The organism is Plantibacter sp., assembly GCF_059073635.1.
On sequence record NZ_JCACOF010000009.1, the window covers coordinates 114,371 to 170,672 of the forward strand.

Sequence of the window (56,302 nt, forward strand, 5' to 3'; positions counted from 1 at the left end):
GGTTCCCAGCACGATCGGCTGCTCCGAGGTCAGCGAGACGATCGCCAGCACGCGCTCATCCCGGTTCGGGAGCGACAGGTACTCGCCCATCCGGACGCCGGCCGCGAGCTGGATGGAGGCCGCCGGCACCGCGGGGAGGTCGAGCGGGGTGAACCGGATGACGCGACCGAGGCTCGTGACCGCACCGAGTTCGGTGCGGCTCGTGGTCTCGACGACACTCAGGATCGCATCGTGCTTGCTTCGCCGACCGGGTCGTGGTGCGGGTGCGTCCTGCTCGAGGTCGACGCGGAGCGCCCGTCCGGTCGCGCTGAGGTAGACGCGGCACGGGGTGTCGGCGAGCTCGAGCACCGGGGCGCTCTTCCCTCGACCGGTCGTCGCGACGCTCGGCTTCGCGTTCGTCAGCATGGTCCGGCGCGGCGTGCCGAACTGCTCGGCCGCAGCGGCGAGCTCTGCGGAGACCGCGGCCCGGATGAGTCGTTGGCTCCCGAGCAACCGCTCGAGTTCGGCGATCTCGGCCAGCAGCTTGTCGCGCTCGGCCTCGAGCTCGATCCGCGAGAACTTGGTGAGTCGTCGGAGACGGAGTTCGAGGATGTACTCGGCCTGCAGCTGCGAGAGGTCGAAGACCTCGATGAGCCTCGCGCGGGCCTGTTCGGAGTCGTCGCTCGCGCGGATGACCTGGATGACCTCGTCGATGTCGAGGATGGCGATGAGGAGCCCCTCCACGAGGTGGAGGCGTTCCTTGCGTCTCGCCAACCGGAACCGGCTCCGGCGGGTGACCACGCTGATGCGGTGGTCGACGTACACCTGCAGCAGTTCCCGGAGGCCGAGCGTCTGCGGGCCGCCGTCGACGAGCGCGACGTTGTTGATGCTGAAGGAGTCCTCGAGGGGCGTGTAGCGGTAGAGCTGCTCCAGGACGGCTTCTGGGGAGAAGCCGGTCTTGATCCCGATCACGAGGCGGAGCCCGTGGATGCGGTCCGTCAGGTCGGTGACGTCGGAGATGCCGTTGAGCTTCTTGGAGCTGACACCGTCCTTGATCTTCTCGATGATCTTCTCCGGACCCACCAGGTAGGGCAGTTCGGTGATGACCAGGCCGGTCTTGCGCGCGGTGACCGGCTCGACGGAGACCTTCGCGCGGGTCTTGAAGGAGCCGCGCCCGGTGGCGTAGGCGTCCTTGATGCCGTCCAGACCGACGATCGTGCCGCCCGAGGGGAGGTCGGGACCCGGGACGAACTCCATCAGGTCTTCGAGGGTGGCCTGAGGATGCGCGATGAGGTGCCGTGCCGCACCGATCACCTCGACGAGGTTGTGCGGCGCCATGTTGGTCGCCATACCGACCGCGATGCCGCTGGCGCCGTTCACGAGGAGGTTCGGGAACGCGGCCGGGAGGACCTCGGGCTGCATGAACTGGTTGTCGTAGTTCGGGACGAAGTCGACGACGTCCTCGTCGAGGTCGGCCGTCAGCGCGAGTGCGGCGGCGTCGAGCCGGGCCTCCGTGTACCGCGGCGCGGCGGGTCCGTCGTCGAGCGAGCCGAAGTTCCCGTGCCCGTCGATGAGCGGGACGCGGAGCGTGAAGGGCTGTGCGAGGCGGACGAGTGCGTCGTAGATCGCGGTGTCGCCGTGCGGGTGCAGCTTCCCCATCACTTCGCCGACGACGCGGGCCGACTTCACGTGGCCACGATCCGGGCGCAGGCCCATCTCGGTCATCTGGTACAGGATGCGGCGCTGCACCGGCTTCAGGCCGTCGCGCGCGTCGGGGAGGGCACGGGCGTAGATGACCGAATAGGCGTACTCCAGGAAGGAGGTCTGCATCTCCGACGAGACATCGATGTCCTCGATGCGCTCGCCACTGGTCTCCGTCGGCGGGGTCTGCTGTTGGCGGGTCATTCCGTGTCTCTGCTGAGGGGAGTCGAGCCGGTGCTCGGCGAGGATGGCGGGGCGTGGTCGTCAGCGCGGTGTGCGAGACTGAGCCCGATGACCACCATGCTACCGACGGTCGATCCGGAGTCACGCAGCCTTGCCGGTGTCCTCCCGGATTGCCTCGCATCCCTGACGGTGGGCGGTGGATCGCTGCCCGCGGCCGACCATGCCGTCGTCGTCCTCGTCGACGGCCTCGGCGCCGCGAACCTCCGCGGAGCCGCCGCCCACGCTCGGTTCCTCGCGCCGCGCCTCGGCCCGCGCTCCACCACGACGTCGGCGTTCCCGTCGACGACCGCGGCCGGGATCGCGACGCTGACCACCGGGGCGTTGCCGGGCCGGCACGGCCTCGTCAGCTACCGAGCACGGGACGTGGCGGGGGACCGGGTCGTGAACCAACTCAGCGGCTGGGACGCCGGCATGGTGCCCGAGACCTGGCAGCGCCTCCCGACCGTGTTCGAGCGAGCGAGAGCGCGAGGGCGTCACCACGACGGTGATCGGTCAGGAGCGGTACCGCAATTCGGGCTTCACCCGAGCCGTGCTCCGAGGGGCGGACTACCGGGCCGGACGCTCGATGGCGGACCGCCTCGACGCGGCCCGAGAGATCGTGTCCACGACCGCCGGACCCACACTCAGCTACGTGTACGTCCCCGAGCTCGATCAGGCGGCGCACGAGTACGGATGGGAGTCGGGACGCTGGACGGCGCTCCTCGAGGAGCTCGACGGCGATCTCAAGCGGTGGTCGTCCCGCCTGCCCGCGTCGACCGGCGCGCTCATCACCGCCGACCACGGGGTGATCGACGTCGCACCCCATCAACATGTACTCTTCGACCAGGTGCCCGAGCTGGTCGCCGGTGTCCGCCACATCGGCGGGGAGCCGCGATGCCTCCACCTCTATCTCGACGCCGATGCAGGCCCAGCGGATCGGGAGCGCCTGGCTGAGGCCTGGCGAGCCGAGGAAGGCGGGCGCGCCTGGATCGCGACACGCGAGCAGGCGATCGACCACGGCTGGTACGGCGAGGTCGACCCCGAGGTGCTGCCACGGATCGGCGACGTCATCGTGGCAGCGCGGAAGCGCATCGCCTACTACGACTCACGTCCCGCCGATCAGAGCGCGAGGGGCATGATCGGACAGCACGGATCGCTCACCGACGACGAACGCCGGATACCACTCCTCGGCCTCGGTCGTTACGAGCCCTGAGGCCCTGACCGATCAGACCGGGTCGTCGTCGGACTTCGCACCGAACACGATCTCGTCCCAGGACGGCATCGACGCCCGGCCGCGGCGCGCCTTGGCTCCGGACGGCGTGCCGCCATCGGAGGACTCGGCATCGCCCGCGCGTCGCTGCTGCGCGGCCTCGAACTCACCGGTGTCGAACACCGCCAGCGGGGTCTGCTGATCCGGGACGGCGTGCGGCGCACTGGGGCGCTCGGCAGGTTCGGGTTCGCTGGGGGCGGACTCCCGCTCGCCACGGCGCTTGCGGAGCGCCTCGAGCAAGTCGGCGGTCTGGTTGTGCTGCTCGGGGCTCGAGGCCTCACGGTTGATCGCGGCCTGCGTCGCAGCCTTCGAGGACGGTGCACGGCCGAAGCCCGTGTCGGCCGCGAACGGCAACGGCTCGATCGGACGCGTCTCGGCGGGACGGTCGGTCTCGCTCTGCTGCGGCGTCGACACGCGGTCCAGGGAGAACGCGCCGCTGTCGAAGCGTGAGGTGTCGGGGGAGTCGTCGGTGTCGACCGCACGCAAGCGGGGGATCAGCGCGGCCGGCAGGTCGCCCTGACGCGAGAGGGTCGTGGCCTCACTGCCGATGGGCGTGAGGGCGAGCTTCTTCGGCTCGAACGCCCAGCGGGCGTCGTGGTCGACCTGGTCGGCCGTGAAGGACAGCTTGACGATCCAGCCACCCTCAGGCTCCTTCCAGCTCGTCCACCGTTCGTCGGTCGCGCCGAGCTTCTCGAGTCGAGCCCGGATGACGTTCCCGAAGGTGGCTTCGATGTCGTCGGCCGAGGTGTCGGTCGTCGGCAGGACGGCGACGCCCAGGGCCGTGCCGACGATGTGCTCGCGCTCCGCCATCACCGGACCCTCGAACCGCTGCACGTACTCCAGTGAGGCACCGGTGACCGCTGCGACGTCCTCGGCGGAGAGCCCGCTGCGGATGTGCGCCTGCACTTCCCTCGGAGAGATCTTGGTGTTCCCACCGATCGGCGCACCGGCCGGCTTCGCCCGCCGCAGGTGGACGTGGAACGAATCGTCGACGATGAGGCGGTATTCCTCCTCGTTCCGATCTGCAACGATCAGAGCGCCGAGCTCCGCTCCGACTACCTTCAATTCCTGCATGATGAATGCCTCTCAGCGTGCCACGTGATTGACCCACGTTCTCACGGATCACGGGCGTATTCGGGGAATACGCCGGGCGTGCCGTCAGTTGCACGGGAAGGTTCCGCACACCCTCCCGAACACGGTTTGCAATTCATGCGGAACTGATGCAAACTGTGCCCGCCGATTTTGTTCCGACGGCATCGAGAAGTGGATAGGCATGGCAACTGATTACGACGCTCCCCGCAAGACCGACGACGATTCCGAGTCGATCGAGGCCCTGAAGGAGCGCGTTCCAGACAAGCTGTCCGGAGTCGTCGACTCCGAAGACGCTGACAACCCGGGTGACTACAACCTGGGTGGATCCGACCTCTCCGACCTCGACCTCGACGTCGTCGTGCTCCCGCCCCAGGCGGACGAGTTCACCTGCATGGAGTGCTTCCTCGTGAAGCACCGCTCGCAGCTCGACCACGAGGGCAAGTTCGGCCCGATCTGCGCGGAGTGCGCAGCCTGACAGCACCGCCGCGCAAGCGGCACACAGAACCCCTCCGGATCACGATCCGGAGGGGTTCTGTCGTTGCGGCTTCGAGCGGTGACCGATTCAGAGCGGTGGCCGCCTCAGGCGTGCGTGCGCGCGGCGGCGATCGCATCCGCCAGGGCCTGCGGCCGACGGGACGACAGCAGCCAGTACGGCGTCGGGTCGGCGGGATCGACGATCTCCACCTTCACGAGGCTGTGCACCCACCCGCGGATCATGAGCCAGGCGCGTGCATCGAGCTTGGTGCGGAGCTGCGCGGTCGCGTCCGTCCCGGTGTACACCACGACCTCACCGATGAACCCGAGCGGGATCGACGCCTTCCCGACCGACAGGCTCGACTCGGAGACCTGGATCCTCGGCGCCGTCCCGAACGCCAGCGCAAGGCACCCGCCGTACAGCACCACCGCCCCGACGATCCCCGCCGCGAGCGAAACGGGCGCGAGGACGAGCATGGTCGCCGGCACCACGAGGGCGAGGGCGATGATGACCCAGGGGCTGGGCCAGAGGGTTTCACGGTACGGCTGCATGTCTGCCTTGTCTCAGAGAACTGCACTACCCTCGATTCGTGACCGAAAGCGTTGACGTACTCATTATCGCGCCGGATCTGCCCGGCTATGCACACCCCGGCGATGCGGGTGCGGATCTCGTGTCCGCCGAGCACGTCGTGCTCGAGCCGGGTGAGCGCGCCCTCGTCGGCACCGGCGTCTCGATCGCACTGCCCGACGGCCATGCCGCGTTCGTCGTCCCACGAAGCGGTCTCGCGGCGAAACACGGCATCACCGTCGTCAACTCGCCGGGCACGGTCGACGCCGGGTATCGCGGCGAGATCAAGGTCACGCTCCTCAACACCGACCGTCACACCTCTTTCACCGTCGAACCGGGCGACCGCATCGCCCAGCTCATCGTGATGCCGGTGTCCCGCGCCAACTTCATCCCGGTGGAGCGATTGCCAGGCAGTGCACGAGGAGCCGGAGGCTTCGGTTCGACCGGCGTCGGCTCGCTCGCCACGACACCGGCCGCCACCGACCCAACCATCAGCACCGACGGTGCCGCGCAGACAGGAACCCTCGCATGAGCGAACTCGAAGACCTCCCAGACCTCGACCTCGACGCGGAGCTGCCCGACGACGCGAAGTCCGCACCCGAGGACCGCGAGACCGCCGGCCCGTTCGACGAGAGCGAGGCGAACCCCGTCCGCCCCTACATCGACCTCGGTGGCGTCAAGGTGCTGCCTCGCGAAGGACTGAACCTCCGCCTCGAGGTGGAGGAGGCGACGAAGCGGGTCGTCGCGGTCGGTCTCGACTACGCCGGTTCCACCCTGCAGGTCCAGCCGTTCGCCGCGCCGCGGTCGACCGGCCTGTGGAACGAGACCCGGTCGCAGATCGCCGAGCAGATCGCCCAGCAGGGCGGCACCGTGACCGAGCGCGAGGGCGAGTTCGGCCCGGAGCTCGTCGCCGAGGTGCCGACCGGTGGTGCCGCAGGCACCGACGCGACCCACCTGGCACGCTTCATCGGCGTCGACGGTCCGCGCTGGTTCCTCCGCGGCGTCGTCGCGGGGGAGGGCGCGTCGAAGCCGGACGCCGCCGCGCTCGTGGACGACCTCTTCCGCAGCCTCGTCGTCGTCCGGGGCAACTCGCCCATGCCGCCGCGCGACCTCATCCCGCTGCGTATGCCGACCGCCACGAGCGCGTAGTCGATGACGGACGCACGAGAACCGGAGCCCCGCGGAGTCGACCCGGTCGATCGCCGTGACGCGTCGGGTTCCCCTGATGCCACGGGAGATGCGGATCGGCAGCGGCTCGGTGAATCGATGTCCGCTGCGTTCGGTGCCGCCGCACGCAAGTCCGGTCTGGGCGCGATGGCCGAGGGCGACGCCCCCACCGGCAAGGCGTTGCTGCTCGCCATGGGCGGCGTGCGCGGCATCGTCGAGGCGATCCTGCCAGGACTCCTGTTCCTCGTCGTCTACACGCTGACCCTCGACCTGCTCCCGTCGATCATCGCTCCGGTCGCACTCGGGGTCCTCTTCTCCATTGCACGCCTCGTGCAGCGGCAGCCGGTGACACAGGCCGTCGGCGGCCTCCTCGGCATCGCACTCTCAGCAGCCCTGGCCCTGCTGTCCGGGCGCGCTGAGGACTTCTACGTCGTCGGGTTCTGGACCAACGGCGCCTACGCCGTGGCCCTCCTCGTCTCGGTGCTCGTCGGGTGGCCCGTCGTCGGACTCGTGGCCGGCTACCTCATGGGCAGCGGCACGAGCTGGCGCTCCCACCCCGGACAACGACGCGCCATGCGGTGGCTCACGCTGGTGTGGGTGGCCATGTTCGCCGCACGACTCCTCGTGCAGCTGCCCCTCTACTTCAGTGGGAACGTCGAACTCCTCGGGACGCTCCGGCTCCTCATGGGCATCCCGCTCTACGCACCACTGCTCGTCCTCAGCTGGCTCGTCGTCCGCGCCGTGTTCCCGAAGGCGCCGCAGGCATCCACCGAGTGATCCGCCGAGAGCCCGGCCCGACGCGTCAGCGTGTCTCGGGCCGGGCTCTCGTCATGTCCAGAGGACCCGATCCTCGATGCTAGAATTGTCTCGACATCAAGATAGATGAGCGATGCCGAGATGACACGACGCGCCCCAGCCTGTAGTTAGGCAAGCCTTGCTAGCCGCGGAGCACCCGCCAGCAGCAAGATTGGTCGGAACGCACGTGAGTGAGCACTCGCCGCCGCCAACGAAGGAGAAGACGATATGTCCACCGTGAACAGCTTCGGGGCGAAAGACACCCTGACTGTCGGGACGACCGACTACGAGATCTATCGCATCGACACGGTGGAGGGTCACGAGAAGCTGCCGTTCAGCCTCAAGGTGCTCCTCGAGAACCTGCTGCGCACCGAGGACGGTGCCAACATCACCGAGGCACACATCCGCGCGATCGGCGACTGGGTTCCGACCGCGGACCCCGACACCGAGATCCAGTTCACCCCGGCTCGCGTCGTCATGCAGGACTTCACCGGCGTGCCGTGCATCGTCGACCTCGCCACCATGCGCGAAGCGGTCGAGGCACTCGGCGGCTCCGCCGACAAGATCAACCCGCTCGCCCCGGCCGAGATGGTCATCGACCACTCGGTCATCGCCGATCTCTTCGGCAGCGAGAACGCGCTCGAGCGCAACGTCGAGCTCGAGTACGAGCGCAACGGCGAGCGGTACCAGTTCCTCCGCTGGGGCCAGACGGCGTTCGACGACTTCAAGGTCGTCCCGCCGGGAACCGGCATCGTGCACCAGGTCAACATCGAGTACCTCGCCCGCGTCACCATGACGCGCGAGGTCGGCGGCGTCCTGCGCGCCTACCCCGACACCTGTGTCGGCACCGACTCGCACACGACCATGGTCAACGGCCTGGGCGTGCTCGGCTGGGGCGTCGGCGGTATCGAGGCGGAGGCCGCCATGCTCGGCCAGCCCGTCTCGATGCTCATCCCGAAGGTCGTCGGCTTCAAGCTGAACGGCTCCATCCCGACGGGCGTCACCGCGACGGACGTCGTCCTCACCATCACCCAGATGCTCCGCAAGCACGGGGTCGTCGGCAAGTTCGTCGAGTTCTACGGAGCAGGCGTCGCCGAGGTGCCGCTCGCGAACCGCGCCACCATCGGCAACATGAGCCCCGAGTTCGGCTCGACGGCCGCCATGTTCCCGATCGACGACGTCACGCTCGACTACCTGCGCCTCACCGGTCGCAGCGACGAGCAGATCGCACTGGTCGAGGCCTACGCCAAGACCCAGAAGCTGTGGCACGACGCCGACCAGGAGCCGGTCTTCAGCGAGTACCTCGAGCTCGACCTCGCCACCGTCGTCCCGTCGATCGCCGGCCCGAAGCGCCCACAGGACCGCATCGAGCTGACGGACGCGAAGGCCCAGTTCGAGCGCGACCTCGTCGACTACGCCACGGTCGAGCACGACATCGTCGACCTCGTCGGCGCCGGTTCCTTCCCCGCCTCCGACCCGGCCGGCACCACGCCGCAGGACGAGGACGAGAACAACCACCACCACCACACGCACCGCAGCCACGCTCCGGCATCCCTCTCGAAGCCGACCCAGGTCACCCTCGAGGAGAACGGGGTCGACTTCACCCTCGACCACGGCGCCGTCGCGATCGCCGCGATCACCTCGTGCACCAACACCTCGAACCCGTCGGTCATGCTGGCTGCAGGCCTCCTGGCCCGGAACGCCAGCAAGAAGGGCCTGAAGGCGAAGCCGTGGGTCAAGACCACGCTCGCTCCGGGTTCCAAGGTCGTCACCGACTACTACGCGAAGGCCGGTCTCACCGAGTACCTCGAAGACCTCGGCTTCTACACGGTCGGCTACGGCTGCACGACCTGCATCGGCAACTCCGGTCCGCTGCTCGACGAGATCTCGACCGCCGTCCAGGACAACGACCTCGCCGTCACCGCCGTCCTCTCGGGCAACCGCAACTTCGAGGGCCGGATCAACCCGGACGTCAAGATGAACTACCTGGCGAGCCCGCCGCTCGTCATCGCCTACGCCCTCGCGGGGTCGATGAACTTCGACTTCGAGGTCGACGCCCTGGGTGTCGACGCCGACGGCAACGACATCTTCCTGAAGGACATCTGGCCCGACGCGGCAGAGGTCCAGGACACGATCGACACCTCCATCAACAAGGAGATGTTCGACCACGAGTACAGCGGCGTCTTCGACGGCGACGAGCGCTGGCGTTCGCTCCAGACCCCCGAGGGCTCGACCTTCGAGTGGGACGAGGAGTCGACGTACGTGCGGAAGCCCCCGTACTTCGACGGCATGACCATGGAGACGACCCCCGTCTCCGACATCGTCGGTGCCCGCGTCCTCGCGAAGCTCGGCGACTCGGTCACGACCGACCACATCAGCCCGGCCGGCAACATCAAGGCCGACTCGCCCGCAGGCCGGTACCTCGACGAGCACGGCGTCGGTCGTAAGGACTACAACTCCTACGGCTCGCGCCGCGGCAACCACGAGGTCATGATCCGCGGCACGTTCGCGAACATCCGCCTGAAGAACCAGCTGCTCGACGGCGTGGAGGGCGGCTACACCCGCGACTTCACGCAGGCCGACGCACCGCAGTCGTTCATCTACGACGCGTCGCAGAACTACCAGGCCGAGGGCACGCCCCTCGTCATCTTCGGTGGCAAGGAGTACGGCTCCGGTTCCTCCCGCGACTGGGCGGCCAAGGGCACGAGCCTCCTCGGCGTCAAGGCGGTCATCACCGAGAGCTTCGAGCGCATCCACCGCTCGAACCTCATCGGTATGGGCGTCGTCCCGCTGCAGTTCCCGGAAGGCGAGAGCTGGGCCTCGCTCGGACTCGACGGCACGGAGATCGTGTCGATCGCCGGTCTCGAGGAGCTCAACAACGGCACCACGCCGAAGACGGTCCGCGTGAGCGCCGTCCCGAGCGAGCACTCGGCTCCCGGCAAGGAGCCGGTCGAGTTCGACGCGGTCGTCCGCATCGACACGCCCGGTGAAGCCGACTACTACCGCAACGGCGGCATCCTGCAGTACGTGCTCCGCAGCCTCGTCTGACGACGAGGCTCTACCACCAGGCCGGTCCCGACAGCAACCGTCGGGGCCGGCCTGCGGCGTTCGCCGCCCACCCCGCCCACGACGCGTACACTCGAAAGACGGGCTCCGAGCGATCGGTCGGCCCACGGTGGAGGGACGACAGCATGACAGTGCTCGATCAGGTGAACGGACCCCGGGACCTCGACGGCCTCTCCGAGGCGGAACTCGTCGAACTCGCCGGCGACATCCGCGCCTTCCTCATCGCGAACGTCTCGAAGACGGGCGGACACCTCGGTCCGAACCTCGGCGTCGTCGAGCTCACGATCGCGATGCACCGGGTGTTCGACTCCCCGACGGACCCGATGGTGTTCGACACCGGTCACCAGTCCTACGTGCACAAGCTCCTGACCGGCCGCCAGGAGTTCAGCGGGCTCCGGACCCGGGGCGGCCTCGCCGGCTACCCGCAGCGTTCCGAATCCGAGCACGACATCGTCGAGAGTTCGCACGCCTCGAGCTCGCTCAGCTGGGCGGACGGCATCTCCCGCGCCTTCCAGATGACCGGGCAGGACGAGCGCCATGTGGTGGCGGTCGTCGGCGACGGCGCGCTGACGGGCGGCATGACGTGGGAGGCGCTCAACAACATCAGCGACGACAACACCCGCCGGCTCGTCATCATCGTCAACGACAACGGCCGGTCCTACGCGCCGACCATCGGCGGTATGGCGCGGTTCCTGAGCGGTGTGCGGACCCGCCGGAGCTATCGCGACCTGCGCGAGCGCAGCCAGCGGGCCTTCAACCTCCTCGGCGGTCCGGGACGCGCGCTCTATCGGGGCGTCCGCGGAGGCGCCCACGGGTTCCTGTCCCGCCTCACGAACAACGAGGCGCTCTACTCCAACCTCGACATCAAGTACATCGGGCCGGTCGACGGACACGACATCCACGCGATGGAGGAGGCCCTGACCCAGGCGAAGCACTACGGCGCACCGGTGATCGTCCACGCGATCACCGAGAAGGGTCGTGGGTTCCAGCCGGCACGGGACGACGACGCCGATCAGTTCCATGCCGTCGGGGTGATCGACCCCGAGACCGGGGAGCCCGTCGGGGCGGCCGCCCGCCCGTCCTGGACGGCCGTGTTCAGCGAGGAGATGCTCGCGGTGGCCGAGGCCGACGACCGCGTCGTCGCCATCACCGCCGCCATGCTGCGACCGGTCGGGCTCCACGCCTTCGCCGAACGCTTCCCCGAGCGCGTGCACGACGTCGGCATCGCCGAGCAGCACGCCTTCACCTCGGCGGCCGGGCTCGCGTTCGGTGGGCTGCACCCGGTGGTGGCCGTGTACGCGACGTTCGTGAACCGCGCCTTCGACCAACTGCTCATGGACGTCGCGCTGCACCGTGCGGGAGTGACGGTCGTCCTCGACCGCGCCGGCGTGACCGGCCCCGACGGACCGAGCCACCACGGCATCTGGGACCTCGCGATCCTCCAGGTCGTCCCGGGTATCCGGATCGCGGCGCCGCGCGATGGTGAGCGGCTGCGCGAGGAACTGCGCGAGGCCGTGTCGATCGACGACGCCCCGACCGTCATCCGGTTCCCGAAGGGCAGCGCCCCCGCCGAGCTCCCGGCCGTCGAACGTCTCCACGACGGTGTCGACGTCCTCCGGACGACCGAACAGCCGGACGTCCTCATCGTCGCCGTCGGCCCGATGGCGCCCATCGCGATCGACGTGGCGGACCGACTCGCCCAGCAGGGCATCGGCGCGACCGTCGTCGACCCCCGCTGGGTGGTCCCCGTCGCCGAATCGCTCGTCGAGCTCGCCGCGGCGCATCGGCTCGTGATCACCATCGAGGACGGCATCCGCGTCGGAGGTATCGGCACCCGCATCAGGCAGACCCTCCGCGAGGCCGGCGTCGACACGGCCGTCGACGAGCTCGGCGTGCCGGACGAGTTCATCGACCACGCGTCCCGCGAGCAGATCCTCGAGGATGCGGGCCTCACAGCGCAGCAGATCGCCCGCGACGTCGTGGCACAGGTCCTCGGCAGCCGGATCCCCGTCGCCCGCCCACTGCCTGACGACCGCGTCGAGCAGGACACGTCTTCGGAGCGGAGCACGACGAGGCCGCACGGCGCCTGACCGCGGGCTGTGACGCGCTTGACTTCGAGTGCACTCGAAGTCGTATCGTGTGGACATGACCACTCTCCACGAGGGCTACGCCATCTCCGACGTCGCCGAACAAACCGGACTGAGCGTCCACACGCTCCGGTACTACGAGCGCGCAGGGCTCATGCCACGTCCGATCGGCCGCAGCTCATCGACGCACCGCCGCTACAGCGAGGGCGACGTGTCCTGGGTCGTGTTCCTGACGAGGCTCCGATCGACGGGCATGCCGATCGCGACGCTCCGCGAGTACACGGAGTTGGCTCAGCGCGGTGACGACACCGCCGAGGCGAGGCTCGAGCTGCTGCTGCGGCATCGGATCTCGTTCCTGGCCCGCCTCGAGGAGATGCAGCAGTCGCTGGAGGTCATCGATCGCAAGATCGAACTCTACACAGAACAGGTGGCAACACGATGAAGCACATCACACTCGGCACAGCCGGACCAGACATCGCCCGGATCGGCCTCGGCTGCATGGGGATGTCGGCGTTCTACACCGGTGCCGCCCTCGACGATGCGGCGTCGACCGCGACGATCCACCGTGCCCTGGACCTCGGCGTCACCTTCTTCGACACCGCTGAGATGTACGGTCCCTACCTCAACGAGGAACTGCTCGGCGCTGCACTCGGGTCACGCCGGGACGAGGTGACCCTCGCGACCAAGTTCGGGACGATCCGCAATTCCAGTGACGGACAGTTCGGCGCCGATGGCAGCGCCGCGAACGTGCGCCTGTCGATCGAGGGATCGCTGCGCCGGCTCGGGACCGACGTCGTGGACCTCTACTACCTCCACCGCGTGGATCCGGGCGTGCCCATCGAGGAGACGGTGGGTGCACTCTCGGAGCTCGTCACCGAGGGCAAGATCCGGTACATCGGTCTGTCGGAGGCGGCTCCGGACACGATCCGGCGTGCACACGCCGTGCACCCGATCACGGCTCTGCAGACGGAGTACTCGCTCTGGAGCCGCGACCCGGAGGCGGAGATCCTGCCGACCGTCCGTGAGTTGGGCATCGGCTTCGTCCCGTACTCGCCGCTCGGTCGTGGGTTCCTCACCGGCACGATCCGATCGCTCGACGTGCTCGACGAAACCGACTTCCGTCGCGCCAACCCGCGCTTCACGGGGGACAACCTCGCTGCGAACATCGCGATCGTCGAAGAGGTCGACCGGATCGCCGCGTCGCTCGATGCGACACCGGCCCAGGTGGCGCTCGCCTGGTTGCTGGCCCAGGGTGACGACATCGCGCCGATCCCCGGCACGAAGCGGATCCCGTACCTCGAGGAGAACCTCGGCGCCGACGAGCTCTCCCTGTCGGCCGACGCGCTCGCTCGACTCGACGCACTCCGTCTCCCGGCCGGCGACCGGTATCCGGACATGAGCACCGTCAACCGCTGAGCTCCGGCAGGCGCTGAGGGCCGGCGTCGCTCGAGGCTCAACCACGAGAGCGGGGTGCCGTCCACCGATGGTGGAGGACACCCCGCTCTCGCGACACCGCGCGGACTACGCCTGGACGCCCCGGATGGGCGGGTGGTGGAAGGTGTCGCCGAAGGCACGCTCGCTCGCACCGACGCGGTCCAGGTACGGCGTCGCTCCGCCGTCCTGGAACGGCCAACCCGCACCGAGGATGAGCCCGAGGTCGATGTCCTGGGCGGCTGAGACGACGCCCTCGTCCAACATGAGCTTGATCTCCGACGCGAGGCCGTCCTCGACCCGTCGCAGGATCTCGTCCTCGCTGAGCGGGCTGTCGCCCGTGACGAGCACCTTCTGGGCCTGCTTCGTGAAGCCGGTCACCTTGCCGCCCTTGTCCTTCTCGACCACCGAGTCCAGGCCGGCGAGCCGGTGGAGGTTCTCCGACGCGAAGAACCGGTCGGGGAACTTCCCGACCATCGTGTCCTGCACGTGCGCGGCGACCTTCCAACCGACGAGGTCGATGAGCTGGAAGGGCGTCATCGGCAGGCCGATGGGCGCGAAGGCACGTTCGACCGTCAGCAGCGGGGTGCCGGCGTCCAGGGCGTGCGCCGCCTCACCCATGACCTTCGCCAGGAGTCGGTTGACGATGAAGCCGGGAGCGTCGGCGGTGAGGATGGCGCTCTTCTTCAGCTTCGCCGCGGTGGCGAAGGCCGTCGCGAGCGTCTCGTCGTCCGTCTGGGGTGTGCGGACGACCTCGAGCAACGGCATGACGGCGACCGGGTTGAAGAAGTGGAAGCCGACGAGCCGCTCGGGGTGCGCGAGCTTCGCCCCGATCTCCTCGACGGAGAGCGAGGAGGTGTTCGTCGCGAGGACCGCCTGCTCCGAGACGTACTGCTCGACCTCGGCGAAGACGCTCTGCTTGACGCCGACCTCTTCGAAGACGGCCTCGATGACCCAGTCGCAGTCCGCGAAGTCGGCCTTGTCCGTGGTGCCGGACAGGAGCGCCTTCAGGCGGTTCGACTCGTCGGGGGAGATGCGCCCCTTCCCGCGGAGCGTGTCGATCTCGCCGTGGATCCGGGCGACGCCGGCGTCGACGTGGCCCTGGTCGAGGTCGGTGATGACCACCGGCACCTGGAGTCGCCGGAGGAAGAGCAGCGCGAACTGGCTCGCCATGAGCCCGGCCCCGATGATGCCGACCTTGGTGACCCGACGGGCGAGCTGCTTGTCGGGCGCTCCTGCAGGGCGCTTGGCGCGCTTCTGCACGAGGTCGAACGCGTACATGCTCGCCTGGAACTGGTCGCCGACGATGAGCTCGGACAGCGCCCGGTCCTCCCGCTCGAACCCCTGTGCCTTCGTGCCGCTGCGGGCGGCCTCGAGCAGGTCGAGGGCCGCGTAGGGCGACTTCGCGACCGTGCCGATCTTGCTCTCGAGCATCTTGCGGGCGGTGCTGATGGCGAGCGGCCACTTGATCGTCCGCTCCACCTTGCCCGGCACGTTCTTGCGCTGCACGGTCACCGTGCCACCGAGCACCCCGTCGGCCCAGCGCAACGAGTCCTCGAGGAAGTTGGCGGCGGGGAACATGACGTCGGCGATGCCGTAGGCGAGCGCGTCCTGCGCCTTGAGCATCCGGTTGTTCTTGAGCGGGTTGGAGATGACGACGTTGAGTGCGTTCTCGATGCCGATCAGGTTCGGGAGCAGGTAGGCGCCGCCCCAGCCCGGGATGAGTCCGAGGAACACCTCGGGGAGCGCGATCGCGGGCGCCGAGGCGTCGACGGTCCGGTAGTTCGCGTTGAGGCCGATCTCGAGTCCGCCACCGAGCGCGAGTCCGTTGATGAAGACGAAGGTCGGTACGCCGAGGTCCTCGAGCTTGCCGAAGACATGGTGGCCGAGCTGCGCGAGCTTGGTCGCGACCTCACGGGACGGGATGTCGCCGACCTTGCTCAGATCGGCGCCGGCCGCCAGGATGAACGGCTTGCCCGTGATGGCGACGCCGTCGATCTCGCCGGATGCGGCACGGGTCCGTTGCGCCTCGAGGACGCCGTCGAGCTCGAGCAGCGTGACCGGGCCGAGCGTGTTCGGCCTCGTGTGGTCGCGTCCGTTGTCGAGGGTGATGAGCGCGATCGTGCGTCCGCTCGCCATGGTGACGTCCTTGACGAAGGAGCGCGTCACGACCTCGTCGTCGCCGCTGATCGCGACGAGTTCCGAGAAGTCGATGGTCGTGTAGTCGGTCATCTACTTGCGTCCCTTCTTGCCGGTGAAGTACGGGTTCTCCCAGATCACGGTGCCGCCCTGGCCGAGGCCGACGCACATCGCCGTGAGGCCGTAGCGCACCTCGGGGTGCTCGGCGAACTGCGCCGCGAGCTGGATCATGAGTCGGACGCCGGAGGCTGCGAGCGGGTGCCCGACGGCGATCGCGCCACCCCACGGGTTCACCCGCGGGTCCTCGTCGTCGATGCCGAAGTGGTCGAGGAAGGAGAGCACCTGGACGGCGAAGGCCTCGTTCAGTTCGAACAGACCGATGTCCTCGATCGACAGACCGGCCTTCCGCAGAGCCTTCTCCGTGGAGGGGACGGGACCGATGCCCATGATCTCGGGCTCGACGCCCGCGAACGCGAAGCTGACGAGGCGCATCTTCGGCGTGAGACCGAGCTCCTTCGCCGTCGAGGCACTGGCGAGCAGACTCACCGTGGCGCCGTCGGTCAGCGGCGAGGCGTTGCCTGCGGTGACACGGCCGTGGGGCCGGAACGGCGTCTTCAGTCCGGCGAGCCCCTCCATCGTGGTCTCGGGCCGGAGCCCTTCGTCGCCGGTGGCGAGTCCCCATCCGCTGTCGCTCCGGAGCGCGACCGGGACGAGGTCGGGCTGGATCCGTCCGGCTTCGTAGGCGGCCGCGACCTTCTGCTGGCTGCGCATGCCGAAGCGGTCGGAGCGTTCCTTCGTGAGCTGCGGGAACCGGTCGTGGATGCGCTCGGCCGTCTTGCCCATGTTCAGCGCGTCCTCACTGACGAGGCGCTCGGCGAGGAACCGCGGGTTCGGGTCGGCGTCCAGCCCCATGGGGTGACGTCCCATGTGCTCGACGCCACCGGCGAGGACGAGGTCGTAGGCACCGAATGCGATGCCGCTGCCGAGCGTCGTGACCGAGGTCATCGCTCCGGCGCACATGCGGTCGATCGCGAATCCGGGGACGGACTTCGGGAGGCCGGCGAGCAGCGCGGCGGTGCGGCCGAGCGTGAGCCCCTGGTCGCCCTGCTGGGTCGTCGCCGCGATGGCGACCTCGTCGATGCGGTCGAGCGGCAGACCAGGATGACGTTCGAGCAGTCCGATGATCGCCTTGACGATCAGGTCGTCAGCCCGGGTGTTCCAGTACATGCCCTTTTCGCCGGCTCGTCCGAACGGTGTCCGGACTCCATCAACGAATACGACGTCGGCTTGTTCGGCCACGTTGCCTCCTCATTCTCGGGGTACGCCCCGATCCTAGGCGGCAGACACGGGTGGACACCCGGGTGCAGCGCTTCCTACGAAGCGTCCGGGTCAGGCTCCACCGGGGATTGGGCCGACTCGACAAAGGCGTCGGTGATCGCCCGGGCGGTCGCGTCGATCTGCCAGGGGCGTGCCTCGTGCTCGGCGAGTGCCGCGGCGACCGTCTCGACGGTGAGCGGTTCGGGCGGCGTCCAGGCCAGTCGGCGCAGCGTCTCCGGCGTGAGCAGGTTCTCGACCGGCATCGTCAGGAACTCCGCCGTCGCGAGGATCTTCGTCCGTGCCGCGGTGTACCTGGCGTGCGCGTCCGGGTTCTTGTCGGACCAGCTGCGCGGGGGTGGCAGCGTGTCGCTCGCCGGTCGGGCACCGGGGAGGTCCTCGGTGGTCTGGCCGGTGTGGATCGCGTTCCACCAGAGGTCGAGTTCGGTGCGGCTCGCGCGCCCACGGAAGTCCGAGAGCGCTGCGAGGTCGCGCTTCGAGGTGGGGTTGGCCTTCGCGGCCGCAGTGATCGAGGCGTCGGGGATGAGCCGCCCGGGGGCGGTGTCGCGGCGCTGCGCGAGTTCGTCACGCGCGACCCAGAGCTCGCGAGCGACGGCGAGGTTGCGTTGTCCGCGCACGGCGTGGAGTCCGGAGAGGCGGCGCCAGGGCTCGGCGCGGGGTGCCTTCGCCTCCCGGGCCAGCGTCGCCTGGAACTCCTGGCGCGCGATGTCGCTCTTCCCGGCGTCCTCGATGCGGGCTGCCAGCTCCTCCGCGGCGTCGACGAGCAGCTCGACGTCGAGCGCCGCGTATTCGAGCCAGGAGGCGGGGAGCGGGCGGGTCGACCAGTCGGCGGCGGAGTGCTCTTTCGCCAGATGGATGCCCAACAGTTCCTCGACCACTGCGCCGAGCCCGACACGCGGCAGCCCGAGCAGACGGGCCCCCAGCTCGGTGTCGAAGAGCTCGCTCGGGTCGATGCCCACTTCGCGCAGACAGGCGAGGTCCTGGCTGGCCGCGTGCAGGATCGAGCGTTCACCCTGGATCAGGGCGCCGAGTTCGGCCATGGAGCCGATGGCGGGCGGGTCGTAGAGGAAGACCCCGGCACCGCGACGGTAGACCTGGATGAGGTAGGCCCGCTGGGAGTACCGGTAACCCGACGCGCGTTCGGCGTCGAGCGCGAACGGTCCGTGACCCGCGGCGAGCACCTCGAGTGAGGCGAGGTAGGCCTCGCGGGTGTCGGTGACGACCCGTGGTGCGGTGGGCGCGGGCGGGGGGAGGAGCGGTGCTGATTCGGGCGCCGCGTCACTCACGGTGAGCTCGTTTGACGGACAACAGGGAGACCCCTTCGGTGGTCGGAGGCAAGCCGGCGAGCATGCACAGCAGCTCTCCCCATCCTTCCACGTGCGCCGCGACGTCGCTCTCCAGCGGTGTCCACGACGCTCGAAGCTCGATCTGTGCGCCGTCGCCCTGCCGGGCGAGCTCCCCGAAACCACTCGAGATGATCTTCGTCGCGGTGCCGGACGCCGCCTGGTAGGAGGCGCCGCGGGTGTCGAGGGCGTCCACGAGCCAGGACCAGGCGACCTCGGCAAGGAACGGGTCGAGTCCGATCTCGGTCTCCAGGGGGGCCTGGGCGAAGCAGACGACGCGGAAGCGTCCACCCCAGGCGTCAGAGCCGTCCGGGTCGTAGAGGAGGACGAACCGCCCCGTACCGAGGTCGGAGTCGGCATCGTGGCGACTCGGTGAGACGTCGGCCGCGAGGGCGATGGCGAACGGCGCGAGATTGCTCGGCGCGGGGATCTCCGTGACTCTCAGATCGGGCCGGACGGCTGCAGCGCGAACAGCGTCCACCGCTCGGGCGAACTCTTCGGGAACCTTTGCCGTCGTCGGACTCTCTACCACGAGTGAAGACTAGAGTTACATCCCGATGAATGGGCAGAGGCACGCCGGGCGGAGACGCGGACCCGGGTCGCAGGCAGGCGGTCGAGGAGCGGCGAGCACCGGCATCCGACGGCGGGGTTCGGCGACGGATGCGATCGTCATCGCCGGTGGAGCCGCTGCCGCCGTGGGCGCCCTCGGACTCGCCGTCGTCGCGACCATCGCCCGCAAGGTGGTGGTCCCGGCTCGGGACCGCCCGAGTGAGGCTCGCATCGTCGGGTTGGACCGTGCCGGCGGGACGGTCGAACTCGTCGCGTCCCCGGACACGATCGTCCCCGGCCGCTACGGCAGCTGGGTGACGAGACGGGCCGCCTACGTGCAGCTGGGCGACATCCTCGAGGTGCGGCAGCACACCGTGGTCCGGACGCTCCTCGGCGGCGACGTCGACGCACTCCGCGTCGGCCAGGAGGCCGAGTTCAGCGGGTGGTTCTTCCGCCGCCCGGAGGAACTGGGCCTCGCCCACGAGGACGTGCTCGTACCGACCCCACTCGGGCCGGCGCCGGCGTGGGCGATCCACCCGGAGGACGGACCGTCCACCCGCTGGGCCGTCCTGGTGCACGGCCGGGGGACCACGCGATCCGAAGCGCTCCGAGCGGTGCCGAGCTTCCGCAACGCCGGGTACTCGTGCCTGCTCGTCTCCTACCGCAACGACGGCGACGCTCCGCCCGCGCTGGACTTCCGCTACGCGCTCGGCGACGAGGAGTGGCGCGACGTGGACGCCGCGATCGGCTGGGTGCGTGAACAGGGCGCCGCCGACGTCGTACTCATGGGCTGGTCCATGGGCGGAGCGATCGTGCTCCAGGCCTCACGGCGGACGACGCACCCCGAACTCCTCCGCGCCGTCGCGCTCGATTCGCCGGTCATCGACTGGGTGGACGTCCTGCAGCACCAGGCCCGCGAGAACCGGATCCCGAGCGTGGTCGGTCGGGTCGCCCTGCTCGCCATCAGCCGCCGGTGGGGACGCCTTCTGACCGGGCAGGCGACGAGCATCGATCTCGGTCGGCTCGACTACGTCGCCAACGCCGCCGACCTCGCCTTGCCGATCCTGCTGATGCACAGTGACGACGACGGCTACGTCCCGGCAGGGCCGTCGCGGGCGCTCGCCCTCGCACGACCGGACATCGTGACGTTCGTCCCGTTCACCGTCGCCCGTCACACGAAGCTCTGGAACTACGACCCGGAGCGTTGGACCGCCGCGGTCTCGGACTGGCTCGACGAGCTCGTGCCGCTACCGCCCGGGCACTGACCGACGGGCCGACGACTCAGGCGAGTTCGCGGAGGCGGCGCTTCGTCCGGCCGAGCAGCGCCGACATCCCACGCAGTCGCAGTGGCGACACCGCTCGGGAGAGTCCGATCATCTGCGGGAAGTCGTCGGGGACGGCGAGCACCTCGTCGACGGTGAGTCCGGCGAGCCCCTGGACGAGGATGCTCGCGAACCCACGAGTGGTCGGCGCTTCCTCGGGGGCCGTCGCGAACAGGTGCACGATGCCGTCCTCGTCGACCTCGACGAAGAAGAACACGGGCGCCTGGCACTCGAGCACCCGCTCCATCAGATCGGGGTGGTCGCGGTAGCGCTCCGGGAGGTCCGGCAGCTCGTCGCTGAATTCGAGGAGCAGCTGCAGCCGTGAGCGTTCCTCGACGGCGAGGAACTCATCTCGGATCTCGGCGAGGTTCGGGGCGAGGAGGGAATCGGTCATGGTCACTCCAGTATCGCAGCCAGGAACAGCGGACCGCCCTCCCGCACAGTGCAGCCGTGCGGAAGGGCGGTGGGTGGACGAGTTCAGCGCGTCGGTGCGTCGCCCGGCTCGGCACCCTGGACGATCGGCACGCGCACGGCGCTACCCCATTCCGTCCAGGACCCGTCGTAGTTGCGGACGTTGTCGAACCCGAGCAGGTGCTGCAGGACGAACCACGTGTGGCTCGACCGCTCGCCGATGCGGCAGTAGGCGATCACCTCGTCGCCCTCGGCGAGGCCTGCGCCGTCGCGGTAGATCGCGTCCAGCTCCTCGGCCGGCCGGAAGGTGCCGTCGTCGGCGACCGCCTTGCCCCACGGGACGCTCTGCGCACTCGGGATGTGACCGGCGCGGAGCGCACCCTCTTCGGGGTAGGCGGGCGCCGTGGTGCGTTCACCGCTGTACTCCTCGGGGGAGCGGACGTCGATGAGCGGCTTGCCGAGGTGGGCGAGCACGTCGTCCTTGTAGGCGCGGAGGGCCGAGTCGTCGCGCTCCACCACGGGGTACTCGACGGCTTCGCGCTCCGTGGCATCGCGGGTGATCGCCCGGCCGTCCGCGATCCACTTGTCGCGTCCACCGTCGAGCAGCCGGACGTCCTCGTGTCCGAAGAGGCTGAAGACCCACAGGGCGTAGGCGGCCCACCAGTTGTTCTTGTCGCCGTAGATGACGACGGTGTCCTCTCGCGAGATCCCCTTGGATCCGAGCAGTGCGGCGAAGGCGGCTCCGTCGATGTAGTCGCGCTCGACCGGGTCGTTGAGGTCGGTGTGCCAGTCGACTTTCACCGAGCCGGGGATGTGGCCGGTCTCGTAGAGGAGGACGTCCTCATCGGACTCGACGACGACGAGACCGGGTTCACCCAGGTGCGCTTCGAGCCACTCCGCCGTGACGAGGCGCTCGGGGTGGGCGTAGGCGGTGAACTTGGTCGAGGTCGAATCGGCGTCGACGGTCATGGGTACCTCCGGTCGTGCAGCTGGCTGCGGTGGGGCTCGGGTGTCGTGCATCTAGGCTGGAAGCCTGTCCCTTCGACAGTACGCCGTCCGCACCACCGAACCGCACCGATGCGTCAGACGCCGTAACCCCAGCACCCATGCAGAGCCAGAGGTTTGCCGTGACCACGCCTTCCGTCCCGACCGGATTCCGCAGCCTCACCGACCGTGTCCCCACGGTCAGTGGTGCCGAGATCGTCGCGAGCCTGACGCCACCCCGGCAGTTCGAGCAGGCGAGCTTCGACTCGTACCGTCCGGATCCCGACTTCCCGGGCCAGGCGGCCGCGGTCGAGAAGCTCCGCGGCTTCTTCGCGCCCCAGGCCGGTGGCGGTGGCGGCTTCTTCGGACGGCGGAAGCCCAAGGCACCGGCGGCCAAGCCGGGCATCTACCTGGACGGTGGCTTCGGCGTCGGCAAGACCCACCTCCTCGCGGCGCTCTGGCACGATGCACCCGGTCGGAAGAAGTACTTCGGCACCTTCATCGAGTACACGGCCCTCGTCGGTGCGCTCGGCTACGCGGCGGCGGTCGCGCAGCTGACGGGCGCGACGCTCATCTGCATCGACGAGTTCGAGCTCGACGACCCGGGCGACACGATGGTCATGACCCGACTGCTCGGGGAACTCGTCGCGACCGGGACGAGGATCGCGGCGACCTCCAACACGCCGCCGAACGCCCTGGGGGAGGGCCGCTTCGCCGCAGCCGACTTCCTCCGCGAGATCCAGGCCATGAGCGCCAACTTCGAGACCCTCCGCATCGACGGCACCGACTACCGCCGCCGCAGCATCGAGGGACACGCCGTGGTGAGCTCCGAGGAGCGGTTCGACGCCCGCACCGCGGAGGCGGCGGCCGCCGACCGTGACGTCACGGTCGACACCTTCGACGGTCTCATCACCCACCTCGCCGCCGTCCACCCCTCACGATTCATCGGACTGCTCGACGGCGTCGACCTGATCGCGCTCCGCGACGTCCACGAGTTGACCGACCAGGGCCAGGCGCTCCGGCTCGTCGCGTTCATCGACCGGGTGTACGACGCACAGATCCCCGTGGTCACGACCGGCACGGCCCTCGACGAGGTGTTCGGTGGCGACATGCTCAACGGTGGATACCGCAAGAAGTACCTGCGCGCGATGTCGCGCATGATCGCCCTCACCTCGATGGACTGACCCGTCGCACCGGGTCACGAAACACGCTGTTTACCTGGGCGGCACTCGCGTAACACATCGGAAACACGCTGACAGTCGTGCGGAAACCTCCGTTCCGCAGACTGGTCGCTGCACCGAGTCGGACGGCGAGACCGAGCTCAGCCAGTCCTCACCATCTCGGGCACCCGTTGCAAGACCACGATGTGTGAGGAAGATCCAATGGATACAGGCAGTATCGCTTGGGGAGTCACGGCAACCGCTCTGGTGCTGTTCATGACCCCCGGCGTCGCATTCTTCTACGGCGGCCTCGTGAAGGCGAAGAGCGTCGTCAGCATGATGATGATGAGCTTCGGCGCACTGGGCCTGATCAGCGTGCTGTGGATCCTCTACGGCTTCAACATGTCGGCCGTCGGCAGCCCGCTGGAGTTCGCGGGCAACCCGTTCTCCGACTTCGGGATGACCGCACTCGCGAGCGGCGAGACCGCGAACACCGACCTGGTGGGAGCGACCTACGGCGCCACCTTCGCGATCATCACGATCGCGCTGATCTCCGGCGCCATCGCCGACCGTGCGAAGTTCGGCTCCTGGATGATCTTCGCCGGCCTCTTCGCGACCATCGCGTACTTCCCGATCGCCGCGTGGGTCTGGGGCGGCGGCTGGATCATGAACCTCGGCACCACGCTGTTCGGTGAGGATGCCGGCATCGGCGTCATCGACTACGCGGGTGGAACCGCGGTGCACATCAACGCCGGAGCCGCAGCACTCGCCCTCGCCCTGGTGCTCGGCAAGCGCATCGGCTTCCAGAAGGGCATCACGAAGCCGCACAACGTGCCGCTCACCCTCCTCGGAGCCGCCATCCTGTGGTTCGGCTGGTTCGGCTTCAACGCCGGCGCCGAGTGGCTGAACGAGCTCGCGAACGTCGGACTCATCGTCGTCAACACCGTCGGGGCCACCGCTGCCGCCATCATCGGCTGGATCGTCGTCGAGAAGTTCAAGGACGGCAAGGCGACCTCGGTGGGCGCCGCCTCCGGTGCCGTCGCTGGTCTCGTCGCCATCACCCCGGCGTGCGCGAACCTGACTCCGGGTTGGGCGCTGCTCCTCGGCATCGTGGCCGGCGCCGTCTGCGCCATCGCCGTCGAGCTGAAGTTCAAGCTCGGCTTCGACGACTCCCTCGACGTCGTGGGCATCCACCTCGTCGGTGGCCTCATCGGCACCCTGTACCTCGGCTTCTTCGCGACCGAGACCGGCCTCTTCGTCGGCGGCGGCATCGAGCAGCTCGCGGTCCAGGCCATCGCCGCCTTCGCCGTCCTCGTCTACTCCTTCATCGTGGCCTTCGTCATCGGCTTCGCGATCGAGAAGACGATCGGCTTCCGCGTCAAGAACGAGGACGAGATCGCCGGCGTCGACACCTCCGTGCACGGCGAAGAGGGGTACGCCCTCGTCGACTGACCTCGACCGCCACCGATTCGCCGAACGGGCGTCGTCCACCAGGACGGCGCCCGTCCGTCGTTCCCTGGGGTGGCAGCCGCGGACGGTAGGGTGACGGCGTGTCAACCTTCACCTCGATCATCCGCCGCGTCGCGAACGCACTCCTGGGCCCCTCCACCCGCGCCGCCTCCAGTGCGGTGCGCACCGCGGGCCTCGCGACGCCACCGACCACCACCGCCGCTTCACCCGGACGCTCAGGCCGGACGGCGACGGTCGAGGTCGATCCGCGGGCGGTCGGCGCCGTGTCCATCGACTACGCCCCGGCCGTCGACGGCGATCCCGATCCCGGCGAGATCGTCTGGACCTGGGTGCCGTACGAGGAGCGCGACGGACGTGGCAAGGACCGTCCGGTGCTCATCGTGGCGCGCTCGACCGGAGGCTGGGTGCTGGCGGTGCAGCTGACGAGCAAGGATCATTCGCAGGACGGTGAGTTCGTGCCGCTCGGCACCGGAGGATGGGACAGTGCCGGCCGTCCGAGTTGGGCGAACCTCGACCGCGTCTTCCGCGTGCACCCCGACGGGATGCGACGGGAGGCGACTCAGGTCCCGCGTGATCGCTTCGACCGCGTCGCCGCCGGGCTCCGTTCGCGGTACGGGTGGCGCTGACCGACCTGCGACCGGTCGCTCAGGCGTACCGGTCGCTCCGTCGCGGCGCTGCGTCCCACGGCACCTGCCCGTGCTCCCAGGCGTCCGCGGAGCCGGGGAGTGGCCGGTGCGGCGGACCGTCGTCCACCCGGCACGGCACGCTCCGCCTCGGCGAGCGTCGCGAACCGACCGATCAACCGGCGGTCCTCCGACCGCGGTGCCCAGGTGACGCAGCGGAAGTAGGCCGGTGCGCCGCTCGGCGCGAAGTACTTCACGAGACCGGCCGGCCGGTCGGGCACCTCCCGCATCACGATCCACTCGGCCTCGCCGATGCGGATCGGCGGGGAAGCGGGCCGGTCGGACATGATTCGAACATATGTTCGAACGAGTGTTGTGTCAAGTCACACCGTGGCCGGGTGTGATCGACGGATCAGACGCTATCCGACGCGTTCGAGCGGCTCGACCGGAGCCGACCGTTCGATCTCGGCGACCCAGGCGTGTCGGGTCTCCGGATCCTTCCGGATCGACAGGAGCCGGTCCATATAGGGCTCGAGCGCCGTCACCTTGTCGAGCGGCGCCCCGATCACGAGCTGGAAGCCGAGCCGCAGCCAGGCGACCACCGCGCGGCCGGCGAACTCCGAGTCCGCCTTGATGAAGCCCTCGTCGAGCAGCACCGGCGCGAACCTCGGACGCGGGCGGTCCTCATCACCGAGCTGGTAGCGCAGGGCAGCGCCGACGATGAACGCGACGAGCTCCTGGGTCTCGCCACCGCTCTTGTCGCCGAGCGAGGAGTAGACGCTGACATCCTGACCAGACGTGTCGTACCGCACGGCGGTGATCTCGACGTGACGGCGCACGTCGAGCACCTGGTCGCGGGTCGACTGGGACCCGGCACCCGTGTCGCGCATCGACTCCATGAACCGGCGGAGCCGCTGGAACCGGGCCTCCAACTCGTCATCGCCGAGGTTCGCGGTGACTTCGCTCGACAGGGCGCGCAGCTCGCGCCGGAAGGCGGAGGCCTCCTCGCGATGCACCCGGCGGAGGACGATCTTCAGACGATCGTGCGCCGGTCCGAACGGCAGGTCGCGCAGGATGTCGTTGACCGGGACCAGGCGGTCCTCGATCTCCTCGACGGCGCTGTCGAACGCGCTGCTGAGGGGGACCAGGTCCTCACCGCTCCACTGGGACAGCCGGCGGCGCCACTCCTGGCGGCGCTCGGGGAGACCGGTGCCGAGGATGCCGTCGAGGATCGCCCGGTAGTCGCCGTAGGACTCGAGCGTCGTGCCGAGGTTGGGGTCGTGCCAGATCGACTGGTACTGCTCGAACACGTGCACCTGTGCGAGCGCGGCCTGCTCCGCCTGGCGGACGGCCGAGGACAACTCGTCGCCGAGCCGGGCGCGGAGCCGCTTCATCGCATCGCCGAACCCGCCGAGTGACGGCACACCGCCCACCGCCGCGAGGGCGGCTTCGATCCGATCGATGTCGGCGGGGGAGACCTCCTCCACCTCGGAGCGCTCGAAACGGTCGATGACGGTCGTCGCCGCGTCCTGCTGATCGACGAGGACCCCGTGCTCCTCGTCGAGGCGTCTGACACGGTCCTCGGCCGGGAACCGCTCGGCGTTGGCGGCGTCGAGTTCACGTTGGGCGGCCGCCACCGAGCCCTGGAGCTCCTGCAGGACGTCACTGGCGTCGAGCAGACGCTCCAGCTCGGCCGCGGCTGCGTCGCGATGCGCAGCAGCACCGGCGACGTCGATCCTGGCCCACTCGGTGTCGAGACGATACCGGTGGGCGGCCCGCTCGGCCTCACGACGCGACAACCGCTGCTGGATGCCGGCCTGTCGACCGGCGATGACTTCGAGGCGCCCACGGATCTCGGCCGTCTCCGCCTCGATCGACGCGATCCGCGCCTCATTGGTGAAGCCGAGGATCGGTGCACCGCCCGTGTCGCCGTGGGAGCCGCGGCGGCCGTCACGCAGCTGGCCGTTCACGGTCACGCGGCGACCGCCACCCGAGAGCTCCGACGGAGACTCGACGCACCGCGCGTCGATCCGGTCCGAGGTCACGCGCTGCTCGATCCACCTGCTGAACGGCGAGGTGCGGTACGTGACACGGCCGGAGATGAACGCGGGGTCACCCGCGTCTGGGGAGGACGGCTCGTGCAGCGGGACACCCTCGAACTGCAGGCGGACCGGGATCCGGACCGCGTCGATCGCGCGGCCGAACGCATCGAGGTGTTCCTCGTCGACGAGGACCGTCCTCGCGAGACCGTGCAGGGTGACCTCGATCGCGGGACGCCAGGCGGCATAGGCGGGAGCGACGTCGATGAGCTCGGCCACGAACGGCAGCTGTTCCGGGATCGAGTCCAGCGGCCTCGGCGAGGGCGAGCCTCGCCCGGTGGAGTCGATCGGGGACCGCGCCGTCACGGCCGCGAAGCGATTGCAGCTCACGGCGGAGTTCGGTGTTGCGCTCCTCGAGGGGGAACGCTTCGCGATGCAGCTGGGCGCGATCGGTCTCGATGGCGTCGAGCGCGGCGTCGTCGTCGGCGAGGAAGTCCTCGCTGCGGCCGAGCGCACGCCGGAACGAGGCTTCGTCCTCGATCGGATCGTCGAGGACCTCGGTGCGCTCGTCGAACAGCGACCTGGCTCGTGCCACCTCGGCGTGCGTCGCCTCCGCGGCCTCACGGCGTTCCTCGGCACGCCGCAGCGCGCTCCCGCCCTGCTCCGACACCTGACGCTCGAGTTCACGGACACGGACACCCGCCGCAGCGGCTCGTGCCCGCGCCGCCTCCAACGTGGCTCCGGCCTCGAGCTTCTCCCGCCGGTTCCGGGAGACCGCTTCATCGAGCAGTGCCTCGTGTGCGCGACTGCGCCAGACGGTGAACGGTGTCGTGCCGTCCTCGGTGAAGCCGAGGCGCTCGAGGTCGGCAGCCGCCCGGTGCCCGTCCTCGTAGTCACGACGCAGTTCACCGAGCCGCTCGAGCACCCGAGCCTTGCGGCTCTCGGTCTCCATCGCGAGGTACGCCTCGTCGAGCGCCTCGAAGTGCGACAGCGCCCGGTCGGCCGCGTCGTACGTGCTCGGACGCTCCAGCACCATCGACTTGTACAGGCCGTCGACCGTCGGCAGGTGCTGTCCCGCCTGGATCCGGGCCAGCAGACGCATCGCCCGACCACCGTCGCCTCCGGCACCGATGCCGAGACGGGTGTGCAGGGTGTAGGACAGCTCCGCGTAGGTGTCACGGACGACGAATCCGGGGATGCGACCCTGGAGCTCACCGGCGTCGAACCGCTTCGGCACGAACGCCTCGAGGTCCGTGAGCTCGAACGGCCCGTCGACGGTCGCCATCGTCATCGACAGGTCACCGGTGCGCAGCGCACGTCGGGGGACGAGGTAGGCGCGCACGACGGTGAAGCGACGGTCGTCGTCGTTGAGGAACGTCACCGCCACGGCACCCCAGGTGAGCTGATCCGTGCCGCGCAGGTTGATGTCGCGCATCGCCCCGGTCTGCGGGTCCCGTGCCGAGTCGACCTTGCCGCGGAGATACGTGAGCAGGTTGCGCTGGTCTGGATTCCGCGCCCGTCCGACCGCCGCGTCGTTGGAGGCTCCGTTGAACGGCACGTCCGACGGCATCATGACCGCGAGGTACGCGTCCATGAGCGAGCTCTTCCCGGTTCCGGAGGCGCCGGAGATGAGCGTCGCGCGGGAGGCGAAGTCGACCGATCGGTACCCGTCGAACCCACCCCAGTTGATGACCTGCATCCGTTCGATGCGCCACTGCTCGACGAGGTCCAGCAGGGTGTCGGTGTCCGTGGAGCGGCTCATCGGTCGTCCTCTGCTGCTTGTGGCTGGGTCTGGTCGTCGGGGGAGTCCTGCGACTCGGCTGCGGTGCCGTCGGGCTCGTCGTCCGAGTCCGCGTCGGCATCGGGTCGCGGCTGCTCCGAGGCCGGATCGACCGCTGCGGTCTGCGTTTCGAGCCACTCCAGGAGCTCCTGGAGGCGCTCGAGGGGGAGGAGCGTCTCCACGACCGACGCGATCCGGTGGCGGCGGGCGTCCTTGGTCCGCAGCAGGACCCGCGCGGTCAGCAGCTTGTCGATCGCGCGTTCGACGCGTCCGTCGTCACGGGCGCGGTCGGTGGCGTGCTCGGGGCGGAAGCTCGCGACGAAGCCGAGCAGCTCGTCGTGTTCGACGATCGCGGCTCGTGCGCCGTTGGCCAGTTCGGTCCGGAGACGCGTCCGCAGGTAGACGAGCAGGATCGTCTCCTCGCGGCTGTAGCTGGTGTCGTGCAGCAGGGTCGGGAAGGGACGCCGCCCGCTCTCCGAGCCCGCCTGGCGCTTGAAGGCGACCTCGGCCGAGCGGTCCACCTCGAGCTCCAGGAACAGCTCGTTGAGGCGGGACCGGAGCAGCGACTCGGACTCGAGGACCGTCCGCCACTCGGCCGGCTGGAGCGCGGGGCTGACGTAGCGGTGCTTCAGCAGAGCGACCAGCGCACGACGTTGAGCGGCGTCGAGGCGTCCCTCGTCCCCTTCGAAGAGGGCGAACGAGTCGTCGTCCGGGCCGGCGACCGGCGCCTCGGCGGGTGCGAAGGCGTCGAGTCCGTCCGTCGTCAGGTCGTCCGACGTCGGGTCGGTCGTCGCCGTCGCGGTGGGATCCGTCTCGGAGGTCATGTCATTCCGTTCCGCGCCCGGCCTGGTCGGCCGGAGCAGTGGTCGTGGTCGTCGTGGCCCGCGTCAGCGCTGCGACACCGGCCTCACCGAGCGGGAAGGCCGGGAGTTCGAACGCGGTGGTCGTCCCATCCGGACGGACCGTCTCGTAGCGACGGCGCGGTGCCTGCTCGTCATACGTGCCCAGCTGGGTCATGAGGTGGACGAGGCCGAACAGCTCCACCGGTCGTCGGAGTTCCGGATCGAGCCCGGAGAACGCCACATGGGCGTCCTCGGCACCGGAGGTCACCGCATCGAGGAGTCCGGCCCGGAGCTCGTCGAGGAGCGGGCCGCCCTGCGATCGGAGGGTGTCGAGCGACATCACCGCGCCGTCGGTCCGTTCGACGGCCGTCGCGATCGGCGGCGGAGCGACCTCGACGTCCGGATCGTAGAACCGCTCGCGCAGGTGCTCGATGTCGATGGTCTCGGGGAGGAGCGGTAGGTCGACGGAGGCGCGTGGTCCCGCGGTCCGCATCCAGATGCCGAGGCGCTGGTTCAGTGCACGCAGGGTCGTGTCGAGTTCGCGGTCCTGCACGACGTCGTGATGCACGATGTGGTCGCGGAGCGTCGCGGTGAGCCGCCGACGCTGCGCGAGGACGTCGTCGATCCCCTGTCGGATGATCCCGACGGCACCCCGGAAGCCACGGAGCTCCGCGGGCCCGAGCCTGGACGAGAAGGGGTGGTCGAGGATCGTGGAGAGGTCGCGCTTGAGGTCCTGCAGCAGATCGTCGTTGCGGAGGAGCTCGAAAGCGCCCTCGAAGGCCCGACCCTCGGCCGTCGCCGTCATCAGCTCGTCGGTGCGCCGGAGGTAGTCGTCGAGGATCTCGCCGATCGGACGGGTGTCGTTCCGGAAGTCCTCGACGATCCGCCGGTGCATCGCGATGACCGACTCCTCGACCCGGCGGAAGTCGCTCGGGAGCTGGCGGATGAGGTCGGCGATGTTGGCGTAGCCGTCCTGCATCCGGTCGTCGCTCGCCGCGACGACGGTGCCGCCGGCCGCCACCCGTTCGCGTTCCGCCTGGAGCTCGGCGAGCTGCGCGTCGATGCGACGCAGATGCTCGTCACGGTCCGGGTCGGCCTGCAGCGCCCATCGGCGCACGGAGTCGAGGATCATGGTCAGGCGCGACTCACTGATGAGGGCGCGGTCGTGTGCGAGGCCGTCGACGAGCGAGACCGCTTCGAGCGCGTGCGAGGTGAGCGAGTACTGCTCCTCGCCGTCGTCGGTGCTCGTCCGGACGAGCCACTGGTCGTGCACCCACTCCCGGCAAAGGGTCCGTCCGCCACCGCGTTCGTCGCCGCCCGCCGGGATCCGCGCACCGCGAGCCACGAGTTCGCCGAGGTACTCCTCGACCTGCAGATGGAAGCGGTCCGCTGCGACGAACTGGACGTCGCGGCCGAACGTGGTGCGGAAGATCGCCACGACAGCGGGTGCCGTCGGCCGGCTCAGCAGCCGGATCGCAGGACGCTCCAGCGCGTCCCGGACGCGGCCGAACTCTCCGTCGATCTCTCCCACTGCACTCCTCGATCGTCCGGGCACACGAACACCCCGAGGCCACCGCAGCTGCCAGATTATCAGCGCACCGGACCCGTGGTGAGCCACGCCGGGCATCGACGGTCCCGATCCGCCCGGGCCCGGTCCGGCCGCTGTCAAGGTCCAGGGTCACGCCGGGTGGTCCGGTTACGGTGAGGACATGGGAACAGAGCGATGCCCCGAGGTCCTGCGGGGAGACGGTTGAGCCGCGCGAACGGTGATCGCCGGTGATCCGTTCGGCGCTGCGGACGCTCGGCTGGTGGGCGCGCGACTACGCCTACGCACTCGTCTGGCAGGTCCGGGCCTTCGTCAGCCGGACCGACCCGCACGACTTCCTGTCCGGCGACCGGTCACCGATCGTCGTCCTCCCGGGCGTCTATGAGACCTGGCGGTTCCTCGAGCCGCTCATCCGCCGACTCCACGACGACGGACACCCGGTACACGTGATCGACCCGCTCGGACGCAACGACCGCTCGGTCCCGGTGGCGGCACGACTCGTCGCCGACTACCTCGAGGCGAACGGGCTCGGCGACGTCGTCCTCCTCGCGCACAGCAAGGGCGGGCTCGTCGGCAAGTACGTCATGTCGCTCGGCGGCGGGGGAGCCCGGATCTCCGGGATGCTCGCCGTCGCGGCGCCGTTCGCCGGATCGCGGTACGCGAGGCTCATGCTCCTCCCGAGCCTGCGCATCTTCACCCCCGACGACCCGACGATCCTCGCGCTCTCCCGAGAGGCGACCGTCAATCCGAGGATCGTCTCCGTCTACGGGCGCTTCGATCCGCACATCCCGGGCGGCAGCCGACTCGACGGCGCCAAGAACGTGGAACTCGACACCGGCGGCCACTTCCGCATCCTCGCCCACCCGCGGGTGTTCGCGGAGGCACAGCTGCTGGCGGATGGGCGAGACGCATGACGGTCGAGACGCTCGAGACCGCGGCCCACCCGCTCGTGACCGTGGACGTGGTCGTTCCGGTCAAGGACGACGCCGCACTCCTCCGACGCTGCCTGCGCTCGCTGCGCGCGCAGCACACCGGACCCGCATCGATCATCGTCGTCGACAACGGCAGCCGCGATCGCGCCGAGGTCGCGGCCATCGCCGAGCGGTACGACGCGGTCCTCATCGATGAGCCGATGCCCGGCATCCCCGCGGCGAACGCAGCCGGCTTCGACCACGCGACCGCGACGGTCGTGGCGAGACTCGACGCGGACTGCGTGCCGCCACCGGACTGGGTGACCCGGATCACCGACGCGTTCGCGATGGATCCGGAGCTTGGAAGCGCTCACCGGCCCCGCCGTCTTCATCGACGGTCCGCGCCTGCTCCGTGCACCGCTCGCCGGCCTCTACCTCGGGGCGTACCGGCTCTTCGTCGGGGCCGCCCTCGCCCAGGTCCCGATCTTCGGGTCCAACTGTGCGATCCGGCGCGCGACGTGGGACCAGATCGCCGAGGCGGTGCACCGCGAGGATGCGGAACTGCACGACGATCTGGACGTCTCGGCCCATCTGGGTCTCCACCGACGCGTGCGCTACGACCGGTCGCTCGGGATGGGGATCTCGATGCGCCCGTTCACCGATGCCGGTTCGCTCGCCCTCCGGATGCGTCGGGGCTGGACCACCCTGCGTGTGCACTGGCCGGAGGACCTGCCCGCCGTCCGGTGGTTCCATCGCAGCCGCCGCCTGCGCGCCGTCCTCCCCGATGCGACGAGCGCGCCGCGGACGGTGCCCTGGCGAGAGCGGAGCCGGCTGGTGCGCGCCGTCCGGCTCTGGCGGACGCGCCGGCCGGTCGACCTTCCGGGAGAAGGTCCGGTACAAGATGCTCCGCGACCGTCGTCCGCTCATCGTCACCTTCGCGGACAAGGCCGCCGTGCGAAAGCTCGTCGCTTCGCGCATCGGCCAGCATGTCCTCCCGCGCGTGTACGGGATCCTCGACGATCCGCATGAGTTGCGGGACCTGGAGCTCCCGGAGTCCTACGTCGTCAAGCCAACGCACGGCAGCGGGGCGGCCATCGTCGTCTCGTCGTCCGCCCGCCCCGATGCCCGTCTGCCGACCGAGGCGGGGAGCTGGGAGTACCGGCACGTCCGACCGGAGAAGGTGGATCGCGATCGACTCGTCGAACTCGCGAACGGCTGGGTGTCCCAGTTGTACGGTCAGGGACCGAACCGCGAGTGGGTGTACGGACGGGTGCCGCGCAGGATCATCGTCGAGGAGCTGCTGGAGGGACCGGATGGCGGGATCCCCGACGACCTCAAGTTCTTCGTCTTCCACGGGCGCTGCCGGTACATCCAGCTCGACTCCGGCAGGTTCGGACGCCGGACCCAGGACTTCTTCCTGCCGGATTGGCGGCACCTGCCACTCAGTGGTGGACCCGCGTGGGCCGACCCGGAACCGTCGGCGCCCGAACGGCTCGACGAGATGATCGACCTGGCCGAGCGCCTGGCCGCCGACACCGACTTCGTCCGCGTGGACCTGTACGACCTCGGCGACCGCATCGTGTTCGGTGAGCTGACGAGCTACCCCGCCGGTGGCGAGAGTCCGTTCGACCCGGAGCGGTACAACGCGGAGTTCGGTTCCTGGTGGACGGTGCCGAGGCGATACCGGTGAGTGACGTCCCGCGTGGTCCACGACGGCAGCGCTGGCTCGTGGCCGCGACCGAGTATGCGGGGCTCACGAGCTACACGGGCGGGATCGGACGGCACTACGCCGCGCTCCTTCCCGCCCTCGTCCGCTCGGGAGTCGAGATCGACCTCGTCGTGTGCTCGGACGACGAGCTGCCCGTCGGCGCGGACATCGACGGCGTCCGTCTCATCGACGCCGTACGGCACGGCAGTCGATCACCACGCGTCCTCAGGATGCTCCTCGGCGCCCGAACCGTCCGCCGGGTGTTCCGACGCGGTTCGTACGATCGGATCTTCCTGCCCGAGTGGAGCGCCCTCGGATCGGCGCTGCCGCGTTCGGCGCCCCTCGTGACGAACCTCGCCACGAGCATTCGTCTCTCCAACCTCGTCTCGGGACTCCGCCTCGGTGACCTGCCGGTCGCAGGGCGCATCGCGGTGATCGTCCAGGACGCGCTCGAGACCCGACAGATCCGACGGTCTGCTGCGCTCGTCGCGATCTCGACCGCGATGCTCGCGCGCACGAAGGACCTGCTCGGCGCCCTGCCGCCGGCCGCCGTCGTGCGCAACTGCATCGACGTCGACGCCGTCCGCGTTGCCGCGTCGACCGCCGGGCTGCCGGCTCAGTGGCCGACCGGGGCGGAACCGGTCGTGCTCTTCCTCGGCCGGCTCGAGCGGCGGAAGGGTGTCGTGGAGGCGTTTCAGGCGTTCGCGTTGCTCGTCCGGCAGAAGCCCGATGCCCGACTCGTCCTCGCCGGTTCCAGCGGTGACCGGCGGTTCGAACCGGACCTGACGGCGCTGCTGTCCATCCTGCCCGAGTCGGTACGGGACCGGGTCGTGTGGCTCGGGCATGTGGCGGGAGCGGAGCTCTATCGGGCCGTCGGAGCTGCGACGGTGGTCATGTGCCCCTCGCGCTGGGAGGGGTTCGGCAACGTCGCACTCGAGGCGAAGGCGATCGGGACCCCGCTGGTCGTGACCACCGGGAGCGGGTACGACGACTTCTGCACGGACGGCGTCGACTGTCTCATGGTGCCACCAGGAGACCACGGAGCCCTTGCGCGAGCGCTTCGAAGGGTGCTGGACGCGCCGTCGGACGCCCTGACGCGGGCCGCGACCGCACGTGCGTCCGTCGATCGTTACGCGCCGGAGCCTGTCGCCGCGGCGCTGGTGGCCGCAGTCGACGGACTGCTCGGGCCGGTCGGCTGAACCCGGACCCAGTCGTCGCCGATCCGTCGGACTGCACCAGCCTGAGCGAACGCCTCCAGCCAACCGGTCATCGGCCAGGTTCCCCACCGGTCGGCGAACCGCGCGCCGTTCCGGAGGATGTCGTCGAAGTGCTGCCAGGGCGGGCGCTGCGTCTCGTGGTGCTGGTGGTAGGCGTGCGCGCCTCCGACCCACACGAGGGGTGTCCGCGACGCGCTCAGGGTGAACGCGAAGTCGGTGTCCTCTCCGCCGTACCCTTCGTACCCCTCGTCGAAGCCTCCGCTCCGGGACCAGGTCGACGCACTCGTCGCGAAGGACAACGACCAGAACAGCGGGTACTCGTCCTCGGAGGCGACGCGCTCCGCGCCGTCGTCCGGGTTCGGTCTCGCCGCATGCGGTGCCGTCGCCGCCGCCAATGCACGGCGGTCGGTGACGTCCACGCCTGGCTGCAGGTAGGTCACCGGGCCGCAGAGGACGGCGCCCGGGTGGCGATCGGACGCCTCACGGTATCGGTCGAGCAGGGCCGGCCCGGGGACGCAGTCCGCGTCGAGGAACACGATGAGGTCTGCACCACGGTCGATGGCGAGCGCTGCACCGGCGTTCCGGCCTGCCGCGAGACGGAGTCCGTCGGACCCCGGTGGAAGGTGGACCGTCAGCTCCGCGTCGAGGGTCGGGGGTGCGTCGTCCCCGATCCACACGACGAGTCGCTCCACCGCGTCGCCCGAGGTCGGTATGGACGCCCCGACGGCCTCGAGCTGCCGTTCGAGGTGTCCGAGTCGGGGGCGCGAGCACAGGGTCACGACAGACGTCCTCATCGCCCACCCCCTGCAGGATCGCCGGCCGCGACCGCTTCGATGGCCTCCGCTGCTCGTCGGGCGGCACCCGCAACCTGCCAACGAGACCAGTCGGGCCGGAGCTCCGAGGCCCGGTCGAGGATGCCCTTCCAGTCTGTGGCGTCTGGCCAGGACGACCGCACGACCGCCAGCTCGTTCGCCTCGAGTGCACGTGCGGTGGACACCTGCTCGTCGAAGGGGCGTTCCTGCGGGACCACGACCGCCGTGACGCCAGCCGCAGCGAGATCGGCGATCGCGTTCTGACCGGCCCACGACACCACCACCTCCGCCCGGCAGAGCGCGTCCCACGGGTCGTCGGTCCAGACGGACCCGGCACCGGCGCCGAGCGAGGTCCAGTCGCGACCGCTGGCGTGGGCGGCCTCCTCCACGGCTTCCTGCGACACCGAGGAGCCGCCGGCCCCGGCGAGGAGGAGCACCCCGCTGCGCCCGGCTTCCGCGGCAGTCCGCTCGCGACCCTCGAAGCGACTGATACCGCCGGTGTACACCACCTTGTCCCGTACGGGATGGAGGTGCTCCAGCTGCAGCACACCGTGAGGCCATGGGGCGATGATCGTCGACGCCGCGCGGAAGGCGAGCGCGTGCGGTTCGTCGTCGCGGTGGCCCGGCTGTGCCATGACGACGGTGGGGACGCCGAGCAGGCGTGCGAGGAGCACCACCTCGACGGAGACGTCCACCACCATCGCGTCCATCTGCTGCTGCGCGAGGGCGGCGGCGATGGTCGCAAGACGAGCACGGTGACCGGCGTGACCGAGCGGCGCCCAGTGCAGCAGCCCCTCCGCGGTCGGATCGCAGTCGTCCGGGGGAGACGCACCGTCCGGCACGTCGTCATCCCGGTCGAGCACCACCCAGGAACAGTTCGAGGGGAGTCCCATCGGCGCCGGGAACGAGCTGAAGCAGACGATGTCGGCGTCGAGGTGGGGTGCGACGGCGAGCAGACGCGTCACGTGCCCCCGTCCGTGGTGATGCACGTACCAACCGATGCGGGGCCTCACGAGCTGAACTCGTCGACGCGACCGGAACCGAGCACGGGCGAGTCGCCGAGGAGCGCGGCGAAGTGCTCCTCGAGCCGGCCCACCCTGGCGTCGAGCGAGAACCGCGCGAGGGCGGATGCCCGGATCGAGGCGCGGAACCCCCGGTCGAGCTCCGACTGCCGGATCAACCCGTCCACGCGGTCCGCCATGGCCGCCAGGTCTCCTGGTGCGACGACCTGCATACCGACGCTCGCCTGGGCGATCTCGGGCACGCCGCCGACGGCGAAGCTGACCACCGGGGTCCCGGTCATCAGCGCCTCCGGTGCGACGAGACCGAACGGCTCGGCCCATGCCGGCGTCGAGACCGCTGCCGCGCTCCGCCCCACGAGCGTGGCGAGTCGCGTCGGGTCGAGCGGCCCGACATGTCGGACGTCACGTCCCAGCAGCGGCGACAGCACGCGCTCGGCGTACACCGGATCGCCCACGCGACCGGCGATGACGAGCCGTCGCCCCAGTCGACGGGCGACGTCGACCGCGAGGTGCGGAGCCTTCTCCGCGACGACCCGTCCGAACCACACGAGGTCGTCACCGCCTCGGCCTGCCCGCCAGGCATCCGGATCGATGCCGTTCAGGAGCACCTCGGACTCGACACCGGCCGTCGCCCAGGTGCGCTTCGTGAACTCGCTCACCGCCAGGAACCGGCTGCCGTCGGAACCGGCCCGGTTCGCGGCAGCGGCGACGGCCTCGTCGACCGGCGTGTGCAGGGTGGTGATCATGGGGACGCCCAGCTCAGGTGCCAGTTCCACCGGGAGCGCGTCCAGGCAGTGGTTGGACACGACGTCGTATCGCCCTGGCCGAGCGGCGATCGCCTCGAGCGCGCGGCGCAATGCCGGGACGGATCGGGTCAGGTGACCGGGGGGATACCGCTCGTCGTCGGGGGAGGACCAGCGCGGCCACCGCAACTCCGGCAGTTCGAAGACGCTGCCGCGCTCGACGAAGTCGGACCCCCGGACGCCGATGAACGTCACCTCGTGACCTCGTGCGCGCAGTGCGTTGACCTCCGACCACACGGCGGATTCGAGCCCGCCGGCGTGCGGGCGACGGATGGGGAAGCGCAGCGGGGCGATGACGACGACGCGCAGTCGTGGACCGGCCGTCACGAGGCGCGCTCGGCGACGACGCGGCGGTACAGCTCGGCGTGTGCTGCTGCGCTGACGGCGTCGTCGACGTCGCGCCGGGAGCGGCGCGCGGCGACGGCCGCGATCCGGTCGGAGGAGCCGGCACGGGTCGTGCCGTCCGCATCGAGCAGCGCGCCGATGAGATGCTCGAGTGATGCTCCGTCCCCGAGGTCGTAAGCGGAGACGGTGTCGTCGGGATGCTGATCGAGGTACGCCCCGACTCCGGACGGGACGGCGACGGACACGCCGAGATCCCAGCAGAGTTCGAGCCAACCCGAGTGCGTGCCGTGCCGGTAGGGGAGGAGACAGACGTCCAGGCGGCTGAGTGCGATGGCGAGTCCGAGGTCGTCGAGACGCTCGTGCTCGATGAGCAGCGCGGCTTCCGAGCTGCTGACAAGCCGTCGGACGGCCTCGCGTGCCTCCGGATCGCGGACCGCATGGTGCATCCGGACCTCTGCGACGACGTCCGCTCCACGGCGGCGGAGGCGTTCGACCGCGTCGATGAGGGTGGTGACGGCACCGACCGCGTCGACATTGGGGCGCAGGTCCTTCAGGTGGACGCCGACCCGCGTCTCCGCCGACGGCAATACGAGCGGAACCGTGACGTCATCCGACAGGAGCGACGGGTGCGGGATGACGACGGCGTCGCGGCCCCAACGTTCCCGGATGCCGGCGGCGGCGCCAGGGGTCAGGGTGATCAGGGCGTCTGCTCCACGGACGAGCTCGTCGAGCTGCCGGTCATAAGCGGCCTGGTTGTCGAGCTGCGGGTGTTCAAGATCGTGCACCGTGTACACGACCGACCAGCCGACCTGGTGCGCTGCCTCGATGCACGCGGTCACGTGTCCGGGTGGGAACGACTCCGTCCCGAAGTGGATGTGCAGCACGTCGGCATCGACGGCGTGGTCGTGGATCCAGTCCGGATCGAGGGCGGCGGGCGGCCACCAGACGCCCGATGGCGCTCCGTCGACCGGTGGATCGCTCAGCACGTCGATGTCGGGCGAGGCGGTGATGCGGCCGACGTAGGGGTGCGCGGCCGGGATCGAGACGACGCGGATCGGACGAGATGCCGGGTCGGCAGCTCGATCGGTGGCGTGCGACATCACGGTCGACTGCATGGCGGGATCCCCTGTACGGATGCGGGCGCGAGACGCGCGGACGGGTCGGCACGATACGGGCGCCGTCCTCCGAACATAGGTCCGATGACGAGAGTGCCCGCGACCCTTGACGCGGGCCCCCCACTGCACCACGATGACGCAGGTGATCGCAGCCCCACCCCGTCTCCTCATGGTCGGCCCACAGCACCACGGCGTCGTCCAGTACGCGATCGACGTCGCCGACGCTGTCGTCCACGCAGACCCTCGCGCGGAACGGATGTACGCTTCGACCCCGGCCGACGCCGTGCTTCTGCTCGACGGCGTGGACCGTGCCCACGTCCACGTCACCGACCGTCTCTTCGGCCGGTCACCCGAAGAGGCGGCGGACGCCGTCGAGCGTCTCGCGGACGCCACCGAGTTGACGGTCACCCTCCACGACGTCCCGCAGACCTCCGACGGCAGGATGCTGGACCGCCGCATCGCCGCGTACGCCCGGTTCATCGCCGCCGCCCATGCGACAGCCGTCAACAGCCGGCACGAACAGGCGCTGGCTGAAGAGTTCCTCGGTGTCAGTGCCGCGACCGTTCCGCACGCCATCCCGCTCGGCTCCCGGATCGGTACGGCGGCGGTCTCGGCCGACGATGCATCGCTGCCGGGACCGCGCCCACTCACCGTCCTCATCGCCGGGTTCATCTACCCGGGCAAGGGGCATTCGTCGGCGATCCAGGCGGCTTCGCGTGCGGCGGAGGTTCTCCGTGCCACCGGTCACCAGGTCGCCGACGTCGTCGTCCGTGCCATCGGCGCCCCCTCGGCCGGGCACGAGGACGACGTGCTCGACCTCGAGGCGGAAGCACGCGCCGCCGAAGTCTCGTTCGAGGTGACCGGATATCTCGACGATGCGGCGTTCACCGCGCAGATCTCGCGCCCCGGCATCCCCCTGGCCGCGCACGGCCATGTCTCCGCGTCACGCTCGATGCTCGACTGGGTCGAGGCAGGCCGCCGACCGCTCGTCGTCGACTCGCGCTATGCAGCGGAGATGGACCAACTGCGCCCGGAGACGATGGTCCGCTACGACCCGTCGACGCTTCACGCCGAGTTGGCCGCGGCCTGGCTTGATCCCTCCCGGACGCGCCTGCCCGCCGGTCGTAGCCTCCGCCCGGCGCTGCCGGACACCGCGAGCGCGTACCTCGACTGGTGGGGCGCGACGGCCGGTACCGGTCGGCACCGCCCGCCGACGCTTTAGCACGCTCGCAGGAGCGACGCACCACCCTGGCCTCCGGTCGCTCGACCTGGGATCGTGGAACGATGACGCACAACGCACGGGACGGGTCGACGACGGACAGCTGGCGGTCTCGCGGCACGAGCGAGCCGGTGTCCGAGCGGAGCATCGAACAGGTCGACGCCTGGTGGCGCGCCGCGAACTACCTGTCCGTCGGGCAGATCTACCTGCTCGACAACCCGCTCCTCCGCCGCCCGCTCGAAGCCGTTCATGTGAAGCGCCGGCTCCTCGGCCACTGGGGGACCGCTCCGGGATTGAATCTGACGTACGCGCATCTCAACCGCGTGATCGCGGAGCGCCACCAGTCGGCGATGTTCATCGCCGGGCCCGGGCACGGCGGGCCGGCGATCCTGGCGAGCGCCTACCTGGACGGCACCTACAGCGAGATCTACCCGGACGTCGCCGAGACCGAGGCCGGGTTGACCCGGTTCTTCCGTCAGTTCAGCTTCCCCGGCGGGGTACCGAGTCATGCGGCGCCCGAGACACCCGGCAGCATCCATGAGGGTGGCGAACTGGGGTACGTCCTGAGCCACGCGTACGGCGCGGCCTTCGACAACCCAGATCTCCTCGTCGCGGCGGTCGTCGGCGACGGTGAAGCGGAGACCGGACCGCTCGCGACCAGCTGGCACTCCAACAAGTTCATCGACCCGGTCCAGGATGGCGTCGTCCTGCCCATCCTGCACCTGAACGGCTACAAGATCGCGAACCCGACGGTCCTGGCGCGCATCCCACGCTCCGAACTCGAGAGTCTCCTGCGCGGATACGGACACGAACCGTTCTTCGTCGAGGGCGGGTTCGACGGCGAGGATCCGATGGAGGTCCACCGCAGGTTCGCCGAGGTCCTCGACGTCGTGCTCGACCGCATCGCGGCCATCAAGTCCCGGGCCGCCGCCGGAGACACCGGACGGCCGGTGTGGCCCATGATCGTGCTGCGCACACCGAAGGGCTGGACCTGCCCGGAGGTGATCGACGGCGTCCGGGTCGAGGGGACGTTCCACGCGCATCAGGTCCCGCTCGCCGACGCTCGGGACACCGAGGAGCACACGCGGATCCTGGAGTCCTGGATGCGGAGCTACCGGCCTGAGGAGCTCTTCGACGAACATGGTGCGGTGGTTCCGCTCGTGCGGGAACTCGCTCCGCTCGGGGAGGCCCGGATGAGCGCGACCCCGCACGCCAACGGAGGTCTGCTGCGCACGGAACTCGACCTCCCCGCGATCGACGACGCCGCCGTCGTGGTGGACGCCCCGGGTGGTCGCGACGCCGGGGCGACGGGTGTCCTGGGGTCGTGGCTCACGGAGGTGATCCGGCGTAACCCGACCACCTTCCGGATCTTCGCTCCCGACGAACTCGCCAGTAACCGACTCCAGGCGGTCTTCGAAGTGACCGAACGGCAGTGGAACGCCGAGACCGTCCCGGGCGACGAGCATCTCGCCCGCGCCGGCAGGGTCATGGAGATGCTCAGCGAGCACCAGTGCCAGGGCTGGTTGGAGGGCTACCTGCTCACCGGTCGGCACGGCCTGTTCACCTGCTACGAGGCCTTCATCCACATCGTCGACTCCATGTTCAACCAGCACGCGAAGTGGCTGAACGGTTCACGTGAGTTGCCGTGGCGGCGCCCGGTGGCGAGCCTCAACTACCTCCTCACGAGCCACGTCTGGCGTCAGGACCACAACGGCTTCAGCCACCAGGACCCCGGGTTCATCGACCACGTCGTCAACAAGAAGCCCGATGTCATCCGGGTGTATCTGCCGTTCGATGCGAACACCCTCCTGGCCGTCTCGGAGCACTGTTTGCAGAGCACGGACGAGATCAACGTCATCGTCGCGGGCAAGGACCAGGAACCCGTGTGGCTCGGCATCGACGACGCTCGCGCGCACTGCGCCCGCGGGCTCGGCATCCTGCCCTTCGCCGGTTCAGAGCGTGCGGGGGAGCGCCCGGACCTCGTCATGGCCTGTGCCGGGGATGTCCCCACGCTCGAGACGCTGGCCGCCGTGAGTATCCTGCGCGAACGCATCCCGGAGCTGTCCGTCCGGGTCGTGAACGTGGTCGACCTCATGCGACTCATGAGCGAGGATCAGCATCCGCACGGCCTCTCCGACGCCGAGTACGACAGCGTGTTCACGACGGACCGTCCAGTCGTCTTCGCCTACCACGGGTACCCGTGGCTCATCCATCGGCTGACGTACAAGCGCCACGGGCACGATCAGCTGCACGTCCGCGGGTACCTCGAGAACGGGACCACCACGACACCGTTCGACATGGTGATGCTCAACGAGATCGACCGGTTCTCGCTCGTGTGCGACGCGATCGACCGGACGCCGGGGCTCGGCGAGCGGTTCGCGGGTCTCCGTCAGGAGATGCAGGACGCCCGGGTCCGAGCCCGAGCGCACACCAGGGAGTTCGGCGAGGACGCACCCGAGATCACCGGCTGGCGCTGGCCCGCTGTCGGTTAGGACCGCCCCGTGACGGGTCGCCCGAGCTCTCGGAGGAGCGTCGGGAACTCGTCCGCGAACTCGCGGGCGAGGGCTCCGAGGGGGCCGATCCGGTCGGCGAGCCGATCGCCGGAGGCGGCGTGCAGCACGGTACCCCAGCAGCTCGCCGCGAGCGCGGAGAGTCCGCGTGCCGCGAGCCCGGCGATCGCACCGGCCAGGACGTCACCGCTCCCCGCCGTCCCGAGGGCCGGACTCCCGCCGGGCGCGATGAAGTCCCGCTCACCGTCGGAGACCCTGCCCTGACAGGTGACGACGGCTCCGAACCGTCGCGCCAGCTCGAGCGCCGCCGTGTCCGGGTCGGCCTCGTCCACGTCGAGGAGGATCGCGGCCTCGGCCACGTTCGGAGTGAATACAAGGCGGCCCTCCAGCCCCTTCGAGAAGTCGGGAGCGTGTGACAGGGCACCGAGCGCGAAGGCGTCGAGGACCACGACGGTGTCGGCGCCAAGGAGCGGGCGCACACCGTCGAGGAGTGCCACGGCTTCGTCCGCGTCGTCGAGGCCAGGACCGAGCAGCAGACAGTCGACGTCCAGGACGTCCTCGAGGGGGCCGGCCCCGTCACCCCGGACGGCTCCGCCGCTGGTCTCCGCCAACCCGATCACGCCTGCCTCCGGGAAGGCGATCGCGAGTGGGGACGCTGCCGACGCACCGACCGCGAGCGTGATCCGACCCGCGCCGACCCTGAGAACGGCGAGGCCCGCCAAGGCGACCGCCCCGGGCGTCATCCGCGCGCCGCCGACGACGAGCACCGACCCACGATCGTCCTTCGACGATCCGGGATCGGGGAGTGGCCAGTCGGCGAGGACCTCGGGCGTGAGCGTGGTGGGGTCAGCTTCGGACATCGTTCGCCCCCGAGTGCTCGGTGACCGGAACCTGCGCCTGCTGCAGGTGCGCAGTCGCATTCGCCGCCCGCGCCTTCCACGCCCGTCCGTCGTGGACGAGGTGGGTGAAGGACGCGTTCGGCGTCGGACGGAGAGCGGCCTCCTCCAGGACGCGACGCTCGTCCCACCCCTCGCAGATGTAGCGGAAGAGCGAGATGACGGCGTCGTGACAGACCACCAGGGCCCGCGTGCGGTCGGTGTGCCGGTCCAGGTCGCCGATGAACGAGCGGAGGCGGAGGGCCACGTCCGTCCAGGCCTCACCTCCTGGCGGTCGATAGTAGAACTTGCCGAGGAACCGTCGTCGAGCGGCCTCTTCCGGGAACTCGGCGTCGACGCCGATCGAGGTGAAGGTGTCGAGGATACCGAGTTCGCGATCACGCAGCCGCTCGTCGACGACAGGACGAAGCTCATCGGCGTCGAGCGCTGCGGCCCGAAGGGCGACCACGGCCGTCTCGTGCGCTCGCCGATAGGGCGAACTGAACACGATGTCCGGCCGGTCGGCGGGTGTGAGGGCCGCGAGACGTCTCCCCACCGCAGCCGCCTGCTCGAGCCCGAGTGCTGAGAGCGGGACGTCGGCGTCACGGCTCGGAACGGCGATGCGGTGGGATTCCGAGCGATCGGCTTCGAGTGCGGCGACGTTCCCGGCGCTCTCACCGTGGCGGACGAGGATCAGTTCCGTGATGGCCATGGATCCACGGTAGCCAGCACGATTCGGCGGCCGCAGACCTTGACGATTCGACGATGATCCTCCATGGAGCGACGCCGGCGGCCGTCCACGCGACGGTGATGCACAGTTCGATGATTGCGACAAACCGACGATGCCCCGGTCGCGACGGCGTCCTATCGTTCGACCATGTCGTCACCCTCCGCAGTTCCATCGTCGCAACCGTCAGCATGGGCTCCCATGGCGATCACCGCCTTCAGGGTGCTGTGGTTCGCCCAGCTCGGGAGCAACATCGGCACCTGGATGCAGACCGTGGGGGCCCAGTGGGTCCTGGTCGAGGCCGCCGCCGGCGCAGCGGTCATCGCGCTCGTGCAGACCGCGAGCCTCGCGCCCGCCATCCTGGTCGCCCTGCCGGCAGGGGTCCTCGCCGACTCGCTCGACCGGCGACGGCTGCTCATCTGGGGATCGGCGGCGAGTGCGGTCCTCGCGGCCGGACTCACCGTCGTGGCGTGGATCGGCGCGCTGTCGCCGTGGACGATCCTGGCCTTCACCTTCCTGCTCGGCATCACCTCCACCCTGACCTCACCCGCATGGCAGGCGATCCAGCCGGAGCTCGTGCCGCGCAACCTGATCGCGGCTTCGTCGGCGCTCGGTGGTGTCACCGTGAACGGAGCCCGCGCGGTCGGTCCCGCCCTGGCCGGCGTCGTCCTGTCGGCCTTCGGAGCCCCCGTCGTGTTCGGTGTCAACGCGCTGAGCTTCGTCGGGGCCGTGATCGCCCTCATCTGGTGGAAGCGGCCGGCGCAGACCGGTCTCGACGACCGCGAGCCGTTCGGGGCGGCGTTGCGAGCGGGGGTCCGGTACGTCGTGTCCGCGCACCTCGTCCGCCGGATCCTGCTGCGTTCCGCGCTCTTCGCCCTGCCGGCCAGCGCGCTCTGGGCGCTGCTGCCCCTCACCGCGAAGCGACTCCAACTCGACTCGAGCGGCTACGGCGTCCTGCTCGGCGCGCTCGGCGTCGGCGCGGTGCTGGGCATCTTCGCCCTGCCGCTCGCTCGCCGTCGGTTCTCAGACAACCTCGTCATCGCGGTGAGCGCGGTCCTCTTCGCGACGGGGTCGCTCGCAGCGGCTGTCCTGCCCGTCGTCCCGACGCTGGTGCTCCTGGTCCTCGCGGGGCTGGCCTGGATCGGCACGCTGACCGTGCTGAACGCCGCCCTGCAGCTCACCCTGCCGCAGTGGGTGCGATCGCGTGGCGCGTCGATCTACATCCTCGTCTTCATGGGGGCGATGGCCATCGGCTCGACCGGCTGGGGCATCGTGGCGCAGTGGCTCGGGACGTCGCTCGCCTACAGCGCTTCGGCCGTCCTGCTCCTGCTGGTGGCGGCCAGTGTGCGGGTGCTGCCCCTGCTCCCCGGAACAGGGACCGTCGACCGCAGCATCTCGATGTCCTGGCCCACACCCACGCTCGTGTTCGAGCCACAGCCGACCGACGGGCCGGTCCTCGTGCAGATCTCCTACACGGTCCATCCCGACTCGCTCGCGGCGTTCCAGAAGGCCATGGGCCATGTCGAGTCCTCTCGTCGCCGGACCGGTGCCTCGAGATGGGCCCTGTACCGGAGCGGCGAGGAGTCCGACGTGCAGTTGGAGACCTTCATGGTGCCGTCGTGGGGCGAGTTCCGACGACAGGAGACGCAGCGTCTGACCGGCCGCGACCGCGACATCCGCGCTGCAGCGCTGGCCCACGCCGACGGTGCACCCGTCGAACGACACTTCTTCCCGAGTGATGCCCGCCGGACCGGTTCTGCCAGGGCGGAACGTCCTGATCTCGCGGAGTGAGTCGCAGCCGTGGAGGTGGAACAACCCGGGCGATGGTGAATGATGTGGGCGATACCGGACTCGAACCGATGACCTCTTCCGTGTGAAGGAAGCGCGCTACCAACTGCGCCAATCGCCCGCAGGTCGTCCGCACCGGAGAGGTGCCGAACAGCCGCGAGTCACGATACTAGCCGATGCCGGGGGACGAACGCACATCCGCACCGCTGTCGACCCAGTACGCGCGCCGGTTTGAACATCGGTCCCGGTTTCGGCTAGAGTCGTTCGAGCACGCAGTGATGCGGGCAATGCGGATGTGGCGCAGTGGTAGCGCATCACCTTGCCAAGGTGAGGGTCGCGAGTTCGAATCTCGTCATCCGCTCGAGTGTCAGTGGTGTTGTTCCGGCAGGAATCCTACTCGGCAGTGTGTTCGGTCACACATGGTGGCGTGGCCGAGAGGCTAGGCAGCGGCCTGCAAAGCCGTCCACACGGGTTCGAATCCCGTCGCCACCTCACCTCAGCAACACAGTTCCACCAGCAACATCCCGGCGTCGTGTTCACACACGCCACCCGGGCGATTGGCGCAGCGGTAGCGCGCTTCCCTGACACGGAAGAGGTCACTGGTTCGATCCCAGTATCGCCCACCACAGAAAGCCCCCGGACCCCCGGGGGCTTTCGTCGTTCGAGCACATGCAGGCAACGCAGGGGGACCATGCTTCAGCGAGTCATGGCGGAGACCACCGGGCCGCAGCGGCGCTCGTCGCCATCGCGCGACGGACGTGTGGCATGAGCCGCATCGGCGATTGGTGGCGGTCGAGCAACGCGAAACCGCGACGGCATCCCACGGACCCGGGCCACGCCGCCGTCCCGTACCCGGCGCTCAGCCGGTCGGGCCGGGTGGCGTTCGCCCAGTGCGAGCAGTACCTCCTCCGTGAGATCGTCGAGGCCAGAGCGTGGGGACGACAGGTCGCCAGCCGCGGTGACACGCCCGACACCAACGGTTGGCTCGTCATGCCCGGTCGGACGCACTCCTCCCTGATGGACGACTCGAGGGGCATGGGGGCGATGCCGGCGGTGATGGACTCCGTTGTCCAGTGGCTCGCGGACGCCGGGGCGATCCGCCCACTCTCGGAACACACGCGGCGGGCCATCGCGGCATCGAACGCCGAGGAACGGCTCCGCGATTACCCGGAGTACCACCCTGACGGCGACGGCCGGCGCACCTGGGACGACGATGTCTGGGAGGTGGAGCCGATTCGGATGCTCCAGATCTACCCGCACCTCGCCGATGCGAACGACGACTGGAGCCAGCAGGCGCGCCGGTGAGTGGCTCCACCCACTGCCCAGCCACGTACCGTCCCACCGCCTGGCCGACGCGCCGAGGAAGATGGATTTTCAGCCCGATTTTCCGCGGAACATCAAGGGTTGGGCCGACTCGCCCGCGCCGAGGTGTCAACGAGCGCCCTCAACATCGGCTAGAGTTTCCAAGCACCCGGAAACGGGATGCAATGCGGATGTGGCGCAGTGGTAGCGCATCACCTTGCCAAGGTGAGGGTCGCGAGTTCGAATCTCGTCATCCGCTCGAGTGTCAGTGAGAACGTGCAAGCGTTCCGCTCGACAGTGTGTTTCATCACACGTGGTGGCGTGGCCGAGAGGCTAGGCAGCGGCCTGCAAAGCCGTCCACACGGGTTCGAATCCCGTCGCCACCTCGCTGGCAACACCACTCACCTGGGCGATTGGCGCAGCGGTAGCGCGCTTCCCTGACACGGAAGAGGTCACTGGTTCGATCCCAGTATCGCCCACAGGAACACGAAGGGCCCGAGCGAACAGCTCGGGCCCTTCGTCGTTGCACAGACCACCTCTTGCGCAGACCACCCGTCGCACGCCCGAACGTCCGTTCAGACGGCGAGGACCGCCCGCTCCCGGCGACGCAGGACCTCCGCGACGCCCCACACGATGAGGCCTTGGCCCGCGGCGTACGTCGCCATGATGATCTCGTCTGCCGCCCAGATCGTCACTGCAGGCACGAAGCGGTCGAGCCCGATCAACGAGTCGGAGACGAGGAACAGCGCACCGCCCACGGCGATCGTCGGCGTCGTCATCGTGGAAGACGCCGCCATGGCCCCGATCACGACGGCATAGACGACGACCGCCGGATACAGCGCCCCCATGTCCTGCTGACTGAGGAGCGCGATGCCGGCGACGAGCCACACCAGGTACACGAGCGCCCAGACCGGCGGACGGTTCCTGATGCGCAGATGCCGCACGAAGAGCACGACATAGCCGGCCTGAGCGAGCATGAAGAACAGGATCCCCACGCCGAACGCGAGTTCGCCCGGAACCATGAGGGCGACGTCGCCCAGCCAGCTGCAGAGGATCGCGACGAGCGCCGTGACCGCAGCGGCCGACAGTCGTCGGACCGACCACACGAGCGCCAGCGCGAGGACCAGCATGATGAACGGCTTGGTGAGGAGCGACAGCCACTCCTGACCGGAGGCGAGGGCGATGATGTGCACGAGCGCGACCACGGGCAGCGCGGCGAACAGCGCCGTCGCAGCCCCGCTCCTCTGCACAGCCGTCATCAGCGCCACCCCCGTCACGTCGTAGGCCTTCACTCTAGCGATGCGGCCGAGCACGAACCACGGCCGCCGACCGACGGCAGCGTCTCCTCGTCGTGGACGACGATAGGCTTGCACGGCCAAGGTTTCACCTGAGAAAGAGAGATCATCCGTGAGTGACGGGTTCGCACTGTTCACCGACCGATCCGTGGTCGCCATGCGCGTCAACGGCGAACTGAAGGACCTCGCCGCCACGGTGACGGAGACGGACACCGTCGAGCCGGTGCACCTCGACTCGCCCGACGGTCTCAACATCCTCCGCCACTCCGCAGCCCACGTGCTCGCGCAGGCCGTGCAGCAGGTCGACCCGCACGCGAACCTCGGCATCGGCCCGCCGGTCACCGACGGCTTCTACTACGACTTCGACGTCGCCGCACCGTTCACGCCTGAGGCGCTCAAGGTGCTGCAGAAGACGATGGACCGCATCATCCGCCAGGGCCAGCGCTTCGTGCGACGCGTCGTCACCGAAGACGAGGCTCGCGCGGAACTCGCGGGGGAGCCCTACAAGCTCGAGCTGATCGGCCTCAAGGGCGGATCGGCAGCCGACGACGAGAACGTCGAGGTGGGCGGCGCGGAGCTGACCATCTACGACAACGTCGACCCGAAGACGGGGGAGACGGTCTGGAAGGACCTCTGCCGCGGTCCACACCTGCCGAACACGCGCATGATCGGCAACGGCTGGGCCCTGACGCGTCTCGCCGCGGCGTACTGGCGGGGGAGCGAGAAGAACCCGCAGCTGCAGCGGATCTACGGCACCGCTTGGGCGACCAAGGATGAGCTGCGCGCCTACCAGACGCGGATCGAGGAGGCGGCCAAGCGCGACCACCGCAAGCTCGGTGCCGAGCTCGACCTCTTCAGCTTCCCCGAGGAGATCGGCTCGGGTCTCGCGGTGTTCCACCCCAAGGGCGGCATCATCCGCAACGAGATCGAGAACTACATGCGCGAGCGCCTGCTCGCTTCCGGCTACGAGCTGGTGAACACCCCGCACATCACGAAGGGGCACCTGTTCGAGGTCAGCCAGCACCTGGCCTGGTACAAGGACGGCATGTTCCCGGCGATGCACCTCGACCAGGAGGTCGACGCCGACGGCCACGTCACCCGTCAGGGCCAGGACTACTACCTGAAGCCCATGAACTGCCCGATGCACAACCTGATCTACCGGGCTCGAGGGCGCAGCTACCGCGAACTGCCGCTGCGACTCGCCGAGTTCGGCACGGTCTACCGGTATGAGAAGAGCGGCACCCTCTCCGGGCTCACGCGCGTCCGTGGCCTCACGCAGGACGACGCCCACATCTACGTGACCGACGACCAGGTCAAGGACGAGGTCGGCCGCCAGCTGCAGTTCGTCCTGGAGACCCTCCGCGGCTACGGTCTCGACGACTTCTACCTGGAGCTCTCGACGAAGGACCCCGACAAGTACGTCGGCACCGACGAGGTCTGGGACGAAGCGACCGAGACCCTCCGGCAGGTGGCGGTCGAGTCCGGTCTCGAGCTCGTCCTCGACCCCGCTGGCGCAGCCTTCTACGGTCCGAAGATCTCGGTGCAGGCGCGCGACGCGATCGGTCGGACGTGGCAGCTGTCCACCGTGCAGCTCGACTTCAACCTGCCCGAGTTGTTCGAGCTGGAGTACACGGCCGCGGACGGCACGCGCAAGCGTCCGGCGATGATCCACCGCGCACTCCTCGGCTCGATCGAGCGCTTCTTCGCGATCCTGCTCGAGCACTACGCGGGTGCCTTCCCGGTGTGGCTCGCCCCTGTGCAGGTCGTCGGCATCCCCGTCTCCGAGCAGTACGAGGAGTTCCTCGGCGGAGTCGTCGCCGAGCTGCGCTCGTCCGGGGTCCGTGCAGAACTCGACGCCTCCGACGATCGGATGCAGAAGAAGATCCGCAACCACACCAAGGCGAAGACCCCGCTGCAGCTGATCGTCGGCGAGGAGGACCAGGCCAACGGCGCGGTGAGCTTCCGATTCCGCGACGGCACTCAGGAGAACGGTGTCCCCGTCGCCGACGCCGTGCGCCGGATCCGCGCCGCCATCGCCGCGAAACTGCAGGTGAACACCGCAGCGGATCTGCCGGCATGACCCCGGGCACCGAACCGGAGTCGTTCGAGTCGATCGACACCTCCCACCTGGTGGGCGTCCCGGACGCGTTCCAGCGTCTCTGGACGCCCCACCGGATGGTCTACATCAAGCAGGGCCAGCCATCCGACGACGGTTGTCCGTTCTGCATCGCGCCGACGCTCGACGACGAGTCAGCGCTCATCGTGCATCGGGGCGAGCACGCCTTCGTGCTGCTGAACCTCTTCCCGTACAACTCCGGGCACCTGCTCGTCTGCCCGTACCGCCACGTCGCGATGTACGACGACGCGACGACGGAGGAGGTCGCCGAGATCGGCGCCCTGACGCAGACGGCGATGCGGGTCGTCCGGTCCGTCTCGAGGAACGACGGCTTCAACCTCGGCATGAACCAGGGTGCCGTGGCCGGCGCCGGGATCGCGGCGCACCTGCACCAGCACATCGTGCCGCGCTGGGCGACGGACGCCAACTTCTTCCCGATCATCGCCCAGACCAAGGCGCTCCCGCAGCTGCTCGGCGATGTCCGACAGGCGATCGCGGACGCCTGGCCGACCTCGGCCTGATCCGTCGTGGGCCGGTCCATCTGGACCGGTCCACCCAAGTCCAATTTCCGGCCTGTGGACGGAGCACCGTCAGGCCACCCGGCGGTACGCTCGCCATCATGACCGAGAGCAGCACGACCACTGGACAGCACGGCTCGAACCGCGTGAAGCGCGGACTCGCGGAGATGCTCAAGGGCGGCGTCATCATGGACGTCGTCACCGCCGAGCAGGCCCGTATCGCGGAGGACGCCGGGGCCGTCGCCGTGATGGCCCTCGAGCGCGTCCCGGCGGACATCCGGTCCCAGGGCGGCGTGGCTCGCATGAGCGATCCGGACCTCATCGAATCGATCATCGCCGAGGTGTCCATCCCCGTCATGGCGAAGGCTCGCATCGGACACTTCGTCGAAGCCCAGGTCCTCCAGGCGCTCGACGTCGACTACATCGACGAGTCCGAGGTCCTGAGCCCGGCCGACTACGTGAACCACATCGACAAGTGGGGCTTCGACGTGCCGTTCGTGTGCGGCGCCACCAACCTGGGAGAGGCGCTGCGGCGTATCAACGAGGGTGCCGCGATGATCCGCTCGAAGGGCGAGGCCGGCACCGGCGACGTGTCCGAGGCGACGAAGCACATCCGCAAGATCCGCTCCGAGATCGCGCACCTGTCGTCGATGTCGAAGGACGAGCTGTACGTCGCGGCGAAGGAGCTCCAGGCCCCGTACGACCTCGTCGTGGAGATCGCCGAGACCGGCAAGCTCCCGGTCGTGTTGTTCACCGCCGGGGGTGTGGCGACGCCGGCCGACGCCGCGATGATGATGCAGCTGGGTGCCGACGGCGTGTTCGTCGGATCCGGCATCTTCAAGTCCGGCAACCCGGCTCAGCGGGCGGCGGCCGTCGTCAAGGCGACGACCTTCTTCGACGACCCTCAGGTCATCGCCGAGGTCTCCCGCGGTCTCGGTGAGGCGATGGTCGGCATCAACGTCGCCGACCTCGCGGCACCGCACCGCCTCGCCGAGCGTGGCTGGTAGCCCCGCGTCCGCCCTGAACCAGGTGACGTCGTGACCGGGGCGGCACGCGTCGGCGTCCTCGCCCTGCAAGGGGACTTCCGCGAGCATGCGGCCGTCCTCACCGGCCTCGGGGCGGACGTCAGCCTCATCAGGCGCCCCTCGGAACTGACCGGCATCGACGGACTCGTCCTGCCCGGCGGGGAGTCGAGCGTGATGGACAAGCTCGCTCGCTCCTTCGACCTCGCCGGACCGTTGCGCGAAGCGATCACCGCCGGGTTGCCCGTGTACGGCACCTGCGCCGGGCTCATCCTCCTGGCGGACCGGATCCTCGACGGGATCGCCGGCCAGCAGAGTCTCGGCGGACTCGACGTCTCGGTCCGGCGCAACGCCTTCGGGTCGCAGCTCGACTCCTTCGAGACGGACCTGTCGATCCCGGTCCTCGGCGACCCGCCCGTGCACGCCGTGTTCATCCGCGCACCGGTGGTCGAAGCCGCCGGTCCGGCGGTGACACCCCTCGCCTCGCTGCCCGACGGTCGGATGGTCGCCGTCGAGCAGGGGAACCTGCTCGGCACGTCCTTCCACCCCGAGGTCACCGGCGACACCCGTTTCCACGCCTACTTCCTCGACAAGGTCGAGCGATCCCGCTGAAGCGCTGGCGCCCGGTCCCGCGGCCCGTCCCGGCGTGATCGCGAGTTCCGGGCCGCTGGCCTAGACTGGTCAGGTTCTTTTCACGCAGTTAGGGAGCACATGTCCGGACACTCCAAGTGGGCGACGACCAAGCACAAGAAGGCGGTCATCGACGGCCGTCGCGCGAAGTCGTTCGCCAAGCTCATCAAGAACATCGAGGTCGCGGCCAAGATGGGCGGCGCAGACCTCGCGGGCAACCCGACGCTGCAGGACGCCATCCAGAAGGCGAAGAAGACCTCGGTCCCGAACGACAACATCGACCGCGCCGTCAAGCGCGGTGCCGGCCTCACCGGTGAGGTCGTCGACTACACCACGATCATGTACGAGGGCTACGGGCCGAACGGCGTCGCCCTGCTCGTCGAGTGCCTCACCGACAACAAGAACCGTGCAGCAGCCGATGTCCGGACGCTGATGTCCCGCAACGGCGGCACCATGGCCGACCCTGGCTCCGTCGCTTACAACTTCCAGCGCAAGGGCCTCATCGTCGTCCAGGCCGAGGGCACCACCGAGGACGACGTCCTCGGCGCCGTCCTCGATGCCGGCGCAGAAGAGGTGAACACCGAGGGTGAGACCTTCGAGGTCGTCACCGAGCCGAGCGACATGGTCGCGACCCGGACCGCCCTGCAAGAGGCCGGTATCGACTACGACTCCGCCGACGTCGCCTTCGTCCCGAACCTCAAGGTCGAGATCGACGCCGACACGGCGCGCAAGGTCTTCAAGCTCATCGACGCCCTCGAGGACAACGACGACGTCCAGAACATCTACAGCAACTTCGACCTCACCCCCGAGGTGCAGGCCGAGTTGGAGGCCGACGACGAGTAGTCCGGCGTCCGTGCCGAGCGGAGCTCGTTCGAACGGATGTACGACACTCCGTCCTCGCGGAGTGCTGGGCGCATCGCCCGCGCTTAGGGTCGGAGCATGACTCTGCGCGTCCTCGGCATCGATCCCGGCCTGACCCGATGCGGGGTGGGGGTCGTCGACGTCCTGCCGGGACGGCAGGCCACGATGGTCGAGTACGGCGTCATCCGGACGGATGCGCACGCCCCACTCGAGCAGCGACTCCTCATGATCGCGCAGGGCATCGCCGAGGCGATCGAGCGCACCTCGCCGACCGCGATGGCCGTCGAGCGGGTGTTCGCGCAACACAACGTCCGGACGGTCATGGGCACCGCTCAGGCGAGTGGGCTCGCCCTGCACGCTGCGGCCGCGAACGGGATCCCCGTCGGCCTGCACACCCCGAGCGAGGTCAAGGCCGCGGTGACCGGCTACGGACGAGCAGACAAGCTCCAGGTGCAGACCATGGTCGCGCGGATCCTCGGTCTCGACGAACTCCCGAAGCCCGCTGACGCCGCAGATGCGCTCGCGCTCGCGATCTGCCACGCCTGGCGACCAGTCGTGTCGACTGCGGCGACACCCGTCGGCGCACCTCCGCAGGGGAGTGGAGCACTCACCCCGGCCCAGCGTGCGTGGGCGGCTGCGGAACGCGGCGGCGCTCCGCGCGAGGCGGCCGTCCGGGCCCGGGCAGCGCGGAGCCCTAGGCTGGAAGCATGATCTCCTCCCTCCGCGGCACCGTCCTGAGCGCGGTCGGCAACCTCGTCGTGATCGAGGTGGGCGGCGTCGGATTCGCCGTCCAGGTCACGCCGGCCCATGCCCTCTCACTCCGGGTCGGCACCGAAGCACTCCTCTCGACGACACTGATCGTGCGGGAGGACTCGCTCTCCCTGTTCGGGTTCCGATCCGCCGAGGAGCTGTCCGTGTTCGAGCTCCTGGTGAGCGTCACCGGGGTCGGCCCGAAGTCGGCACTCGGCGTCCTGGAGGCGCTGACGCCGGAGCAGATCGCCGCCGCCATCTCCGCGGACGACGACGCCCCGTTCCGGAAGGTCTCCGGGATCGGGCCGAAGACGGCGAAGCTCATCACCGTCTCGCTCGCCGGAAAGCTCCGCGTCACCAGGACGACGCCTGAAGCTCCGGCGACCACCGTGAACGCGGCAGCGATCGCCGATCAGGTCGTGACGGCGCTCATCGGGCTCGGTTGGCCGGAGAAGACGGCGACGCAGGCGGTCGTCGAGGCCTCCGCCTCCGCGAGTGCGGACGACCTCTCGACCGTGCCGTCGCTCATCCGCCTGGCCCTCGGCAGACTCGGCCCGGCGCACGCCGGAGGCCGTACCTCGTGACGGACGCTCCAGAAGACCTCACCAATCCAGCCGCCGAGTCCGATGCGGAACTGGCGTTCGAGGGGGCGCTCCGTCCGCGGTCGCTCTCCGAGTTCGTCGGTCAGTCCAAGGCGCGCGGTCAGTTGCAACTCCTGATCACGGCCGCCGGGATGCAGAACCGCACCCCCGACCACATCCTGCTGGCCGGCCCACCTGGGCTCGGCAAGACGACCCTCGCGATGATCGTCGCGCACGAGACGGGGAAACCGCTCCGGCTCACGAGCGGTCCGGCCATCCAGCACGCCGGCGACCTCGCCGCGGTCTTGTCGTCGCTGACCCCGGGTGAGGTCCTCTTCATCGACGAGATCCACCGCATGGCCCGCCCTGCGGAGGAGATGTTGTACCTCGCCATGGAGGACTTCCGCATCGACATCATGGTGGGCAAGGGTGCCGGCGCGACGAGCATCCCCCTCGAGCTGGCGCCGTTCACCCTGGTCGGGGCGACCACCCGGTCCGGTCTGCTGCCGAACCCGCTCCGCGACCGCTTCGGGTTCACCGCCCACCTCGAGTTCTACGACGAGCCGGAACTGCAGCAGGTGCTGCACCGCACCGCCGACATGCTCGGGCTCGACATCGACGGTCGGGCCGTCGCCGAGATCGCCGGACGCTGTCGGGGTACGCCGCGCATCGCCAACCGACTCCTCCGCCGGGTCAGGGACTACGCGCTCGTGCACGGTGGCCGCGCCGACCTGGAGACCGTCCAGTGCCGCGCTCGAGCTCTACGACGTCGACGCCCTC

At 69.5% G+C, this 56,302-nt stretch carries 50 protein-coding genes, 7 tRNA genes and 3 pseudogenes (2 of these 60 cut by a window edge); 37 read left to right on the forward strand and 23 right to left on the reverse strand.

What is annotated here, in order from left to right; translation table 11 throughout:
• Positions 1-1,884, reverse strand: the 5' portion of a protein-coding gene (locus AC5JOC_RS10520) for a DNA gyrase/topoisomerase IV subunit A (RefSeq protein WP_192004939.1). 624 nt of this gene lie to the left of the window's left edge; the window shows 1,884 of its 2,508 coding nt (coding positions 1-1,884); its start codon is at positions 1,882-1,884; its stop codon lies beyond the left edge, outside the window.
• A gap of 120 nt (positions 1,885-2,004) precedes the next feature.
• Entirely contained in the window at positions 2,005-2,145 is a 141-nt protein-coding gene (locus tag AC5JOC_RS10525; RefSeq protein ID WP_494246423.1) for a hypothetical protein, read from the reverse strand.
• A 3-nt stretch (positions 2,146-2,148) separates the two neighbouring features.
• Here AC5JOC_RS10525 and AC5JOC_RS10530 point away from each other — a divergent pair.
• A pseudogene (locus AC5JOC_RS10530) lies at positions 2,149-2,337 on the forward strand (alkaline phosphatase family protein); the annotation flags it as partial.
• A 70-nt stretch (positions 2,338-2,407) separates the two neighbouring features.
• Entirely contained in the window at positions 2,408-3,115 is a 708-nt protein-coding gene (locus tag AC5JOC_RS10535) for an alkaline phosphatase family protein (protein WP_494246424.1), read from the forward strand.
• Positions 3,116-3,127: 12 nt separating this feature from the next.
• Here AC5JOC_RS10535 and sepH read toward each other — a convergent pair whose 3' ends face one another.
• Positions 3,128-4,246, reverse strand: coding sequence for a septation protein SepH (gene sepH / locus AC5JOC_RS10540; RefSeq protein ID WP_138947033.1), 1,119 nt, complete (start codon positions 4,244-4,246; stop codon positions 3,128-3,130).
• Between the two features lie 199 nt (positions 4,247-4,445).
• On the opposite strand from sepH, the gene AC5JOC_RS10545 reads away from it, so the two are divergent.
• The gene (locus tag AC5JOC_RS10545; protein ID WP_056005937.1) at positions 4,446-4,739 is read left to right on the forward strand and encodes a DUF4193 domain-containing protein; all 294 of its coding nucleotides are present in this window, start codon (positions 4,446-4,448) and stop codon (positions 4,737-4,739) included.
• A 104-nt stretch (positions 4,740-4,843) separates the two neighbouring features.
• Here the strand turns inward: AC5JOC_RS10545 and AC5JOC_RS10550 are convergent, their stop codons facing one another.
• Entirely contained in the window at positions 4,844-5,290 is a 447-nt protein-coding gene (locus AC5JOC_RS10550) for a DUF3093 domain-containing protein (RefSeq protein WP_079705884.1), read from the reverse strand.
• Positions 5,291-5,328: 38 nt separating this feature from the next.
• On the opposite strand from AC5JOC_RS10550, the gene dut reads away from it, so the two are divergent.
• The 7 genes from dut to AC5JOC_RS10585 all read left to right on the forward strand — a co-directional run bounded on the left by dut (position 5,329) and on the right by AC5JOC_RS10585 (position 13,837).
• Positions 5,329-5,838, forward strand: a complete 510-nt coding sequence (gene dut, locus AC5JOC_RS10555; RefSeq protein ID WP_079705885.1) for a dUTP diphosphatase — start codon at positions 5,329-5,331, stop codon at positions 5,836-5,838.
• On the forward strand, positions 5,835-6,455 hold the full coding sequence (locus AC5JOC_RS10560; RefSeq protein WP_086473327.1) for a DUF3710 domain-containing protein: 621 nt from the start codon (positions 5,835-5,837) through the stop codon (positions 6,453-6,455). The genes dut and AC5JOC_RS10560 overlap by 4 nt, the downstream gene beginning before the upstream one ends.
• A 117-nt stretch (positions 6,456-6,572) precedes the next feature.
• Entirely contained in the window at positions 6,573-7,250 is a 678-nt protein-coding gene (locus tag AC5JOC_RS10565) for a DUF3159 domain-containing protein (RefSeq protein ID WP_192004936.1), read from the forward strand.
• 246 nt (positions 7,251-7,496) lie between these two features.
• Positions 7,497-10,316 carry an aconitate hydratase gene (locus AC5JOC_RS10570; RefSeq protein ID WP_124769307.1) on the forward strand — a complete coding sequence of 940 codons (2,820 nt, stop codon included), beginning with the start codon at positions 7,497-7,499 and terminating at the stop codon, positions 10,314-10,316.
• 143 nt (positions 10,317-10,459) lie between these two features.
• Positions 10,460-12,424 (forward strand): 1-deoxy-D-xylulose-5-phosphate synthase, encoded by a 1,965-nt coding sequence (gene dxs, locus AC5JOC_RS10575; protein WP_064293787.1) that lies wholly within the window; start codon positions 10,460-10,462, stop codon positions 12,422-12,424.
• A gap of 55 nt (positions 12,425-12,479) precedes the next feature.
• Positions 12,480-12,863, forward strand: a complete 384-nt coding sequence (locus AC5JOC_RS10580; RefSeq protein ID WP_079706306.1) for a MerR family transcriptional regulator — start codon at positions 12,480-12,482, stop codon at positions 12,861-12,863.
• Positions 12,860-13,837, forward strand: coding sequence for an aldo/keto reductase (locus AC5JOC_RS10585; protein ID WP_124769310.1), 978 nt, complete (start codon positions 12,860-12,862; stop codon positions 13,835-13,837). Before AC5JOC_RS10580 ends, AC5JOC_RS10585 begins: the two co-directional genes overlap by 4 nt.
• Before the next feature lie 105 nt (positions 13,838-13,942).
• Here AC5JOC_RS10585 and AC5JOC_RS10590 read toward each other — a convergent pair whose 3' ends face one another.
• The 4 genes from AC5JOC_RS10590 to AC5JOC_RS10605 all read right to left on the reverse strand — a co-directional run bounded on the left by AC5JOC_RS10590 (position 13,943) and on the right by AC5JOC_RS10605 (position 19,201).
• Positions 13,943-16,084: a 3-hydroxyacyl-CoA dehydrogenase NAD-binding domain-containing protein gene (locus AC5JOC_RS10590; protein WP_494246425.1), complete on the reverse strand. Its 2,142-nt coding sequence runs from the start codon at positions 16,082-16,084 to the stop codon at positions 13,943-13,945.
• Positions 16,085-17,290 carry a thiolase family protein gene (locus AC5JOC_RS10595; RefSeq protein ID WP_064293790.1) on the reverse strand — a complete coding sequence of 402 codons (1,206 nt, stop codon included), beginning with the start codon at positions 17,288-17,290 and terminating at the stop codon, positions 16,085-16,087.
• Between the two features lie 74 nt (positions 17,291-17,364).
• Positions 17,365-18,612 carry an HRDC domain-containing protein gene (locus AC5JOC_RS10600; protein ID WP_079705891.1) on the reverse strand — a complete coding sequence of 416 codons (1,248 nt, stop codon included), beginning with the start codon at positions 18,610-18,612 and terminating at the stop codon, positions 17,365-17,367.
• The gene (locus AC5JOC_RS10605) at positions 18,605-19,201 is read right to left on the reverse strand and encodes a DUF3000 domain-containing protein (RefSeq protein ID WP_079002473.1); all 597 of its coding nucleotides are present in this window, start codon (positions 19,199-19,201) and stop codon (positions 18,605-18,607) included. Before AC5JOC_RS10605 ends, AC5JOC_RS10600 begins: the two co-directional genes overlap by 8 nt.
• A gap of 25 nt (positions 19,202-19,226) precedes the next feature.
• Here AC5JOC_RS10605 and AC5JOC_RS10610 point away from each other — a divergent pair, with 25 nt between their 5' ends.
• Positions 19,227-20,483 carry an alpha/beta hydrolase family protein gene (locus AC5JOC_RS10610; protein ID WP_079705892.1) on the forward strand — a complete coding sequence of 419 codons (1,257 nt, stop codon included), beginning with the start codon at positions 19,227-19,229 and terminating at the stop codon, positions 20,481-20,483.
• Positions 20,484-20,499: 16 nt separating this feature from the next.
• Here AC5JOC_RS10610 and AC5JOC_RS10615 read toward each other — a convergent pair whose 3' ends face one another.
• Positions 20,500-20,934, reverse strand: coding sequence for a SufE family protein (locus AC5JOC_RS10615; protein WP_071260092.1), 435 nt, complete (start codon positions 20,932-20,934; stop codon positions 20,500-20,502).
• An 83-nt stretch (positions 20,935-21,017) separates the two neighbouring features.
• Positions 21,018-21,920 carry a sulfurtransferase gene (locus AC5JOC_RS10620; RefSeq protein ID WP_124769315.1) on the reverse strand — a complete coding sequence of 301 codons (903 nt, stop codon included), beginning with the start codon at positions 21,918-21,920 and terminating at the stop codon, positions 21,018-21,020.
• A 137-nt stretch (positions 21,921-22,057) separates the two neighbouring features.
• Here AC5JOC_RS10620 and zapE point away from each other — a divergent pair, with 137 nt between their 5' ends.
• From zapE to AC5JOC_RS10635, 3 genes are all read left to right on the forward strand, one after another.
• Positions 22,058-23,119, forward strand: coding sequence for a cell division protein ZapE (gene zapE / locus AC5JOC_RS10625; protein ID WP_079705894.1), 1,062 nt, complete (start codon positions 22,058-22,060; stop codon positions 23,117-23,119).
• Positions 23,120-23,317: 198 nt separating this feature from the next.
• On the forward strand, positions 23,318-24,547 hold the full coding sequence (locus tag AC5JOC_RS10630; protein WP_064293796.1) for an ammonium transporter: 1,230 nt from the start codon (positions 23,318-23,320) through the stop codon (positions 24,545-24,547).
• A gap of 98 nt (positions 24,548-24,645) precedes the next feature.
• On the forward strand, positions 24,646-25,191 hold the full coding sequence (locus AC5JOC_RS10635; RefSeq protein WP_494246426.1) for a type II toxin-antitoxin system PemK/MazF family toxin: 546 nt from the start codon (positions 24,646-24,648) through the stop codon (positions 25,189-25,191).
• Here AC5JOC_RS10635 and AC5JOC_RS10640 read toward each other — a convergent pair.
• The 5 genes from AC5JOC_RS10640 to AC5JOC_RS10660 form a co-directional block, all read right to left on the reverse strand.
• Entirely contained in the window at positions 25,125-25,535 is a 411-nt protein-coding gene (locus AC5JOC_RS10640) for a hypothetical protein (protein ID WP_494246427.1), read from the reverse strand. The genes AC5JOC_RS10635 and AC5JOC_RS10640 overlap by 67 nt on opposite strands.
• Before the next feature lie 72 nt (positions 25,536-25,607).
• Positions 25,608-26,582 carry an SbcC/MukB-like Walker B domain-containing protein gene (locus tag AC5JOC_RS10645; protein WP_494246487.1) on the reverse strand — a complete coding sequence of 325 codons (975 nt, stop codon included), beginning with the start codon at positions 26,580-26,582 and terminating at the stop codon, positions 25,608-25,610.
• Positions 26,583-27,300: 718 nt separating this feature from the next.
• A complete protein-coding gene (locus AC5JOC_RS10650; RefSeq protein WP_494246428.1) occupies positions 27,301-28,989 on the reverse strand; it encodes an ATP-binding protein in 1,689 nt (562 codons plus the stop codon).
• Complete coding sequence (locus tag AC5JOC_RS10655; protein WP_494246429.1) at positions 28,986-29,831, reverse strand: DUF4194 domain-containing protein; 846 nt, start codon at positions 29,829-29,831, stop codon at positions 28,986-28,988. Before AC5JOC_RS10655 ends, AC5JOC_RS10650 begins: the two co-directional genes overlap by 4 nt.
• A gap of 1 nt (position 29,832) precedes the next feature.
• Positions 29,833-31,380, reverse strand: a complete 1,548-nt coding sequence (locus AC5JOC_RS10660; protein ID WP_494246430.1) for a DUF3375 domain-containing protein — start codon at positions 31,378-31,380, stop codon at positions 29,833-29,835.
• Between the two features lie 248 nt (positions 31,381-31,628).
• Here AC5JOC_RS10660 and AC5JOC_RS10665 point away from each other — a divergent pair, with 248 nt between their 5' ends.
• The 5 genes and pseudogenes from AC5JOC_RS10665 (at position 31,629) to AC5JOC_RS10685 (ending at position 35,213) form a co-directional block, all read left to right on the forward strand.
• Complete coding sequence (locus tag AC5JOC_RS10665; RefSeq protein ID WP_086473784.1) at positions 31,629-32,309, forward strand: esterase/lipase family protein; 681 nt, start codon at positions 31,629-31,631, stop codon at positions 32,307-32,309.
• Positions 32,306-32,665: pseudogene (locus tag AC5JOC_RS10670) on the forward strand (glycosyltransferase family 2 protein); the annotation flags it as partial. The gene AC5JOC_RS10665 and the pseudogene AC5JOC_RS10670, both read left to right, overlap by 4 nt.
• 1 nt (position 32,666) lies before the next feature.
• Positions 32,667-33,335: a hypothetical protein gene (locus AC5JOC_RS10675; protein WP_494246431.1), complete on the forward strand. Its 669-nt coding sequence runs from the start codon at positions 32,667-32,669 to the stop codon at positions 33,333-33,335.
• Entirely contained in the window at positions 33,232-33,996 is a 765-nt protein-coding gene (locus AC5JOC_RS10680; RefSeq protein WP_494246488.1) for an ATP-grasp fold amidoligase family protein, read from the forward strand. The genes AC5JOC_RS10675 and AC5JOC_RS10680 overlap by 104 nt, the downstream gene beginning before the upstream one ends.
• Positions 33,993-35,213 (forward strand): glycosyltransferase family 4 protein, encoded by a 1,221-nt coding sequence (locus AC5JOC_RS10685; RefSeq protein ID WP_494246432.1) that lies wholly within the window; start codon positions 33,993-33,995, stop codon positions 35,211-35,213. Before AC5JOC_RS10680 ends, AC5JOC_RS10685 begins: the two co-directional genes overlap by 4 nt.
• Here the strand turns inward: AC5JOC_RS10685 and AC5JOC_RS10690 are convergent.
• Genes AC5JOC_RS10690 through AC5JOC_RS10705 form a run of 4 tightly spaced genes read right to left on the reverse strand, consistent with a single transcriptional unit; the run spans position 35,144 to position 39,328 of the window.
• Complete coding sequence (locus AC5JOC_RS10690; RefSeq protein WP_206428238.1) at positions 35,144-36,025, reverse strand: glycosyltransferase family 2 protein; 882 nt, start codon at positions 36,023-36,025, stop codon at positions 35,144-35,146. The genes AC5JOC_RS10685 and AC5JOC_RS10690 overlap by 70 nt on opposite strands.
• Positions 36,022-37,008, reverse strand: coding sequence for a glycosyltransferase (locus AC5JOC_RS10695; protein WP_494246433.1), 987 nt, complete (start codon positions 37,006-37,008; stop codon positions 36,022-36,024). Before AC5JOC_RS10695 ends, AC5JOC_RS10690 begins: the two co-directional genes overlap by 4 nt.
• A 44-nt stretch (positions 37,009-37,052) precedes the next feature.
• The gene (locus AC5JOC_RS10700) at positions 37,053-38,195 is read right to left on the reverse strand and encodes a glycosyltransferase (protein ID WP_124769322.1); all 1,143 of its coding nucleotides are present in this window, start codon (positions 38,193-38,195) and stop codon (positions 37,053-37,055) included.
• A complete protein-coding gene (locus AC5JOC_RS10705) occupies positions 38,192-39,328 on the reverse strand; it encodes a glycosyltransferase (protein WP_274499925.1) in 1,137 nt (378 codons plus the stop codon). Before AC5JOC_RS10705 ends, AC5JOC_RS10700 begins: the two co-directional genes overlap by 4 nt.
• 133 nt (positions 39,329-39,461) lie before the next feature.
• Between AC5JOC_RS10705 and AC5JOC_RS10710 the strand changes: the two genes are divergently transcribed.
• Positions 39,462-40,550, forward strand: a complete 1,089-nt coding sequence (locus tag AC5JOC_RS10710; protein WP_197977468.1) for a hypothetical protein — start codon at positions 39,462-39,464, stop codon at positions 40,548-40,550.
• A 62-nt stretch (positions 40,551-40,612) separates the two neighbouring features.
• Positions 40,613-43,039 (forward strand): phosphoketolase family protein, encoded by a 2,427-nt coding sequence (locus tag AC5JOC_RS10715; RefSeq protein ID WP_494246434.1) that lies wholly within the window; start codon positions 40,613-40,615, stop codon positions 43,037-43,039.
• On the opposite strand, the gene AC5JOC_RS10720 is transcribed toward AC5JOC_RS10715, so the two are convergent.
• Positions 43,036-43,917, reverse strand: coding sequence for an ADP-dependent NAD(P)H-hydrate dehydratase (locus AC5JOC_RS10720; protein ID WP_079705906.1), 882 nt, complete (start codon positions 43,915-43,917; stop codon positions 43,036-43,038). The two genes, AC5JOC_RS10715 and AC5JOC_RS10720, sit on opposite strands and share 4 nt — an antisense overlap.
• Complete coding sequence (locus AC5JOC_RS10725) at positions 43,904-44,644, reverse strand: histidine phosphatase family protein (RefSeq protein WP_124769327.1); 741 nt, start codon at positions 44,642-44,644, stop codon at positions 43,904-43,906. The genes AC5JOC_RS10720 and AC5JOC_RS10725 overlap by 14 nt, the downstream gene beginning before the upstream one ends.
• Positions 44,645-44,809: 165 nt before the next feature.
• On the opposite strand from AC5JOC_RS10725, the gene AC5JOC_RS10730 reads away from it, so the two are divergent.
• Complete coding sequence (locus AC5JOC_RS10730; RefSeq protein WP_494246435.1) at positions 44,810-46,450, forward strand: MFS transporter; 1,641 nt, start codon at positions 44,810-44,812, stop codon at positions 46,448-46,450.
• Between the two features lie 45 nt (positions 46,451-46,495).
• Here the strand turns inward: AC5JOC_RS10730 and AC5JOC_RS10735 are convergent.
• A tRNA-Val gene (locus tag AC5JOC_RS10735) sits at positions 46,496-46,568 on the reverse strand.
• A 168-nt stretch (positions 46,569-46,736) separates the two neighbouring features.
• On the opposite strand from AC5JOC_RS10735, the gene AC5JOC_RS10740 reads away from it, so the two are divergent.
• The 7 genes from AC5JOC_RS10740 to AC5JOC_RS10770 all read left to right on the forward strand — a co-directional run bounded on the left by AC5JOC_RS10740 (position 46,737) and on the right by AC5JOC_RS10770 (position 48,228).
• Positions 46,737-46,808, forward strand: a tRNA-Gly gene (locus AC5JOC_RS10740).
• 60 nt (positions 46,809-46,868) lie between these two features.
• Positions 46,869-46,939: transfer RNA gene (locus AC5JOC_RS10745), tRNA-Cys, on the forward strand.
• Positions 46,940-46,998: 59 nt separating this feature from the next.
• Positions 46,999-47,073: transfer RNA gene (locus AC5JOC_RS10750), tRNA-Val, on the forward strand.
• Positions 47,074-47,212: 139 nt separating this feature from the next.
• The gene (locus tag AC5JOC_RS10755) at positions 47,213-47,752 is read left to right on the forward strand and encodes a hypothetical protein (protein ID WP_494246436.1); all 540 of its coding nucleotides are present in this window, start codon (positions 47,213-47,215) and stop codon (positions 47,750-47,752) included.
• Positions 47,753-47,936: 184 nt separating this feature from the next.
• Positions 47,937-48,008 (forward strand) — tRNA-Gly (locus AC5JOC_RS10760).
• Positions 48,009-48,064: 56 nt separating this feature from the next.
• Positions 48,065-48,135 (forward strand) — tRNA-Cys (locus AC5JOC_RS10765).
• A gap of 21 nt (positions 48,136-48,156) precedes the next feature.
• A tRNA-Val gene (locus AC5JOC_RS10770) sits at positions 48,157-48,228 on the forward strand.
• 96 nt (positions 48,229-48,324) lie between these two features.
• Here AC5JOC_RS10770 and AC5JOC_RS10775 read toward each other — a convergent pair.
• Positions 48,325-49,008, reverse strand: coding sequence for a lysoplasmalogenase (locus AC5JOC_RS10775; protein WP_161578516.1), 684 nt, complete (start codon positions 49,006-49,008; stop codon positions 48,325-48,327).
• Positions 49,009-49,201: 193 nt separating this feature from the next.
• Here AC5JOC_RS10775 and thrS point away from each other — a divergent pair, with 193 nt between their 5' ends.
• From thrS to ruvB, 8 genes and pseudogenes are all read left to right on the forward strand, one after another.
• A complete protein-coding gene (thrS, locus tag AC5JOC_RS10780) occupies positions 49,202-51,124 on the forward strand; it encodes a threonine--tRNA ligase (RefSeq protein WP_199862131.1) in 1,923 nt (640 codons plus the stop codon).
• Positions 51,121-51,681, forward strand: a complete 561-nt coding sequence (locus AC5JOC_RS10785; RefSeq protein ID WP_079705911.1) for an HIT family protein — start codon at positions 51,121-51,123, stop codon at positions 51,679-51,681. The genes thrS and AC5JOC_RS10785 overlap by 4 nt, the downstream gene beginning before the upstream one ends.
• Positions 51,682-51,779: 98 nt before the next feature.
• Positions 51,780-52,685 carry a pyridoxal 5'-phosphate synthase lyase subunit PdxS gene (gene pdxS / locus AC5JOC_RS10790; RefSeq protein WP_079705912.1) on the forward strand — a complete coding sequence of 302 codons (906 nt, stop codon included), beginning with the start codon at positions 51,780-51,782 and terminating at the stop codon, positions 52,683-52,685.
• Positions 52,686-52,715: 30 nt separating this feature from the next.
• Positions 52,716-53,312: a pyridoxal 5'-phosphate synthase glutaminase subunit PdxT gene (gene pdxT / locus AC5JOC_RS10795; protein WP_274499931.1), complete on the forward strand. Its 597-nt coding sequence runs from the start codon at positions 52,716-52,718 to the stop codon at positions 53,310-53,312.
• Between the two features lie 99 nt (positions 53,313-53,411).
• Complete coding sequence (locus tag AC5JOC_RS10800; RefSeq protein WP_079705914.1) at positions 53,412-54,173, forward strand: YebC/PmpR family DNA-binding transcriptional regulator; 762 nt, start codon at positions 53,412-53,414, stop codon at positions 54,171-54,173.
• Positions 54,174-54,269: 96 nt separating this feature from the next.
• Complete coding sequence (gene ruvC / locus AC5JOC_RS10805) at positions 54,270-54,902, forward strand: crossover junction endodeoxyribonuclease RuvC (protein WP_064293815.1); 633 nt, start codon at positions 54,270-54,272, stop codon at positions 54,900-54,902.
• On the forward strand, positions 54,899-55,525 hold the full coding sequence (gene ruvA / locus AC5JOC_RS10810; protein WP_064293816.1) for a Holliday junction branch migration protein RuvA: 627 nt from the start codon (positions 54,899-54,901) through the stop codon (positions 55,523-55,525). Before ruvC ends, ruvA begins: the two co-directional genes overlap by 4 nt.
• A pseudogene (gene ruvB / locus AC5JOC_RS10815) lies at positions 55,522-56,302 on the forward strand (Holliday junction branch migration DNA helicase RuvB) (it continues 252 nt past the right edge of the window). Before ruvA ends, ruvB begins: the two are co-directional and overlap by 4 nt.

Excerpts from the sequence above, each read along its gene's own strand:
- sepH (WP_138947033.1), bottom strand. The coding sequence starts at position 4,246 with ATGCAGGAATTGAAGGTAGTCGGAGCGGAGCTCGGCGCTCTGATCGTT.
- AC5JOC_RS10545 (WP_056005937.1), top strand. The coding sequence starts at position 4,446 with ATGGCAACTGATTACGACGCTCCCCGCAAGACCGACGACGATTCCGAG.
- AC5JOC_RS10550 (WP_079705884.1), bottom strand. The coding sequence starts at position 5,290 with ATGCAGCCGTACCGTGAAACCCTCTGGCCCAGCCCCTGGGTCATCATC.
- AC5JOC_RS10560 (WP_086473327.1), top strand. The coding sequence starts at position 5,835 with ATGAGCGAACTCGAAGACCTCCCAGACCTCGACCTCGACGCGGAGCTG.
- AC5JOC_RS10565 (WP_192004936.1), top strand. The coding sequence starts at position 6,573 with ATGTCCGCTGCGTTCGGTGCCGCCGCACGCAAGTCCGGTCTGGGCGCG.
- AC5JOC_RS10570 (WP_124769307.1), top strand. The coding sequence starts at position 7,497 with ATGTCCACCGTGAACAGCTTCGGGGCGAAAGACACCCTGACTGTCGGG.
- dxs (WP_064293787.1), top strand. The coding sequence starts at position 10,460 with ATGACAGTGCTCGATCAGGTGAACGGACCCCGGGACCTCGACGGCCTC.
- AC5JOC_RS10580 (WP_079706306.1), top strand. The coding sequence starts at position 12,480 with ATGACCACTCTCCACGAGGGCTACGCCATCTCCGACGTCGCCGAACAA.
- AC5JOC_RS10585 (WP_124769310.1), top strand. The coding sequence starts at position 12,860 with ATGAAGCACATCACACTCGGCACAGCCGGACCAGACATCGCCCGGATC.
- AC5JOC_RS10590 (WP_494246425.1), bottom strand. The coding sequence starts at position 16,084 with ATGACCGACTACACGACCATCGACTTCTCGGAACTCGTCGCGATCAGC.
- AC5JOC_RS10610 (WP_079705892.1), top strand. The coding sequence starts at position 19,227 with ATGAATGGGCAGAGGCACGCCGGGCGGAGACGCGGACCCGGGTCGCAG.
- AC5JOC_RS10615 (WP_071260092.1), bottom strand. The coding sequence starts at position 20,934 with ATGACCGATTCCCTCCTCGCCCCGAACCTCGCCGAGATCCGAGATGAG.
- AC5JOC_RS10620 (WP_124769315.1), bottom strand. The coding sequence starts at position 21,920 with ATGACCGTCGACGCCGATTCGACCTCGACCAAGTTCACCGCCTACGCC.
- zapE (WP_079705894.1), top strand. The coding sequence starts at position 22,058 with ATGCAGAGCCAGAGGTTTGCCGTGACCACGCCTTCCGTCCCGACCGGA.
- AC5JOC_RS10630 (WP_064293796.1), top strand. The coding sequence starts at position 23,318 with ATGGATACAGGCAGTATCGCTTGGGGAGTCACGGCAACCGCTCTGGTG.
- AC5JOC_RS10640 (WP_494246427.1), bottom strand. The coding sequence starts at position 25,535 with ATGTCCGACCGGCCCGCTTCCCCGCCGATCCGCATCGGCGAGGCCGAG.
- AC5JOC_RS10645 (WP_494246487.1), bottom strand. The coding sequence starts at position 26,582 with ATGAAGCGGCTCCGCGCCCGGCTCGGCGACGAGTTGTCCTCGGCCGTC.
- AC5JOC_RS10650 (WP_494246428.1), bottom strand. The coding sequence starts at position 28,989 with ATGAGCCGCTCCACGGACACCGACACCCTGCTGGACCTCGTCGAGCAG.
- AC5JOC_RS10655 (WP_494246429.1), bottom strand. The coding sequence starts at position 29,831 with ATGACCTCCGAGACGGATCCCACCGCGACGGCGACGACCGACCCGACG.
- AC5JOC_RS10690 (WP_206428238.1), bottom strand. The coding sequence starts at position 36,025 with ATGAGGACGTCTGTCGTGACCCTGTGCTCGCGCCCCCGACTCGGACAC.
- AC5JOC_RS10705 (WP_274499925.1), bottom strand. The coding sequence starts at position 39,328 with ATGCAGTCGACCGTGATGTCGCACGCCACCGATCGAGCTGCCGACCCG.
- AC5JOC_RS10710 (WP_197977468.1), top strand. The coding sequence starts at position 39,462 with ATGACGCAGGTGATCGCAGCCCCACCCCGTCTCCTCATGGTCGGCCCA.
- AC5JOC_RS10715 (WP_494246434.1), top strand. The coding sequence starts at position 40,613 with ATGACGCACAACGCACGGGACGGGTCGACGACGGACAGCTGGCGGTCT.
- AC5JOC_RS10720 (WP_079705906.1), bottom strand. The coding sequence starts at position 43,917 with ATGTCCGAAGCTGACCCCACCACGCTCACGCCCGAGGTCCTCGCCGAC.
- AC5JOC_RS10725 (WP_124769327.1), bottom strand. The coding sequence starts at position 44,644 with ATGGCCATCACGGAACTGATCCTCGTCCGCCACGGTGAGAGCGCCGGG.
- AC5JOC_RS10730 (WP_494246435.1), top strand. The coding sequence starts at position 44,810 with ATGTCGTCACCCTCCGCAGTTCCATCGTCGCAACCGTCAGCATGGGCT.
- AC5JOC_RS10755 (WP_494246436.1), top strand. The coding sequence starts at position 47,213 with ATGAGCCGCATCGGCGATTGGTGGCGGTCGAGCAACGCGAAACCGCGA.
- AC5JOC_RS10775 (WP_161578516.1), bottom strand. The coding sequence starts at position 49,008 with ATGACGGCTGTGCAGAGGAGCGGGGCTGCGACGGCGCTGTTCGCCGCG.
- thrS (WP_199862131.1), top strand. The coding sequence starts at position 49,202 with ATGCGCGTCAACGGCGAACTGAAGGACCTCGCCGCCACGGTGACGGAG.
- AC5JOC_RS10785 (WP_079705911.1), top strand. The coding sequence starts at position 51,121 with ATGACCCCGGGCACCGAACCGGAGTCGTTCGAGTCGATCGACACCTCC.
- pdxS (WP_079705912.1), top strand. The coding sequence starts at position 51,780 with ATGACCGAGAGCAGCACGACCACTGGACAGCACGGCTCGAACCGCGTG.
- AC5JOC_RS10800 (WP_079705914.1), top strand. The coding sequence starts at position 53,412 with ATGTCCGGACACTCCAAGTGGGCGACGACCAAGCACAAGAAGGCGGTC.
- ruvC (WP_064293815.1), top strand. The coding sequence starts at position 54,270 with ATGACTCTGCGCGTCCTCGGCATCGATCCCGGCCTGACCCGATGCGGG.
- ruvA (WP_064293816.1), top strand. The coding sequence starts at position 54,899 with ATGATCTCCTCCCTCCGCGGCACCGTCCTGAGCGCGGTCGGCAACCTC.